This is a genomic window from Sphingomonas sp. Leaf32 (genome assembly GCF_001421765.1).
GTDB lineage: Bacteria > Pseudomonadota > Alphaproteobacteria > Sphingomonadales > Sphingomonadaceae > Sphingomonas.
In genome coordinates this window covers 1-57,671 of record NZ_LMLA01000004.1, presented here as the reverse complement: position 1 = coordinate 57,671, position 57,671 = coordinate 1, and the positions used below count along the sequence as shown (strand labels likewise).

At 63.8% G+C, this 57,671-nt stretch carries 51 protein-coding genes and 1 other annotated feature (1 of these 52 running past the window's edge); of the genes, 29 read left to right on the top strand and 22 right to left on the bottom strand.

The annotated features are described in order from the left end of the window. On the bottom strand, positions 1–938 hold the beginning of the coding sequence (locus tag ASE83_RS06915) for a TonB-dependent receptor (RefSeq protein WP_055785780.1). Its footprint begins 1,516 nt before the window's first position; 938 of the gene's 2,454 nt are visible here — the first part of the coding sequence; its start codon is at positions 936–938; its stop codon lies beyond the left edge, outside the window. 205 nt (positions 939–1,143) lie between these two features. On the opposite strand from ASE83_RS06915, the gene ASE83_RS06910 reads away from it, so the two are divergent. Then, positions 1,144–2,337, top strand: a complete 1,194-nt coding sequence (locus tag ASE83_RS06910; RefSeq protein ID WP_055785777.1) for a Fic family protein — start codon at positions 1,144–1,146, stop codon at positions 2,335–2,337. Here the strand turns inward: ASE83_RS06910 and ASE83_RS06905 are convergent. The 4 genes from ASE83_RS06905 to ASE83_RS06890 form a co-directional block, all read right to left on the bottom strand. Beyond that, positions 2,328–2,582: a WGR domain-containing protein gene (locus ASE83_RS06905; RefSeq protein WP_055785774.1), complete on the bottom strand. Its 255-nt coding sequence runs from the start codon at positions 2,580–2,582 to the stop codon at positions 2,328–2,330. The two genes, ASE83_RS06910 and ASE83_RS06905, sit on opposite strands and share 10 nt — an antisense overlap. Before the next feature lie 80 nt (positions 2,583–2,662). Next, positions 2,663–2,902 carry a hypothetical protein gene (locus ASE83_RS06900; RefSeq protein WP_055785771.1) on the bottom strand — a complete coding sequence of 80 codons (240 nt, stop codon included), beginning with the start codon at positions 2,900–2,902 and terminating at the stop codon, positions 2,663–2,665. Next, the gene (locus ASE83_RS06895; RefSeq protein WP_055785768.1) at positions 2,899–3,381 is read right to left on the bottom strand and encodes a hypothetical protein; all 483 of its coding nucleotides are present in this window, start codon (positions 3,379–3,381) and stop codon (positions 2,899–2,901) included. The genes ASE83_RS06900 and ASE83_RS06895 overlap by 4 nt, the downstream gene beginning before the upstream one ends. After that, positions 3,378–3,629, bottom strand: coding sequence for a hypothetical protein (locus ASE83_RS06890; protein WP_055785764.1), 252 nt, complete (start codon positions 3,627–3,629; stop codon positions 3,378–3,380). The genes ASE83_RS06895 and ASE83_RS06890 overlap by 4 nt, the downstream gene beginning before the upstream one ends. Positions 3,630–3,844: 215 nt before the next feature. Between ASE83_RS06890 and ASE83_RS06885 the strand changes: the two genes are divergently transcribed. From ASE83_RS06885 to ASE83_RS18790, 4 genes are all read left to right on the top strand, one after another. Continuing rightward, positions 3,845–4,105, top strand: a complete 261-nt coding sequence (locus tag ASE83_RS06885) for a hypothetical protein (protein ID WP_055785762.1) — start codon at positions 3,845–3,847, stop codon at positions 4,103–4,105. Between the two features lie 68 nt (positions 4,106–4,173). Next, complete coding sequence (locus ASE83_RS06880; protein WP_055785759.1) at positions 4,174–4,428, top strand: helix-turn-helix domain-containing protein; 255 nt, start codon at positions 4,174–4,176, stop codon at positions 4,426–4,428. After that, a complete protein-coding gene (locus ASE83_RS06875) occupies positions 4,425–5,459 on the top strand; it encodes a type II toxin-antitoxin system HipA family toxin (RefSeq protein WP_200921838.1) in 1,035 nt (344 codons plus the stop codon). The genes ASE83_RS06880 and ASE83_RS06875 overlap by 4 nt, the downstream gene beginning before the upstream one ends. Positions 5,460–5,486: 27 nt before the next feature. Continuing rightward, positions 5,487–5,735: a hypothetical protein gene (locus ASE83_RS18790; protein WP_200921837.1), complete on the top strand. Its 249-nt coding sequence runs from the start codon at positions 5,487–5,489 to the stop codon at positions 5,733–5,735. Between the two features lie 68 nt (positions 5,736–5,803). On the opposite strand, the gene ASE83_RS06870 is transcribed toward ASE83_RS18790, so the two are convergent. After that, complete coding sequence (locus tag ASE83_RS06870; protein ID WP_055785756.1) at positions 5,804–6,496, bottom strand: anti-sigma factor family protein; 693 nt, start codon at positions 6,494–6,496, stop codon at positions 5,804–5,806. Further along, a complete protein-coding gene (locus ASE83_RS06865) occupies positions 6,493–6,975 on the bottom strand; it encodes an RNA polymerase sigma factor (protein ID WP_055785754.1) in 483 nt (160 codons plus the stop codon). The genes ASE83_RS06870 and ASE83_RS06865 overlap by 4 nt, the downstream gene beginning before the upstream one ends. A gap of 196 nt (positions 6,976–7,171) precedes the next feature. Here ASE83_RS06865 and ASE83_RS06860 point away from each other — a divergent pair, with 196 nt between their 5' ends. The 5 genes from ASE83_RS06860 to ASE83_RS18090 all read left to right on the top strand — a co-directional run bounded on the left by ASE83_RS06860 (position 7,172) and on the right by ASE83_RS18090 (position 13,665). Beyond that, the gene (locus ASE83_RS06860) at positions 7,172–8,521 is read left to right on the top strand and encodes a S8 family serine peptidase (RefSeq protein ID WP_055785750.1); all 1,350 of its coding nucleotides are present in this window, start codon (positions 7,172–7,174) and stop codon (positions 8,519–8,521) included. Between the two features lie 94 nt (positions 8,522–8,615). After that, on the top strand, positions 8,616–9,308 hold the full coding sequence (locus tag ASE83_RS06855) for a hypothetical protein (protein WP_055785747.1): 693 nt from the start codon (positions 8,616–8,618) through the stop codon (positions 9,306–9,308). A 284-nt stretch (positions 9,309–9,592) separates the two neighbouring features. Then, positions 9,593–10,483, top strand: a complete 891-nt coding sequence (locus ASE83_RS06850; RefSeq protein ID WP_055785744.1) for a hypothetical protein — start codon at positions 9,593–9,595, stop codon at positions 10,481–10,483. A gap of 637 nt (positions 10,484–11,120) precedes the next feature. Next, positions 11,121–12,995 carry a polysaccharide biosynthesis protein gene (locus ASE83_RS06845; protein WP_200921836.1) on the top strand — a complete coding sequence of 625 codons (1,875 nt, stop codon included), beginning with the start codon at positions 11,121–11,123 and terminating at the stop codon, positions 12,993–12,995. Positions 12,996–13,086: 91 nt separating this feature from the next. Next, positions 13,087–13,665 (top strand): acyltransferase, encoded by a 579-nt coding sequence (locus ASE83_RS18090; protein ID WP_162236596.1) that lies wholly within the window; start codon positions 13,087–13,089, stop codon positions 13,663–13,665. Here the strand turns inward: ASE83_RS18090 and ASE83_RS18085 are convergent, their stop codons facing one another. The 8 genes from ASE83_RS18085 to ASE83_RS06810 all read right to left on the bottom strand — a co-directional run bounded on the left by ASE83_RS18085 (position 13,666) and on the right by ASE83_RS06810 (position 22,526). After that, positions 13,666–14,871 (bottom strand): glycosyltransferase family 4 protein, encoded by a 1,206-nt coding sequence (locus tag ASE83_RS18085; RefSeq protein ID WP_082443173.1) that lies wholly within the window; start codon positions 14,869–14,871, stop codon positions 13,666–13,668. A gap of 12 nt (positions 14,872–14,883) precedes the next feature. Next, positions 14,884–15,489, bottom strand: a complete 606-nt coding sequence (locus ASE83_RS06840; RefSeq protein WP_055785741.1) for a sugar transferase — start codon at positions 15,487–15,489, stop codon at positions 14,884–14,886. After that, positions 15,483–16,802, bottom strand: a complete 1,320-nt coding sequence (locus tag ASE83_RS06835; protein WP_055785738.1) for a lipid II flippase MurJ — start codon at positions 16,800–16,802, stop codon at positions 15,483–15,485. Before ASE83_RS06835 ends, ASE83_RS06840 begins: the two co-directional genes overlap by 7 nt. A 6-nt stretch (positions 16,803–16,808) precedes the next feature. Continuing rightward, positions 16,809–17,564 carry a hypothetical protein gene (locus ASE83_RS18435; RefSeq protein WP_055785736.1) on the bottom strand — a complete coding sequence of 252 codons (756 nt, stop codon included), beginning with the start codon at positions 17,562–17,564 and terminating at the stop codon, positions 16,809–16,811. Between the two features lie 34 nt (positions 17,565–17,598). After that, positions 17,599–18,399 carry a DUF6492 family protein gene (locus ASE83_RS06825; protein WP_055785733.1) on the bottom strand — a complete coding sequence of 267 codons (801 nt, stop codon included), beginning with the start codon at positions 18,397–18,399 and terminating at the stop codon, positions 17,599–17,601. Between the two features lie 63 nt (positions 18,400–18,462). Next, positions 18,463–19,800 carry an O-antigen polymerase gene (locus ASE83_RS06820; protein WP_055785730.1) on the bottom strand — a complete coding sequence of 446 codons (1,338 nt, stop codon included), beginning with the start codon at positions 19,798–19,800 and terminating at the stop codon, positions 18,463–18,465. 3 nt (positions 19,801–19,803) lie between these two features. Further along, the gene (locus ASE83_RS06815; protein WP_055785725.1) at positions 19,804–20,973 is read right to left on the bottom strand and encodes a DegT/DnrJ/EryC1/StrS family aminotransferase; all 1,170 of its coding nucleotides are present in this window, start codon (positions 20,971–20,973) and stop codon (positions 19,804–19,806) included. 59 nt (positions 20,974–21,032) lie between these two features. Next, complete coding sequence (locus ASE83_RS06810; RefSeq protein WP_082443172.1) at positions 21,033–22,526, bottom strand: right-handed parallel beta-helix repeat-containing protein; 1,494 nt, start codon at positions 22,524–22,526, stop codon at positions 21,033–21,035. Positions 22,527–22,644: 118 nt separating this feature from the next. Between ASE83_RS06810 and ASE83_RS06805 the strand changes: the two genes are divergently transcribed. The 9 genes from ASE83_RS06805 (at position 22,645) to ASE83_RS06770 (ending at position 33,360) form a co-directional block, all read left to right on the top strand. Beyond that, entirely contained in the window at positions 22,645–24,072 is a 1,428-nt protein-coding gene (locus tag ASE83_RS06805) for an O-antigen ligase family protein (RefSeq protein ID WP_055899563.1), read from the top strand. Positions 24,073–24,114: 42 nt separating this feature from the next. Continuing rightward, positions 24,115–24,825, top strand: coding sequence for a polysaccharide biosynthesis/export family protein (locus ASE83_RS06800; protein ID WP_156352830.1), 711 nt, complete (start codon positions 24,115–24,117; stop codon positions 24,823–24,825). 11 nt (positions 24,826–24,836) lie between these two features. Further along, entirely contained in the window at positions 24,837–27,023 is a 2,187-nt protein-coding gene (locus ASE83_RS06795) for a GumC family protein (protein ID WP_082443171.1), read from the top strand. Between the two features lie 185 nt (positions 27,024–27,208). Continuing rightward, the gene (locus tag ASE83_RS18430) at positions 27,209–28,255 is read left to right on the top strand and encodes a hypothetical protein (protein WP_156352827.1); all 1,047 of its coding nucleotides are present in this window, start codon (positions 27,209–27,211) and stop codon (positions 28,253–28,255) included. Positions 28,256–28,471: 216 nt separating this feature from the next. Continuing rightward, the gene (gmd, locus tag ASE83_RS06790) at positions 28,472–29,596 is read left to right on the top strand and encodes a GDP-mannose 4,6-dehydratase (RefSeq protein WP_055785717.1); all 1,125 of its coding nucleotides are present in this window, start codon (positions 28,472–28,474) and stop codon (positions 29,594–29,596) included. A gap of 9 nt (positions 29,597–29,605) precedes the next feature. Beyond that, a complete protein-coding gene (gene fcl / locus ASE83_RS06785) occupies positions 29,606–30,553 on the top strand; it encodes a GDP-L-fucose synthase (protein ID WP_055785714.1) in 948 nt (315 codons plus the stop codon). 83 nt (positions 30,554–30,636) lie between these two features. After that, entirely contained in the window at positions 30,637–30,996 is a 360-nt protein-coding gene (locus ASE83_RS06780) for a hypothetical protein (RefSeq protein WP_055785711.1), read from the top strand. A gap of 136 nt (positions 30,997–31,132) precedes the next feature. After that, the gene (locus ASE83_RS06775) at positions 31,133–32,059 is read left to right on the top strand and encodes a replication initiator protein A (RefSeq protein ID WP_055785708.1); all 927 of its coding nucleotides are present in this window, start codon (positions 31,133–31,135) and stop codon (positions 32,057–32,059) included. Positions 32,060–32,487: 428 nt separating this feature from the next. Then, positions 32,488–33,360 (top strand): helix-turn-helix domain-containing protein, encoded by an 873-nt coding sequence (locus tag ASE83_RS06770; RefSeq protein WP_235513134.1) that lies wholly within the window; start codon positions 32,488–32,490, stop codon positions 33,358–33,360. Positions 33,361–33,512: 152 nt separating this feature from the next. Here ASE83_RS06770 and ASE83_RS06765 read toward each other — a convergent pair whose 3' ends face one another. Beyond that, positions 33,513–34,343, bottom strand: a complete 831-nt coding sequence (locus ASE83_RS06765) for a J domain-containing protein (RefSeq protein ID WP_055785704.1) — start codon at positions 34,341–34,343, stop codon at positions 33,513–33,515. Between the two features lie 150 nt (positions 34,344–34,493). Here ASE83_RS06765 and ASE83_RS06760 point away from each other — a divergent pair, with 150 nt between their 5' ends. Then, positions 34,494–34,856, top strand: a complete 363-nt coding sequence (locus ASE83_RS06760; protein ID WP_055785700.1) for a hypothetical protein — start codon at positions 34,494–34,496, stop codon at positions 34,854–34,856. 40 nt (positions 34,857–34,896) lie between these two features. Here ASE83_RS06760 and ASE83_RS06755 read toward each other — a convergent pair whose 3' ends face one another. Next, the gene (locus ASE83_RS06755) at positions 34,897–36,384 is read right to left on the bottom strand and encodes a SulP family inorganic anion transporter (RefSeq protein WP_055785697.1); all 1,488 of its coding nucleotides are present in this window, start codon (positions 36,382–36,384) and stop codon (positions 34,897–34,899) included. Positions 36,385–36,444: 60 nt separating this feature from the next. After that, positions 36,445–36,500, bottom strand: a sequence feature (sul1 is cis-regulatory element that is thought to sense ions involved in sulfur or methionine metabolism; They are found in Alphaproteobacteria). A 273-nt stretch (positions 36,501–36,773) separates the two neighbouring features. Here ASE83_RS06755 and ASE83_RS06750 point away from each other — a divergent pair. Then, positions 36,774–38,858 carry a catalase gene (locus tag ASE83_RS06750; RefSeq protein ID WP_055785694.1) on the top strand — a complete coding sequence of 695 codons (2,085 nt, stop codon included), beginning with the start codon at positions 36,774–36,776 and terminating at the stop codon, positions 38,856–38,858. 70 nt (positions 38,859–38,928) lie between these two features. Here the strand turns inward: ASE83_RS06750 and ASE83_RS06745 are convergent, their stop codons facing one another. Continuing rightward, entirely contained in the window at positions 38,929–41,973 is a 3,045-nt protein-coding gene (locus tag ASE83_RS06745; protein WP_055785691.1) for a TonB-dependent receptor plug domain-containing protein, read from the bottom strand. 176 nt (positions 41,974–42,149) lie between these two features. On the opposite strand from ASE83_RS06745, the gene ASE83_RS06740 reads away from it, so the two are divergent. Continuing rightward, positions 42,150–42,611, top strand: a complete 462-nt coding sequence (locus tag ASE83_RS06740) for a GNAT family N-acetyltransferase (RefSeq protein WP_055785688.1) — start codon at positions 42,150–42,152, stop codon at positions 42,609–42,611. A 129-nt stretch (positions 42,612–42,740) separates the two neighbouring features. Here ASE83_RS06740 and ASE83_RS18080 read toward each other — a convergent pair whose 3' ends face one another. Then, complete coding sequence (locus ASE83_RS18080; protein ID WP_082443179.1) at positions 42,741–44,162, bottom strand: sulfatase-like hydrolase/transferase; 1,422 nt, start codon at positions 44,160–44,162, stop codon at positions 42,741–42,743. A 439-nt stretch (positions 44,163–44,601) separates the two neighbouring features. Between ASE83_RS18080 and poxB the strand changes: the two genes are divergently transcribed. From poxB to ASE83_RS06705, 7 genes are all read left to right on the top strand, one after another. Next, the gene (gene poxB / locus ASE83_RS06735) at positions 44,602–46,320 is read left to right on the top strand and encodes a ubiquinone-dependent pyruvate dehydrogenase (protein WP_055785685.1); all 1,719 of its coding nucleotides are present in this window, start codon (positions 44,602–44,604) and stop codon (positions 46,318–46,320) included. Between the two features lie 86 nt (positions 46,321–46,406). Then, positions 46,407–48,794 carry a TonB-dependent receptor gene (locus ASE83_RS06730; protein ID WP_055785683.1) on the top strand — a complete coding sequence of 796 codons (2,388 nt, stop codon included), beginning with the start codon at positions 46,407–46,409 and terminating at the stop codon, positions 48,792–48,794. Between the two features lie 167 nt (positions 48,795–48,961). Continuing rightward, positions 48,962–49,645, top strand: a complete 684-nt coding sequence (locus ASE83_RS06725) for a Fe2+-dependent dioxygenase (protein WP_055785680.1) — start codon at positions 48,962–48,964, stop codon at positions 49,643–49,645. After that, the gene (locus ASE83_RS06720; protein WP_055785677.1) at positions 49,642–50,274 is read left to right on the top strand and encodes a PepSY-associated TM helix domain-containing protein; all 633 of its coding nucleotides are present in this window, start codon (positions 49,642–49,644) and stop codon (positions 50,272–50,274) included. Before ASE83_RS06725 ends, ASE83_RS06720 begins: the two co-directional genes overlap by 4 nt. Positions 50,275–50,287: 13 nt before the next feature. Beyond that, positions 50,288–50,776: a DUF2271 domain-containing protein gene (locus ASE83_RS06715; protein ID WP_055785674.1), complete on the top strand. Its 489-nt coding sequence runs from the start codon at positions 50,288–50,290 to the stop codon at positions 50,774–50,776. Between the two features lie 26 nt (positions 50,777–50,802). Further along, entirely contained in the window at positions 50,803–51,648 is an 846-nt protein-coding gene (locus tag ASE83_RS06710) for a DUF4198 domain-containing protein (protein ID WP_055785671.1), read from the top strand. Continuing rightward, a complete protein-coding gene (locus ASE83_RS06705) occupies positions 51,648–52,637 on the top strand; it encodes an FAD:protein FMN transferase (protein ID WP_235513132.1) in 990 nt (329 codons plus the stop codon). Before ASE83_RS06710 ends, ASE83_RS06705 begins: the two co-directional genes overlap by 1 nt. 36 nt (positions 52,638–52,673) lie before the next feature. On the opposite strand, the gene ASE83_RS06700 is transcribed toward ASE83_RS06705, so the two are convergent. The 3 genes from ASE83_RS06700 to ASE83_RS06690 form a co-directional block, all read right to left on the bottom strand. Next, positions 52,674–56,072: a glycoside hydrolase family 2 gene (locus tag ASE83_RS06700; RefSeq protein ID WP_055785670.1), complete on the bottom strand. Its 3,399-nt coding sequence runs from the start codon at positions 56,070–56,072 to the stop codon at positions 52,674–52,676. Beyond that, positions 56,069–57,370, bottom strand: coding sequence for a sugar porter family MFS transporter (locus ASE83_RS06695; protein WP_055785667.1), 1,302 nt, complete (start codon positions 57,368–57,370; stop codon positions 56,069–56,071). The genes ASE83_RS06700 and ASE83_RS06695 overlap by 4 nt, the downstream gene beginning before the upstream one ends. Further along, the coding region (locus ASE83_RS06690; protein ID WP_162236645.1) for a tryptophan 7-halogenase at positions 57,367–57,671 on the bottom strand (305 nt) is incomplete at its 5' end. The genes ASE83_RS06695 and ASE83_RS06690, both read right to left, overlap by 4 nt.

Sequence of the window (57,671 nt, the reverse complement as noted above, 5' to 3'; positions counted from 1 at the left end):
CGCAGGGGCGTATCGAGGTCGGTCAGCCGGTCGAACGCGTCGGTCGAGGGCGGGGCATAGCCGAACGCGCCGGCAAGGGCTGCATATTGGCGGCTGAGCGGGCGCTGCGTCGTGCCGGTGCGGACATAGATCTGCGCGCAGCAATCGGGGTTCTGGTGCCCGTAATCGCCGTACAGCGTCACATCGAGATTGGCGGCGGGCTTCCACAGCAACTGCCCGCGCACGCTCTGATTGTCCTGTGCATTGGCATAGCCGCCCAGCACGGTGTTGCGGATCGTGCCGCGCCGCGAGGTGACCGAGGCGGAGATGCGCGCCGCCAGCGTGTCGCCGAGGATCGGGCCGGAGGCGGATGCCTTTGCCTGGATGAAGGCGTAATTGCCGGTGGTCAGCTCGACGCGTGCTTCGGGGGTGAAGCTGGGCTTGCGCGTGGTGATGTTGATCGCGCCGGCGGTGGTGTTCTTGCCGTACAGCGTGCCCTGCGGCCCACGCAGGATTTCTATCCGTTCGGTGTCGGTGAAATCGAACGTCGCCGATGCGATGCGGCTGTAATAGACACCGTCGACATAGATGCCGACGCCTTGTTCGATGCCGTCGTTGGTCAGACCGAACGGTGCGCCCAGCCCCCGGATATTGGCGGCCGAATTGCGCGGGTTGGTCGAATAGAATTGCAGCGTGGGTTGCAGCTGCGTCAGGCGGTTGACGTTGTACGCCCCCGTGTCCGCCAGCGTCGTGCCGCCGATCACCGACATCGCGATCGGCACCTGCTGCACCGTTTCGGCGCGACGGCGGGCGGTGACGACGATCTCGCCCGTGTCGGCAGGCGCGAGGCGGCCGGTATCGGCGCGGGGTTCCTCCTCCGGTGCCTGCACGACCGGTTCGGGGGGCGGCGATGCTTGCGCGGCGACCTGCGCCAGAATCAGCGCCAACGACAATGCCATGCGTAATCTCCCTGTCTTTGGTGGGAGAATGGCGCAGGGCTATATGTCCAGCAATAGCGTAGGAATTTAGTCCGCCCTAGTTTGGCTTTGGGGAAGCCGCACGCGCATAAGCTTTCAAAAAAGTGATAATCTACTATTTTGTAAAAGGTTAATTATATAACCTTTATTATAGATACCGAAGCCGATGCCATGCTAAGGATTGGCGATGCACCGCGACGACCTTTGCCACGCGATCCGCGAGCGGCTCGAACGGCTGCCGGATCCCTATGCCGCGCATTACGGCGTGGTGCCGCCACCCCCGCCCGAGGGTGCGATACCGCTCGGGCAGGGACTGGCCGACCATGGCCGGGCGGTGGCGGCACTGGCACGGGTCGACCTGCTCGCCGGGGAGATGGCTGACCCCTATATGGTCAGCCGCCTGCTTACCCGGCGCGAAGCGGTGAGCAGTTCGTCGATCGAGGGGACGTACAGCACGCTCGACGAGCTGCTCTCGCTCGAGGAGGAGGCGGACGACGGCGACCGCGCCGCCGCGCGGCAGGTGCGCGATTATGCGCTGATCCTCGACCGGCTCGTGCCGCAGGCGGCGGCGCAGGGGCCGGCATTCTTCACGACCGCCCTGATTGCCGAGCTGCACCGGGCGGTGGTGCAGGGCGACCCCGGCTATCGCGACGCGCCCGGCGCCTTGCGGGAATGCGTCGTGTGGATCGGAGGACCGCGCGCCGACATCGCCTATTCGCGCTACAACCCGACTCCGCCGGCGCGGATCGAGGGGTGCCTGGACGACACCATCGCCTATCTGCGCAGCGAGGGGATGCAGGGCATGACGCAGAGCCTGATCGAGCGCATGGCGATTGCCCATGCCCATTTCGAGGCGGTGCATCCGTTTCGCGACGGCAATGGCCGGGTCGGGCGGCTGCTGCTGCCGCTGATGATGGCGGCGGACGGCACGGTACCGTTGTACCTGTCGCCCTATATCGAGGCGCATCGACAGGCCTATTACGACGCGCTGGCGGCGGCGCAGCAGCGGCTCGACTGGGGCGCGATGGTCACGTTTCTGGCCGATGCGGTCAAGGGCACGGTCGACGAGCTGATGGCGACGCGCGCGGCACTGGTCGCGCTGGTGACGGCATGGCGGGGGCGGCGGCGCTACCGCGGCGGGTCGGCGGCGCTGCGCACGCTGGCCCTGCTGCCCGACTATCCGGTGCTGACCGCCCGGCGGCTTGGGGAGCGGTTGGGCGTGTCGCCGCCGGCGGCGAATGCGGCGATCGAGCAACTGGTCGCGGCGGATGTGCTGCGCGAGCGGACCGGCTATCGCCGCAACCGGGTGTTCGTGGCGCATGAGGTGCTGCGGGTGCTCAACCGGCCGTTCGGGGTGCTGCCGATCGTGGATCAGGCATAGCCCACCCCGATCCGCCGCACTGCGCCCGCGCGGCGGCGCAGCAGCGCACGGACATGGGCGAGGGCGGCATCCTCGCTGACGAACGCGCGCACCAGGCGTTGCCCCGCCCGCCCGATGCGGCCCCATTGCGTCTCGACCAGCAGCATGCCGAACAGGTCGCGATAGACGACCACCCGCCAGCGCCGGGCAATGCCGCGTGCGGAATCGCGGGCGGTCAGTTCGATCGGCATGAACGGCAGCTCCATGGCGGCACTATCGCGCAGGCGCGCGTGCGTGTCGCATGGATTGTCTGAATCAGTGCGGCGCGATCGATCGACCGGGTGACTCAGCGGCGCTGGCGCAGCCGGGCGGCGTGCAGGATTTCGACCGTGCGGCCATGCCCGTGCCATCCGGCGCGCACCATCTGTCCGACCCGCTTGCCATGCAGCAGCAGCGGCAGCGCGAGCAGCGCCACGGGAAAGAAGGCGAGCGCCAGCGGCGATCCGTCGAGCGCCGCCGCCATCGTGCAGGACAGCGCGAGCAGCACCAGCCCGGCCCCCTTCCAGCGCAGGTCGCGGCGGGTCATGCGGCGCTGTCCCCATCGGCGATCAGCCGTGTCGCCGCTGCGGCCAGCACCGCCGCCATGCCGGTGGCGTCGGCATCGCGCCCGCCATGCCACAGCAGCAGGTCGGCGGGGGCCTCCGCCTCCTGCAACAGCGCGCCGCGCATGTCGGTCATGTCGAACGACAGGCCGATCGCCGGATCGTGCAGTCGCGCGGCGGCGGCGCGCGCGCGGCCGATCATCGCCGGCGACCCGTCGATGCCGCGCCCCTCGATCGCGGTGAAGCCCATCGCGCGGGCATGGCGCGCGACCTCGATCAGCAGCGTGCCACAGGCGCAGTCGGCATCGACGATCCGCACCGCATGGCGACGGGCGTCGCGCAGGGCCTGCAGCGCGGCGACGATCTGAGGCCAGCGCGGGTCGGCGCGTACCGCGCGACGGATGGGGGCCGGGCGCGGCGCGATGCGCTGCGCGGCGGGAGCGATGCGGGCGGCGGTCCTCATGCCGCCACCCGTTCGTCATCGGTGAGCGGCGCGAAGGACACGCACGGGACCAGCGGCGCGGTCGCCATGCACAGCGTGGCATGGTGCATCCGGCATTCGCCGCGCGCATAGCCGATCGCGGCATCGCGCGACACGAAGCGTCCTTCGAGGCGGTGGCCGCTGTCCTGCACCAGCCAGTGGCCGGCGGCGTCCTGCCCGACATGGATGGTTGCCGGTTCGTCGGGCTCCGGATCGGGTTCGCGTGACATGCAATCTGTCTTCCAAAGGTCGGGCGTCCTGCACCCGCCGCCTTCAGCTATGCCCCGCCGCATTGGGTTTCGAGAGCGATTCCAGACAATTGCATAGCGCGCGCATAGTGCGGCGCGTGCGATTATGCCGACGCTATGCGAAAGCGGGAAATCGCTCTCGTCTTGCTATGCCGCGCCCGATAGCTGGTGCGCCACGTTGGAGAGGGAGACGTGGCATGGAGCGATGGCGAACCCGCCGGGCCGACCGGGCCTTGCGGCTGTTGGGGCTGGTGTTGCTGGCGGTGGCGGGAGCTGCGCTGTACTGGCTCTATGCGCTCCATGTGCCGCCGCAATCGGCGGGGCTGCTCGCCTATGGGCTGGGCGTGGTCGCCTATATCGGGGCGAGCAGCGGCGCGGCATTGGTGATCCTGGGGCGGCATCTGTTCGATGAGGTGACGATCAGCCCGCGTTGGGGACGACGAACCCATACTGATTAGCGTATATTTCAGTAATATACGCCAGTTAGTATATTGCCAGAATATGCGGGATGGCGTATAGCCGTCTCATGTCCCAGCTTGCCCGCACCCCTGGCCAATTCGGCGAAGCGCTGCGCCGTTACCGGCTATCGCGCGGGTGGACCCAGACGCAGCTGGCGCAGCAGGCCGGGTTGCGGCAGGCGACTATCTCACAGATCGAGAACGGCCATGGCGCCACCCGGATCGATACGCTGTGCGCGGTGCTGGCGGCGCTCGATCTCGAATTAACCGTGGTCCCCCGGACGAAAAGCTGGGACGAGGAAATCGAGGATCTGCTCGGATGACGCGTCGGCCCGCGCGCGCGCCGCTCAACGTGTTTCTGAACAACCGCCAGGTCGGGCGGCTGACGCGGCAGGCGAGCGGGGCGATCGAGTTCACCTATGCAGAGGACTGGCTGGCGCTGCCCAACGCGATCCCGGTGTCGCTGTCGCTGCCGCTGCGCCCCGGCGGCTATCATGGTGACCGGGTGCTCGCGGTGTTCGAAAACCTGCTGCCCGATTCCCGCCCGATCCGCACCCGCGTCGCCGAACGGGTGGGGGCAAGGGGAACCGATGCGTTCAGCCTGCTGAGCGAGATCGGCCGCGATTGCGTCGCCGCGCTGCAGTTCGTGCCCGACGATGTCGATCCGCCCGATGCGCTGGAGGTGACCGGCGTGCCGCTCGACGAGACGGAGGTCGCCGCGATCATCGCCGATCTGGCGCGCGCGCCATTGGGCCTCGACCGGGATGCCGCGTTCCGCATCTCGGTAGCAGGCGCGCAGGAAAAGACCGCGCTGCTGTACCATGACGGACAATGGAAGAAGCCGATCGGCACGACGCCGACGACGCATATCCTGAAACCCCGGATCGGCCGGCTGCCGGGCGGTATCGACCTGTCCGACAGCGTCGAGAATGAATATTACTGCCTGAAGCTGCTGGCGGCGTTCGGCCTGCCGGTGAACGCGGCGGAAATCGTGCGCTTCGGCGATACCGCCGTGCTGGCGGTCGAACGCTCCGACCGGCGTTGGACCCGGGACGGGCGGCTGCTGCGCCTGCCGCAGGAGGATATGTGCCAGGCGCTGTCGGTCCCGCCGAGCGCCAAATATGAAAGCGAGGGCGGGCCGGGGATCGTCGATGTCGCGAAGCTGCTGGTGGGCAGTGACGATCCGGGGGGCGACCAGCTGACGTTCCTGAAGGCGCAGATGCTGTTCTGGCTGATCGGCGCGACCGATGGTCATGCCAAGAATTTCAGCATCTTCCTGTCGCCCGGCGGGCGGTTCCGCCTGACCCCGCTCTACGACGTGCTGACCGCGCAGCCGAGTCTTGCCGCCGGGTAGGTCGAGCGCAGGCAGTATAGGCTGGCGATGGCGGTAGGGGCGTCGCGCCAATATTGCATTGGCGATCTGCATGGCCGGCATTTCATCGAGACCGGCCGCGCCGCCGGTCTATCGGTGGCGATGGTCGAAGCAGCGATGGCAGAGGTGCATGCCGTGTTCGACGCGGCCTTTGCGGCGGTGGAGGCGGGGTTGCCGGCCGGTTTCCCGGAAGCGATCCATGCGGCGGTGCTGGCAGGCGCGCGGGAGCGGCTGCGCCAGTTGCTGCCGGGGGCGTAGGCGGCGGGGGTTCTCGACCGCCGCTGCTCGAACCGAACGGGGTGGGGGGAGGACTATTCCCCCACGCGTCAGCGTCCCTTGAGCGCCGCCGCCTCGCCCGCCGCGTCCAGCGGGTCGCCCGCCGCCATTGCCTGCGCCTGTTCCAGCACCGCCGCCATCGGCGATCCGGCCTGGGCATAGGCGGTGGTCGTTGCCTGCGCGCCGCCCTGCAGCGCCTGTACCCGCCAGGGGCCGCTGTCGCCCGCACAGGCGATGCCGCCGGTGGTGCCGGTTTCGAACGTGCGGCACAGCGCGCCGGCGCGGTCGCGGAAGGTGATGCCGATCTTGACCGGCGCCTGTGGCCCCTGTGTCGACGCGAGTTGCGTGTCGAGCGCACGGGCGAGGCCCCCTTGCGCGACCGCCGTGCCGCCTTCGAACCCCAGGTCGCTGCCCGGACGCGGCACCAGTTGGCCGAGCAGCAGCCCGGCGACGAGGCTGGCGGCGACAGCACCCCACCAGCGCTGCGGCCTGGGCGCGGGCTTGCGGGTCGGGAAGGGCACGACATTGTCGGCACGCGCGAACAGCTCCTCGACCCCGGCGGGCATCGGTTGCGTGTCGAGGCCGGCGAAACTGCCGCGCAGCCGGGCGGTCAGCGCGCGGTGACGCTCGACCTCTGCGGCAAGCGCCGGATCGTCGGCCATCGCCCGTTCGACGCGCCGGGCGGCGATCGGGTCCAGCTCGCCATCGGCATAGCCGGCCAGCGTTTCGGGATCGATCGTCATGCCGCTTCCCCCAGCGCGCCGAGCAGCGCCTCGCGCCCGCGCACCAGGCGCGAGGTGAGCGTGCCGATCGGAATATCGAGGATTTCCGCTGCCTCGCGGTACGCAAAGCCCTCCACCATCACCAGCGCGATCACCTCGCGCTGTTCGGGGGGCAGCGTGCCCATCGCCCGGCCGATATTGTGCATTTCCACTGCCATTTCCTGTTCGCCCTGCCGTCCCACGGCGTCGCCTGCCTCCGGCGCGACGAAGGTTTCGCGCCGCCTTGCCTGTGCCCGGACCGTGTCGATCCACAAATTGCGCAGAATGCGGATCGCCCATGCATCCAGCCTGGTACCGGCCTGCCACTGATCGCGCCGGGTGAGGGTGCGTTCGACCGCCGCCTGCAACAGGTCGTCGGCATCGGCGCGGTTGCGGGCGAGCGCATGGGCGACACGCCGCAACCGGGGCAGATGCGTCAGCAATTCGTCTTCGAAGCGCAACGGTGTCCTTTCCGGCTTCGGGGATGAAACGGATGGCGTCGCCCGTTTCATCCGGCATGACGAACGAAAATCCTAGCAGCGATTGGATACGGTCTTTGCGCGATCCCCGGAAGGAGAAGGAAGGGATATCGCTTCCGGCCATCCCCCATTCCGGCGTAACGATGCGGCCGGCATATGGCAGGCGAGGTGAAGCGTGATGGCCGGGGCGGGATTCCTGCGATGGGTGGCGTTGATGCTGGCCCTGCCGACGGCGGCGTCGGCGCAGTTGCTGCCCGCCGTACCGCAGCTCCCGCAGCTGCCCGGACGGGTGGGGGAGGCGGTCGGCGGGATCGCCGGCGCGCTGCCGCTCGACGCGGCGGTGGCCGATGCGCGCCAGCTGGCACGGCAATCGGTGCAGCGCGCCCGCGACCTCGCCCGCCGCTTTCCCGACCGGATCGAGCTGGACCGCGACGACAACCCCGTTCGCGCGGGCGAGGTGACGCTGGCCGATCCCGATCCGGCGCTGCTGGCGGTGGTAGAGCGCGCCGGTTTTTCGATGATCGAGAGCGAGCGGTACGACGATCTCGGCATCGGTTTCGCCCGGTTGCGCGCGCCCGCCGGCCTGTCGGCGGTAGAGGCGGCGCGGGTGCTGGGCCGGATCGTCGGCGGGGATCGGGTGACGCTAGACCCGCTGTATAGCGCGAGTGGGGTGGGGGCGGCCCCTCCTTCCTCCCGTACCCCGGCGGAGGCCGGGGCCCAGTTGGGGGACGTTGCCAATCTATCGAAAAGCCTTCCCAACTGGACCCCGGCCTCCGCCGGGGTACGGGGAGTGGGTGGGGCGATGCCGTCGCCCAATACCGCATCCAAACGCATCGGCATCATCGACGGCGGTGTGGCGACGGGCACCCCCGGCCTGTCCGCGCAACAGGGCTTTGTCAGCGGCGCCCCGCGCGCCAGCGACCATGGCATGGCGGTCGCGTCGCTGCTGACCGGCGGCGGCGGGATCAGGGCCAGTGCGCCCGGCGCGGCGCTGCACGTCGCCGATGTCTATGGCAGCGATCCGGCGGGCGGCAGCGCCAGCGCGCTCGCCCGGGCGCTGGCGTGGATGGTGCAGACCAAGGTGCCGGTGGTGGTGATGAGCCTTGCCGGACCCGACAATGCGCTGCTCGGCCGGTTCGTCGCGGCGGCGCGGGCGCGGGGAACCGTGGTGGTCGCAGCGGTCGGCAACAACGGCCCCGCCGCCCCGCCGGCCTATCCCGCCAGCTATCCCCAGGCGATCGCCGTTACCGGCGTCGACGCGCGGGGCCGCGTGCTGGTGGAGGCGGGACGCGCCCGCCACCTCGACTATGCCGCACCAGGGGCGGACATGCTGGCGCTGAATGCCGCCGGACAGGCGCGCAGTGTGCGCGGCACGTCGTTCGCCGCCCCGCTGGTCGCCGCGCGGTTATCGGCGGTGTGGGGCGGGGACGCAGCGGCGGCGCTGAAGGCGCTGGACCGCGAGGCGAAGCGCGGCGGCCGTACCGGGCGCGGCGTGCTGTGCGGGGCGTGCCGGACGCCGGTGCGGTAGGAATAGGTCGGTTTCGGAGGCAACTCCACCGCAGCACCCTTCCGTCCGCTTCTCCGAACATTATACGTTTCGGTAGGGAAACGGGGGAAGCCACATGAAATTCTGGATGGGGGCGCTGGCCTTGCTCGCGTCGGGCACCGCACAGGCGCAGACCTGCGAACTGCATATCTGGCCGAGCGAAAACTATCTCGGCATGAAGATGAGCGGCGTCGGTATGTTCGGCGGCGCATTGGGCGGGCTGATCGATCAGGCGGCCAACAAGGGCAAGGTCGCGACGATCACCGACCTGATGCACGACGATCTGTCGCCTGCGGCACAGGTCGATGCGTTGCGCGCCGCCGATGTGACGGGGATGCTTGGCCTGACCGGCTATACCATCGTGGTCGAACCGCCGGTGCCGTCCGATGCGTCGGCCAAGGCCGATCCGGCGGTCAAGGCCGCGCTGCGCACGATGCAGGCCAGCCTGAAATTGGGCAAGCGGCTGAGCAGCGCGACGACCCCCTGCTATGCCGAACTGGTCGGGGACGATCTGTTCTACGTCAAGAAACCGCTGGTCGGCACCAACCTGTTCGCCAAATGGACCTTTCGCGACTTCGGGCGCGATGGCGGGTCCAGGCCGCGCAGCTTCCCCGGCCAGGTGAAGAACCCGCTGGCAGTCTTTCCGGCAAAGACGCCCGATCAGGCCGAAGCAGCCAGGGCCGACCTGCGCGACGCCTATGCCAAGGGGTTCGCGGAATATGTCGCGAAGAAGGTGCGCGGTGCGTTGGCGGTGACGGCGGCGAAATAAGGGGGCGCGCGGCCAACCACATCGTCGCCCCGGACGTGTTCCGGGGCCACCGGGCCGCAAGCGAGATCGATCACCCCTGATGCCGTATCCCGTCGCAGCCGGGTGACACGCGCCGCTGCGGATCGGCATGCGTTCGGTCCGATGCTGCACGTCCGGGGCGGCGGTCCTGGGCGGACGGAAATCTCTTCTCCAAAAAAAACGCAGCCGTCGGGATTAAACCGAAACCGGCACCCGTTCTCCTTCACGAAGCGCCCCTCGCGGCGCACGAACAAAGGAGAACGGCCATGAAGACGATGTTCCTGATGGGTGCGGCCCTTGCAGCCGCGATCGCAACTCCTGCTTCGGCCCAGCTGCTGGGCGGTGGCGGCGGGCTGACCGGCGGGCTGGGCGGGAGCCTCAGCGGCGGGATCGGCGGCATGACCGGTGGCAGCATCGACCGCACCGTCGCCCCGATCCGCGACCGTGCCGAGACGACCGCACGCACCACGCGTCGCGGCGGTGGCGAAGTGACCACCGAACGGCAGGTCGACCGGCGCAGCGGCCGGGCCCGCGGCGGTGGCTCGGCCCGCGGCGACGGCGCGATCGACGGCACTGCCCAGGCGCTGGGCGGCACGGTCGGTGGATCGGGCAGCGGATCGGGCAACGCCGGTGGCAGCGTCGATGCGCAGCTGATCGGGACCGACGCGGTGCGCGACACCGCCGGCGCGGCCCGCGACCGGGTACAGAGCGGGGTCGCGACCACCCGCGACCGGGCGGCCGGGGCCGTGGGCAACGTCCGCGACCGGGCAAGCGGCGCGGTCGGCCAGGTCCGCGACAGCGCCGGCAGCCTGAGCGGCGCGGCCAGCGGCAGCGGTTCGGGCATGGCGAACGGCGCGATCGGCAACGGATCAGCTTCGGGCAGCGGATCGGGCGAAGGCGCCCTGTCGCTGATGGGCGGCGGCGCGATCCCCGCGCTGAACCCCGGCCAGACCGTCCGCGACGCCCGCGGCGAAGCGATCGGCCGCGTCCAGTCGGTCCGCCGCAACGCCGGCGGCCGGGTGGAATCGGTGACAATGGCCGTCGGCCGCCGCGTGGCGACGATCCCTGCCGATAACTTCAGCGTGCAGGGCGACGTGCTGGTATCGGCGATGGGCGAAGGCCAGGTGAAGCGCGCTGCGCAGGATCAGGCGGAGTAAGCGCTCCGGCCTGAACAAGGACGCCGGCCACGGGAGGGAGCCCGTGGCCGGCGTTTTTGCAGAAATGGCCAGATCCTCTGCTGACGATTACAGGCCGCTTATGGGCGATAGCCATCGATCACAGCACAAAGATGGTGGAGGAGAGGGCTGCAACAGCAGCTATGATATCATGAAACGGCGCTACGCTTGGGTCGACCGACATTCGCCTCTTATCGCTACCCCGGACTCGATCCAGGTTGACGAAGAGAGGGCGCGCGTTTTCGGCGGCGAATGGTACCGGAGAAGCTAAATGACGATCAGCCCCGAAGATGGATGCGCAAAATGATGACGCGGCTGCTGTGCCGGTATCAGTGTCCGTCGTGTCTGACCGGCTTAGTACCGAAGTCGGAACCTATAATGAAGAGCGTGGTACCGATTGTTTGAAGAGCCTATCTTAACTCGTTGCTGTTATCGGCCATGGTTACCCGTTGGCCAATGCGCAACGCTTGCGAATGGACAGCCAGTTGCCCGATCGAGCGGATCGGAGTAGCGGGTTTCAAAGCCCAATCCGGGCAAATTTCGGTTAGAGACTTTAGCAATGCAACGGATGCTTACGAACGCAGGCACTGTCGTCCGTGAAGGGGTAACCCCTTCGCTAATGGGCGCGCCGCGCGGATTGAAGCGGGCAATGGTAGTTTTCAGTGACGCCTTTGCATGTGTCGTCGCGACCGTTATCGCCATTTATCTGCGCCTTGGCTATTTGCCGGCTCCAACTCGACCGCTCGTATTTGCGGTGATGTTGTCTGTGCTATTGTGTCTTGGCGTATTTTCGCTTGGTAATGCGTATCGGGTTCTTTTCCGTTATGTCGGAGCCTCTACGGTTCAGATGTTGGCGCGGAACATATCTATTTACGCAATACCCTATGCTGGCATTTTTACCTATTATGGTATCAATGGCGTACCTAGGACATTGGGGCTGCTGCAACCCGCTATTCTACTGATCGTCATTCTTGTTGAACGAATGCTGATGTCACAGCTTCTCAGCCAGATGGGATCGGAGCGAGCCAGTGGTGAGCGGCCGCGCGTCCTGATCTATGGCTCGGGGTCAGCCGGTCGTCAGTTGCTGTTAGCGTTGCGGCAGAGCCAAGAGATGATCGTTATCGGCTTCGTTGATGACGATATAACCCTGTCGGGACAGACCCTCGATGGGCTTCGTGTATTTCGACCTGCGCAACTAAGTGATGTCATCGCCCAGAAGCAGGTGTCCGACGTACTGCTGGCCATCCCGTCTGCCACGCGGAAGCGACGCGACGAAATCATTGCCGACCTGCGCCGCTTTTCGGTGAATGTCCGGACGCTGCCGGGTATGCTCGACTTGGTACACGGCCGGGTTAAGGTGTCGGACCTACATGAAGTAACGATCGACGATCTGCTTGGGCGCGATCGTGTCGCTCCCGATAGTACCTTGTTGCGTCGGAATGTGACGGGCAAGGTCGTACTTGTCACCGGCGCAGGAGGCTCGATCGGCAGCGAGCTGTGCCGTCAGATCGTTGAGAATGCGCCGGCTTCGGTCCTGTTACTCGATCACAGCGAGTTCGCGTTGTATGCGATCCATCGTGAATTGTCGGGATTGGTCGGGCAAGAAGGGCGCAATATCGAAATCGTTCCCCTCTTGGGATCGGTGGCGGACGTGCGAATGATGAATCATGTCTTTGCGACGTGGCGTCCGGAACTGGTATTTCATGCCGCTGCTTACAAACATGTCCCACTGGTTGAGCAGAATGTCGTAGAGGCAGTCCGTAACAATGTGATCGGGACATTGCGGCTGACACAGGCTGCATTGCGCCATGGTACGGCGCATGTCGTACTGATTTCTACCGATAAAGCGGTTCGTCCGACCAGTATCATGGGAACGACGAAGCGCCTCGCCGAGCAGATATTACAGGCACTGGCTGCAACACAATCTGCAACCTGCCTAAGCATGGTACGATTTGGCAATGTACTGGGTTCTAGCGGCTCGGTTGTCCCCCTGTTCCGGGCACAGGCGCATGCTGGTGGTCCCGTGACGATCACGCATCGCGAGATGACCCGCTATTTCATGCTAATCCCGGAGGCGGCACAGCTGGTCATTCAGGCGGGCGCGATGGCAAAAGGCGGCGAAGTATTCTTGCTTGATATGGGCAAGCCGGTGAAAATCATCGACTTGGCGCATAGCGTGATCGCCTTGTCCGGACTGACGGTACGCGACGAAGCCAATCCCGAAGGTGATATTGAAATACGGGAGGTTGGCCTACGCCCAGGTGAGAAATTGTACGAGGAATTGTTGATCGAGGACGCATCGGAGGCGTCCGATCATCCGCTCATCATGAAGGCGAGCGAGGCATTCATCCCATGGGAACAATTGGAAACAGCCCTGATGCGACTGCAGGAACTGATCGATCACAACGATGAAGCAGGGCTGATCGCCGAACTACAGACGCTCGTACCCGAATTCGTCGGGCGGCGAAGCAGCGAAATACCACACGCGGCTTGATACGACATCAAAGGAGCGCAGGAGCGAAAGCGGCGTGTTCAGACGAATTTATCTTTCTCCGCTAGGGCGATTGATATCGCTTGTGATGAATATGCGGGCTGCGTTGCAACGGCCTTTCGTCGCGTATGGTTATCGTGATCGGGTCAGCGGACGATTTCGCCAGCGAACGCGTATCAGTTCGTCTGCGACGTTCATCGATCGCGCATCGATCGCAATAGCCGATAATGTGTGGATCGGACATTATTGCCACGTCGATGGCAGCGCCGGAGTGACGATCGGCGAAGGGGTGCAAATGGCGGCTTGGTCGGGGATCCTGTCGCATGGCAGTCAGGACGCAATCCGCCTTTGTGGCAGGCGGTACATCGAAATCGAAACAGCCAAGCGTCCTGGATATACGCTGGGTCGGGTCGAAATTGGTGCATTTGCTTTTATCGGCGCAGGAGCGATCGTGCTTCCGGGAGTGACGGTCGGTCGCGGTAGTCGGATCGACGCCGGGGCGATCGTAACTCGCGATATACCCGATTTTGCTATCGCACGTGGAGTTCCTGCACGGATCGTCGGTGACGTCCGCGAGGGTGATGCGGCATATTTCGACGACCCCTGCGTCCGTGAAAGCTATTTCGACCCACGGGTGGTTCAGGATTGGTCAGCTCGCAACCGAACAGACTGACTACGCTGTGACCAAGCGTTCGATGAAGGCTGAAAACGCAGCGTGCTGCTGCCGTTGATCGAAGCGTTCTCCATAATTGGCTGCAACTCGTTGCATGGCAGTAACGCGTGTCGGGGCAGCGGCAAGGTCAGTCAGCGCCTTGGCCAGCACGACTGGATCGCCGGGACGGCAATGGATGCCCGCACCAGCCTCGATCAAAGCACGGATTTCTCCATCTAAGGAAGTGATAAAACCCAGACCTGCGGCCAAATAATCAAATAATTTAACTGGCATTTCGACCGCTGATCCTGGTGCGTAAGAACACAGGCCGATCTGTGCCTGCGCATATATAGCGCCGAGTTCATGCGGCGGGATTTTTCCAAGGAACGTTAGGGTCTGGGGGTATAGCTGTGCCAGTTGTTCGAGCCGGGAACGCTCGGGGCCATCTCCTGCGACCACCAGTCGCACTTGCCCAAGCGATGCCAGCGCTTCGACCGTCGCGGCAAGCGAGGGAATATCGTAGGCGTCCCCAAGCGTCCCGGCATACACACAGGTCAACCCGTCAAATGCCGGTAGCCGTAGTCGATCCGGGATATCCTGCATCGTTGCACGAACCTCGGCAACGTCAACGCCAAGGTAAAAAGTGTCGACTGGACGGTCTGTTACCGCACGGGCGATATCAGCATAACCGGCCGTACAGCCGACGACGCCTGCCGCCTTGCGGAGTAACTTGCGCCTGCGGGCATATAATGGTGCCAGCAATGGGGCGGCGAGGGGGCGGATTAGCTTTGGCGCGGCTAGTGCGAACATTTCCGGCCAGAGATCCAGGATGTCGACGATGAAAGGAATGTCATGGTCCTGCGCATACCGCCATACCGGTCCCCCAAAGAACAAGGATGGCTCGGCGAGTATGATCGCGTCGGGCTTGGGCAGTTTCTTGCTCGCTGCTGCGAACGCTTGGCCGAAAGATCGTTCGTATCGAATACGTCCGATCGATATATTGCGATCATAGGCTCGAGCCGGAAGGCAGCGGATCGTCACGCCCGGCAGTGATGGATCCGCATGTACTTCCTTCCGGAACGATTTTGAGCGATGCTCGAAATTCGACAAAAACCATGTGGGGTGATGGCCGCGCTCCGCCAATGCCCGAGCGAGCATGCTGCTGCGATACTCCCGCCACCCTTCGCTGGGCAGGGTACCGTAAGGATTGACGATCCAGATGTTCATGTCAGGGCTGTTTCAGCTCAAAGGTTGCGGCCGGAATACCGCCTTCAGGGTGTCGAGAATGACGCGAATATCTTCGGCGACCGACACGCGATCGGCATATTGCGCTGCAAGTCGCAGTTTGTCGGGCATGATGACCGATCGATAATAACCATCGGGATCGGTCTGGCAGGCCAATAATTCGGCTTCGTGGCGATATTTTATCGATGCTCGATCTGTGATGCCAGGTCGAACCGACAGGATCTTATGGCGAAGGTCATCGGGATATAGTGCAACATAATGTGGTACTTCGGGACGTGGCCCTACCAGACTCATGTCGCCGCGCAGAACGTTCACCAACTGCGGAAGTTCGTCAATTTTGCTTTGCCGCAGGAAATGACCGACTGGAGTGATCCGCGGATCGCGTCCGATCGTGATCGCGTTGGTCGTGTCTTGCGCCACTCGCATCGTTCGGAACTTCAGTATCTCAAATACCTGCCCGTTACGGCCGACCCGACGTTGCCGGAACAGGATCGGACCAGGCGAACTGAACCGAACCGCCAGAGCAGCTGCCAACAGAAAGGGAAGCGTAACCAGCAGCACGGTTGTGCTGGCCGCAAGATCGATTGCTCTTTTCAGCATGATGGTTCCGCCCCGCTCGCAATCTGCAACGTGCCGGCTCGTTGCCATAAGATTATCGATCCGACTACGGCCGTTATGATCCACGCAAGACTGTAGGCGTCGGCGATACCCGTCACCCCACTTTCTGCCAGCAGTCCTGACAAGGTGAAGTAGAGCACCGACCAGCCAAGGCCGATCGTTGCAGCGTGGCGAAAACTGTCAGGAATGCAAAAGATCGCTCGCATCAACATTACCCCGATCAGCATTGCCACCATGCCTGGGGCGAGATGGGCCAGTGCGGATGCGACCTGCTGCGCGGCAGTGGCATCGAATGCGCCGCGCTGAAACAGCAGTGCAACGATCCGGTTTGAAAATCCGAAAATGCCAAGGGCGATGACGCCCGCTCCCCCGCCGACAGCTGCAACAATCAACGCCAACGTCCGACGAAACCCGGCGGTGTCGCCAACCGCCGCGATCCGCGCCAACATTGGTACGGCAATGGCTGAAGGGCCAAGGATCACAAGGTTGCCGGCACCGATCAAGATACGTTGCGCATAGCCCAGTGCCGCGAGCGCCCCCTGTCCCGTACGCGGTGCCCAGAAAGAATCGATGACCGCGTAGCTTGAAAAGCACGTTAGTGCGATCACCGACAGCCACGCCGAAGAGCGGATCGCAACCGCCATGGCGCCGCTCTGCCGTGGTCCGTCACGCCGGCCGAAATGGCCACGCTGCATCCACCAACCGATCAGCGTAACGACCAGCGTGCCCATCAGCACGCCGATCGCGACGATGGATATCGCACTGACGGGAACCATCAGTAGGACAACGACCGAGACAAGGCCGGGTGGTAGGGACAACAATGCAGCGCCGATTTGTCGACCGGTCGCATTGAGGCGTGCAATCAGCAACGCGTTGACCAGTTGAACGCCGCCGGTAGCCCATGCCAGGACAATCAGGATCGGAAGTTGCGGCTGATCGCGGATGGTTGAGCTGGGGGGAAGTAGCAGGGCAGGTTGGAGAAACAAGGCCGGTATGGCGCCGAGCGCCAGCGCCGCTGCCAAGGCGGCAATGCCGCAAAGCAACCGTCCCGACAATTGCCGTTCGCGCTCTGGATCGGTTGCGACCCGCGCTATTTCCGGGACTGCGATGTAGCTGATGCAGGTGGCGAGCAATCCCGCCAGAAACGTCGGAAGCCCCAGTGAGAACACATAGGTGTCCACATTCTGGCCGGCACCGAAGCGGGCCGCGATGATCGCCTGGGCGGCAAAATTGACGAGACTCCCGCCAACGCCGCACCCCGTTACCATCAGCAGGCGAAAGGCCCGTGACCACATGTCGATTCAATCTGCTGCGCGAAGTTGATCGAACAATGAGTTGAGCAGCTGACTGGGTGTGATCAAGCGTCGACCGGCAAGACAGGCTGCCCAGAATGCGAGCGTGCTGTCATTGGAGACGATGGTTCGATAGCCGCTCATCAGCCGCAGCGTTTCGTCGGCTGACGCCGAACCACTGGGAACGATCGATAAATTCTGTCTGACCAATTCAGGACTGCGAATTGCTTCTTCGACGAGGTCTTCGCGATTGGTAATAATGAACGCACCAACGGGTAATTCCGTGAATCGCTCGGCAAGGTAGGTGCGCTGTGACTGCTCGTCGTTAAAGAAGTCACCTAGTCGGATATGGTGGAGCTCATCACCGTGGATCACGTCCGGGCGGACCTGCAGTTCCTTCCGGATACGGCCGATTTCACGCGCGATCGCGTCGGGACGGAAGGCGTCGTAGAAGTGCGTGCCCTGAAAATAAGCGTCTGCGAAGGTCGTTCGGCCGATGGTGACGACGCCGCGAGCTGACAGATGTGCCCGCTCCAGTAGCTTGGGCAGGCGGGCGCGTGAAATCAGTCTCGCGAACGATCCGGGCTCCGGGTGGTCGGCAAAAGCCGAGTTGAGGCCGAAAGCGTGTCGATAATTGGCATCGTGGACCAGTTCCGGCTCGCGCCCGTTCGCAAGCAGTCGAGCATAGAGTATCTGGAAAATCTGGTTGCCCAGTCCGCCGTGCGTACGCACGACGACGTGATGGCCGCGTCGCTTGTCGTTCATGATATCGCCTGATCGATTGTTGAATGCGCGTGGGTCACCAACTGCGCCCGATGCCATAGAATATGCGCGCAGCCACCTGTCGGGCAAGTGAGCGATGGTGGTTCGCCTCGATCGCGATGGCGTCGTATCGGCGTAGCGCACGTTCGACAAAAGCGGCGGGAATGTCGTCGAGATTGTCAATCAGCAGATCGAAGCGGCGGAACATCTTGATACGTCGCATCGCGAGGTGCGATTGTAGCAGGCTGCCAGTCAGCTGATATTCTGAAAAATCAAGCGCGCCGCGTGATGGAAAAATATGGTCCTCAAGGATCGACATAAAGCCTTCGGGCGTCGCCAATCGCCGTAGAAGGGGATCACGGGGAAAGATATTGCCGTTCGCAACACAGCTACGCTCAGGGGGCGCCAAACCCAGCGCGGCCAGCAAGCGATCATAGTTCGCATATTGCTCACCGGTCGTCATGATCGCAGGCTGCGTCAGCATGTCACGTAACAATCGCCGGGAGAAGACCGTGTCGCCATCGGCGATAAAGACATAATCGGTGTCAAGCATGGCGACTGCGGCCAGCTTGATGAACTGCTGCAAAAACCAACCAGGCGCCCGGTCGAAACTTGCCAGTCGCTCGCGCTGCCCCCGGAGATAGGCGCTCACCGATTCAACGCCAGCTAGCGCCTCGTCATCGATACAGTGGGTGCCCGGTTCGAATCGGGCATCATGATCCGCATATGCAGCAGGGCGTATCACGATCGCCGGGATGCCGTCCGCGGCATAATAGCGCGAAGCGACGGCCGCAGTCGGCAAGGCGCGGGGACCGGCGCAGATCACGAGCGGGAGCATGATGGTGTGTCCTGAGCGAACGATCGTTCGGAATGAAGATCGATGAAGCGGTAGTCGGATCGATCAGATCGCCGGTTTTGGGGATGGGATGTCGGTGGTTGTCGGAGCAGATGTCCGTTTGGCACCGATTACGATCCGGAACAGCCAATTGGCGATAGCGATCAGGATGATGCCGTTGAAATATCCTTGGAACGCCTCCGCCATCATGATGAGCGAAGGATATAGCGAGAGCATGAGCAGTGCGCTGGAGGTGTTGGTTTTGCTTTTCGTCTGAAGCGACCGGAAATAGGCATGGAGAATACCTGCAAGCATCAGCAGTGCGATGATGCCGAGAACTCCGCCATGCCAATATCCTTCGCCGAGAATGGTCGGTGAGAAGCCGCCTTCCCTACCAAAGATATCATGCGAGAACTGGACCGAAAGCGGTTGCGGCTTGCCCGGCCAGAGCGATGACGGAACAGCAATCGTCAGCGCTTCGACAAATATCGGAAAAAACAGGATGTAATTCCCAAAAGTCTGCATATGGTCTATAGTCTGTTGAACGATATCCGCACCCATGGAGCGTAATGCAACGGTGTACGTGATATCGGGACGAGTTAGATATACGTAATTCAAATATTCAAAATAGCTGCCATAATTTGACGCATAAGGTATTTCACGCTGTATACCATACAGCGTGAAGGCCATCATCAATGCCAGTGATCCTATTAAGATGTATTTTCCGGGAATTGGCCTGATGAAAGAATGGTAGAAAAATCCTGCTTGGAGCAGCGGCAAAAATATAAGCGCTCTGAAGCCAAGCTGGCTGGCAGGGAATATGGCAACAAGGTAGAGGGCAAAAAGCTTTATTGCGCCAATGCGGCCGGTAAAATGTTCTTTGTTGTTGAGTAGTGTTGCGCACATGCCGATGGCTAGCATCGTCGTGGCAGGGAAAAGGACCCAGCCCTGTCCACCAACCCCTTCGGTTCGCCAAACCTCGCGTGTTTCGGCGAATGCCGCAAATCCGCCGTTGATGAGAACCAATCCCAAAAATGCTAGGTAACCGAGCAGGAAAATGCCGGCGCAGATCAGATTGACGCGGGTACGTGGCCAAAGCACCGGTGCGGTCGCGGGACCATTCACCGGGCGCGCTCCGATCGCGTACATTGCCAAGACAAAGACTAATTGCGCCATGACTATGAACCCGCCAAGCCATGCGATGTCGGTCGTCGATGTCAGCGGCGACAAGGCGGAGAAGCGTGGCAGATAGTAGTTGGTCCCTAAGAACAGGTTCAATGGTAGCTGTATGATAAAATAGACTTGAAACAGGATATGCGGCGATAACGCAGTCGTGCGCCGGTCCAGGCTAACCTGTCCGACGACGATCGCGATCGACAGAAACAAGAACAGGAAGCTCAGCACGGCTTAGCCCAATGCGCCCTTGACGGCTTCGATGACACGATCCTGATCGGCGTCGCTCATCAACGTATACAAGGGAAGGCTGACCAAGCCGTGATAGGCACGATCAGCATGGGGATAGTCGGCTGCCGTCAGGCCATAGGTATCGCGCCAATACGGTTGGCGATGCAGCGGAATATAGTGAACGCTCGTTCCGATCCCCGCTACGCTCAACGCCTCGATGAACCCCGCGCGCGTATCTAGATCGTCATCCTTTACCGTGAGGCGAATGGCATAGATATGCCAGGCGTGGGTATCCCCTTGTGCCGGGCGGGGAGCGTCGATGATCGGCAGTCCGGCAAACGCATCCTGATACCGACGGGCCAGTGCATTGCGGCGTTCGGCGAATGCATCGATGCGGGTAAGTTGAACCCGGCCAAGCGCCGCAGCCATGTCGTTGAGATTGTATTTGTAGCCCGGCGCTACGACTTCGTAATACCAGGCAGGCGTTTTGGACTGGAAGCGGTCGAATGCGTCGCGGTTGATCCCGTGCAGGCGCATCACTCGCATCCGCTCCGCCAGCCCGGCGTCACGGGTGACAACCATGCCGCCTTCGCCGGTAGTCATCGTTTTGTTCGCGTAGAAGCTGAACACGGTGATGTCAGATGCCAGCGTGCCGATCAGCGCGCCCCGGTACATTGTCGGGAAAGCATGTGCTGCGTCTTCGATCACGCGCAATCCATGCCGCCGGGCGATTGCAAGGATTGCGTCCATGTCGCACGCTAGGCCCCCGTAATGGACGACGATGATGGCCTTGGTCCGCGCGGTAATGCGGCGCTCAATATCTGCGGGATCAATGTTCAGTGTCGCCGGATCGATGTCGGCCACGATTGGATCGGCGCCCATATAGCGCACGACCTCGGCGGTAGCAGTAAAGGTGAGCGTAGGAACGATCACCTCGTCGCCTGGGCCGACACCGATCGCTTCGACCGCAAGGTGCAGACCCGCGGTTGCCGAACTGACGGCCAGCGCTGTGACGTCGCCCCCCAGATACGTCGTGAATTCCTGTTCGAATGCGCGGGCATTCGGGCCTGTGGTAACCCATCCGCTGGCCATCGCCTTGCCGACGGCAGCCTGTTCGGCTTCGCCGATATCTGGGAGGGCATAGGGCAGGAAGGGCAATTCTGTCGTGGTCATGCCCGCCCCATAAAGAATTCAAAGGGCGGGGAACAGTCACGAAAGTGAAGCCGCGAAGATCATTGCTTCATCAGACGGCGGGCGATTCCACCACGATGGTCGATAGTATCGCCTTGACGATTGCGTTCGAAGCTGTTGCGGCCATGGCGCAAGCGGATGCGATTTAGTCCGATCGTAACGCCATAATCTCCGTTGGCGGTGAATTGGTTGTCGGTGACGTTGGCGTCAACGCCCCGCGCCGGATCAGTATTCGCCTGCAGCAGCATGCCCGAGCCCCGATTGCCTGAAATCTGATTATCAACGATGGACAGCGCCACGATCGAACCTACGCCGTCATAGGTTCCGACCCGGACCCCCGCCGCGCCATTGTTTTCGATCCGGTTCTTATTGATCGTCACGCCATCCTGGCCGATCGCAGCGACTGCGCCGAATAGCTTTTCTTCGCTACAGCAGATGCCTTCGCGGCCGTTGTCGCTGATTCGGTTATCCATGATGACGATGTTGGTGATCTGGACCCCCGCCGAACTGACAAAGACGCCGCATCCCTTGTTTCCGGAAATAGTGTTGCCTTGAATCCGGATCGGCCCGGCACCGCGCGTGATTGCGATCCCGCTGCCGACGGATTCCTTGTCGCCGATCAAGCCGATCCGCGTAATCACATTCCGACGCAGCACCACGTCGCGCGCCAGCGCCCCGTACAGGTTGATGCCATATTGCATCCACTCGCTGATCGTACAGTCCTCGACAATCGTACGGCTGATGTTGCCTCGACGGTTACTCGCCGGGTCGTTGACGATCGATATGCCCGACTGGAATGTGTCGTCCTTGATCGCAGACAGTCGCCCCTTGCCTCCTTGCAGCGAAAGCCCCGCGACCCGGCCACCACCGCAGTGCAGGAAGCCGACGCCATTTGCATCGCTGCCGTCGTTCCGGATCACCGAGGTCGGCCCCGTGCCGACGACCTCGCAATTGTCGCCGGTGATGTGGATGGTGTTCCCGAACGGGATTTGACCACCACGATACTGCCAGGCATTCGCATGGAGGGTTACCGACGCATCGAACTGCAGCCGGGTGCCGTCGATGGGCATCAGCAGCCGCCCGGTCACGCGATATATTGCGGGGCCCGACAACGTGACGCTTCCACCGCGCGACAAGGCTTCGTTGATCGCGGCGGTGTCGTCCTGACGACCGTCGCCGATGGCACCATATTGCCGGACATCGCCACCTGCCTGGTCGAGACGAAACCCACGACCATTAGCACTAATTGCCGAGGACCGCGGATAGCGCCGGACCCAGGCAACATCGATGGTCGGATCGAAGACATAACGAGCGCCGCCCGATCCTTTGCGCGACCAACCTTCTGTCACGATCGTCGTCACGTTTTCCGGCAACCGCAGCGTGGGAATATTGGCGAAAAGGCCGGCATTCGCCGGTTCCCGGGCACAGGCCACTGTCGAGAAACCGAACATGACAGTAGCAGGAGGTACCTGTCGCAGGATGTCACGACGCGACAAGCGCCAGAGGAGAAAGGGGTGAGTTTCCGGGTCGGGCATGACATGGGGTTCCAAGAGCGATCGGATGGCGGCGGAACCGGGTCGGCCAAACCCCGATGCACCGCATTGACGATCTAAAGCTTATGTAAAGCCGATCGATCCGCTAAAGGCGGCCGCCTTGCGTACGATTGGTGCGCAACAGGCGCAGTGTGAACAGGCAATCGGCATGTCGGCATCCGGACGATCCATCTACCAGCCCAAGCTGAGCGTGAACGCAATCGTACTGATCGGCCTGCTCGTGATGATCTGGCTGGCGGGTGGTGCGGCACGGGCCGATGCCATGGGACAGACGGTGGTCCGAGCCGCCGCGTGGGTTGCGGTCATTATCGCCGCCCTTTTCGGTACCCGGCCATCGATTTCGAAGGTGAGTCCGGCATTCTGGATACTCTCCGCCGCGCTTGTCCTGGTGTTGATACAGCTCATACCATTGCCGGCGGCTGTATGGCAGGCGATGCCCGGTCGTGCCGAACTGGCCGGTGCCGCCGATGTGATCGGCAACAACGACACATGGCGACCGATCGCGATCGTACCTGGCGCGGCGGTCAATGCAGCCGCATCACTGGTCGTTCCGTTCGCGATATTGCTGCTTGTTTCGGGATTGAACGAGCATGAGGCCGCGTGGCTGCCTGCGATCGTTCTGACCATGATCGCGGCAGCGGCAGTCCTCGGGCTGCTCCAATTCTCGGGTGCTGGTTTCGATAACCCCTTCATCAATGACTCGCCCGGACAGGTCAGCGGCAATCTGGCGAACCGTAACCATTTCGCGCTGTTGCTTGCGATGGGATGTGCGGTGGTTCCGGTCTGGGCATTCCCTGTCGGACGGCGCGCGGGCTGGCGGATTCCGATCGCCGGAGGGCTGGTGCTGCTGTTCGTACTGATTATCCTGGCCAGTGGGTCCAGGGCGGGGCTGCTCCTGGGCGTATTGGCAATCGCTATGGCTTTACTGTGGGTCCGCAACGCCTTGCAGCGTGAACGGCGCAGGCTGCCGCGATGGGTTTTCCCCGCGATTGTAGCTGGAAGCGTCCTTACCATCGTGCTGTTCGTCCTGCTCAGTATCGGAGCCGATCGTGCCATATCGGTGGACCGGCTGTTCCAGATGGATGCCGGGGGGGATTTGCGTACTCGAAACATGTCGACGGTTCTCCGGATGATCGCGATCTATTTTCCGGCGGGCTCCGGCTATGGTGGCTTCGATCCGATTTTCCGCATCCACGAGCCTTGGTCGATGCTGAAGGCGACATATTTCAATCATGCGCATAATGATTTTCTCGAAGTAGTGCTCGACGGGGGTGCTTGCGCGCTGGTCCTGCTCCTGGGGGCGCTGTTGTGGTGGGCGTGGGCCAGCATCCGGGCGTGGCGTGGCGGAACGGATGTTGCCAAACTCGGATCGGCGATGCTTGCTCTCGTTCTGGTTGCCGCGCTGTTCGACTATGCCGCTCGAACTCCGATGATGATGGCGATGATCGCCATTGCCGCCAGCTGGCTCGGGACTTCGCGAGCCAGGATTGCGCGTACGCCTTTACCCGCTGCTAAGGGCCAACTATAGGCCGCTATGTTTTTCACAGCTTCTCCGGAAATCCGTAAGCGCATGCGTAAGCTTTTCTTCGCCCTTGCAGTAGCGGCGGCTCTATCCGGTTGTGTGAAGCACCGGCCCCTGGCGTCCACTGAACGGTTGACGGTTGTCGAGGGTAGCCGTGTGCTGCCGCCGCCGGGGCGGGGAGATCTGACTGCGGAAGATCGTCCTGCCTTGATCGGACCGCTCGACACCATTCAGGTCGATGTCTTCAATGTGCCCGAACTCAGCCGGGAGGCCCAGGTCGATGCCAGCGGCCGCATCGCCATGCCGCTTGCGGGTACGATTGATGCGCGCGGGAAGACCGCCGAGGAACTGGCTGCAGTGATCGACAAGGCGTTGCGCGCCAAATATGTCCGTAATCCCGGTGTTACTGTCAACATCAAGAGCTCGGTCAGCCAAGTCGTCACCATCGACGGGCAGGTCGTTGAGCCCGGCCTGTACCCGGTCACCAATCAGATGACGCTGATGCGGGTTATTGCATCGGCCAAGGGCCTCTCGGAGTTTGCCCGGCAGGACGACGTTGTCATCCTGCGCACCGTTGGCAATCAGCGCATGGCCGGCCTGTATAACGTCGCGGCTATCCGGCAAGGTGCCTATGACGATCCGCCGGTGTTTGCGAACGATGTGATCGTTGTCGGAGATTCTCCGCAGCGCCGTCTGTTCCGTGATTTCGTTTCCCTGTCTCCGATCCTGGCGGCTCCGCTGATCGCGATTGTGCAATAAGGCCGGCCGTCATGACTTCAGCTTTTTCGATACCCGACCGCAGCGCCGCGGTGGCAACACCTGCCAGCAACGACGTTCCGGTCATCCGGCAATATATGCGGATCGCCATGCGTTGGCGGTACGTCATTTTGGGTGCCACGGTCGCCTGTGTCTTAGCGGGATTGATCATCACGTTGCTGATGACCCCGAAGTTCACGGCAACTGCGACGATCGAGATTTCGCGTGAAGCCAATCAGGTCACGAATTTTCAGGGCGTCGAGCGTGAAACGAGCGTAGCTGACCAGGAATTCTATCAGACGCAGTATGGCCTTTTGCAATCCCGCTCGCTGTCTGAGCGGGTGGCGACCCAGTTGCGTCTCGTCGATGATCCGTCGTTTTATGAACGCTTCGGTATCTCGCGCGATGAGCCGGCGTTCCAGCTGGTCAACGGCCGGTATCCGGCATCGGGGCGAGAAATCCGTCAGCGGGTTGCCGGCGAAACCCTTCTCAAAAATCTGAATATTGCGCCGACCCGCCTGTCGCGTTTGGTGGATATTCGCTTTACGAGCCCTAACCCAGAATTTTCGGCCAAGATCGTCAACACCTGGTCCGAGGCGTTCATTCAAACCAACCTCGAGCGTAAGGTCGAAGCGACGTCGTACGGCCGCAATTTGCTGCAGAGGCAGTTGGCGCAGCAGAAGGAACGTCTCGACGAGAGTCAGCGTCAGCTGGTCGGCTATGCTTCGCAAGAGCGGATCATCAACCTGCCTGCGCAGTCGAACGCCGATGGATCGACGTCAGAGCGTTCGATCGTTGCCGATGATCTTGCCTCGCTGAATACTGCGCTGTCTCAGGCAACGGCAGAGCGTATTGCCGTGGAAGCGCGCTATCGCGAAGGTGGGCGTGCTGGGGCTTCTTCCGAAGCACTTCGGAACCAGGCAATCAATGCCCTGCGTCAGCGCCGTGCTGAATATGCCGCGGACTATCAAAAGCTGTTGACCCAGTTCGAACCGGAATATCCCGCTGCGCGCGCGTTGAAATCGCAGATCGATCAACTCGACCGCAGCATTAGCAACGAGGAACGTCGTGTCTCGGGCTCGCTCGAAACCGAATATCGCGGGGCAGTAGAGCGCGAGCGTGCGCTCAAGGCGCGCGTCGAACAGCTCAAGGGTAGCTACCTCGACCTTCGCCGCCGGTCCATCCAGTATAACATCTTCCAGCAGGAAGTAGATACCAATCGGGCGTTGTACGAAGGGCTGTTGCAGCGCTTCAAGGAAATCGGTGTCGCTGGCGGCGTGGGCGTGAATAACATTTCCATCGTCGATCAAGCGGACATCCCGCAAAAGCCATCGAGCCCACGCCTGCTTGTAAACCTTGCGATCTCGTTGCTTGCAGGTCTGGGACTTGGCGCTGCACTTGCCTTCGCACTAGAGCAGATGGACGAGGCAATTGCCGATCCGGCGGAGGTCGAGCGTCGGCTTGGTCTGCCGCTCCTGGGTTCCGTGCCCAAGGTGGATGGAGTTACGCCGCGTGATGCGCTGCTCGATCGCAAGTCCGATCTGGTCGATGCCTATCTTGCGATTCAGACGAACCTTGCCTTCACGACCGAACATGGCGTGCCGCGGTCGCTGTCGGTCACATCGACCCGCCCGGCTGAAGGTAAGTCGACGACTGCGCTGGCACTCGCCACCATGCTCGCGCGCAGCGGCAAGCGGGTTATTCTGGTCGATGGCGACATGCGCTCACCTTCAGTCCATCATTTGGGTGGCGTGAACCATGATTATGGTCTCAGCAATTTCCTGGCAGGGCAGGAAGACATCGCGCCGCTGACCTTCGATATGGCTGACTTGGGCTTTACCGCCATGTCGGCCGGACCGATTCCGCCTAACGCGGCCGAGTTGTTGACCGGCAACCGCCTGTCGCTGCTGATCGAACGGCTGCATGAACATTTCGACCACGTCGTAATCGACAGCCCGCCAGTCATGGGCCTCGCCGACGCACCGCTGATCGCAAGCCGGGTCGAGGGCGTCGTCTATGCCGTAGAATCGCATGGTATCCGCTCGACACTGGTCAAGACTGCGCTGGCGCGGCTTGCGTCTGCCAACGCCCATATTTTCGGTGGCGTGCTCACGAAGTTCGAGGCGCGCAAGGCCCATTATGGGTATGGATATGAATATGGGTATGGCTATGGCCGCGAGAAGGCAGAGGCGAAAGGCTGATGCCACGCCGTGTTGCCCGGCGCGGACGATCCGCCGCTGAATGGGGGATACGCGGCACTTTGGCGATTGTAGCGGCCGGGATCGGTGCGTTCTCTGTTGCACATTCGCTTGCCTATACGGTGCGCGCTGCCGCCCCTGAGCGAGCCCACGCGATGGCACCTTGGGACGGACGTATCACGGCTATCTTGTCCGAGAAGCTGTCCGGGCCCGAGGCGAGTCCGGCCGATCGGCAATTCGCTGATAGCTTGGCGCAGCAGGCGCTGCGCCAGGATGCGACCGCAGTATCTGCGGTCGCGACGCTTGGCATTGATGCACAGATCCGTGGTGATACGGCGATCGCGCGCAAAGCCTTTGCCTATTCTGAGATGCTTTCGCGCCGCGACCTGCGTACCCGGCTGTGGGCGATCGAGGATGCTGTCGGGCGCGGAGACATCCCGGGCACGTTGCGCAACTATGACATTGCGTTGCGAACCTCCCGTATAGCACCCGACCTGCTGTTTCCGGTATTGGTGAGGGCGATCAGCGATGACGATATTCGTGCGGCACTGGTCCGCACACTGGCACGACGACCTGCATGGGGCGAACAATTCGTTGCCTATATCTCGGGTAACGGCCCTGATGCCCGTGCTGTTGCGCGATTGTTCGAAGCGTTGCAGCAGCGCCGTGTCGTCCAGTCGGATGGAGCTGCGGCCGCGTTGATTGCAAGGTTACTGGCGGAGGGGCATGTTGCCGAGGCTTGGCGCTATTATTCATCGACAACCCCTGGTGTCGATCGCCGTATTGCGCGTGACCCGAACTTCCTGACCGATCGGACGACGCCATCTCCCTTCGATTGGACCCCGATTAACGACAGCGGGATCGCTGCAACGATACAACGAGGTGAGCGCGGTGGCGTTTTCGATTTTTCGGTTCCGCCCAGTTTGGGCGGGCGACTACTGGAACAGGCGCAGTGGCTTCCGTCCGGAAGCTATGTGATCGAGGGTCGAACAACCGGTATTGAACAGCCTGATGCGGCTTTGCCATACTGGACCCTGCGTTGCGACGACGGTCGCGAGCTGGGACGGGTGGTGGTGCCTTCATCGACCCGTAACAGCGGTCGTTTTGCGGGGCGTTTCGAAGTGCCTGCAAACTGTCCGGTACAGAAACTGACGTTGATGGCACGTCCTACGGAGCAAATGACGGGTACGGCGGGTCAAATCGATACCGTCCGGTTGCGTCCTGCCACGAATTGACAGGGTACCGTTACCGAAGCCGGATGACGTGACCATCTTGGGATCTGTGTCGACCAAGCTGCGGCAATGCTCCATTCGCCATCAAAATCCGGTCGGGAGCCGCCCGATTTACATAGAAAATGCTCGCGAACTCGTATGACTTTGCGCTAACCGCCGATGCAAGAGGGCAGGCCTGATCGGGCTCAGCTTGTTTGCGCCAAGGCATAAAGGGCCATTATGACGAAGAAGGTCGCACTTATCACCGGCATTACCGGCCAGGACGGCTCGTATCTGGCCGAATTGCTGCTGGAAAAGGGCTATGAGGTGCACGGGATCAAGCGGCGCGCGTCGCTGTTCAACACCCAGCGCATCGATCATATCTATCAGGATCCGCACGCGCCCTCGCCCGATCTGAAGCTGCATTACGGCGACCTGTCCGACACGTCCAACCTGACGCGCATCATCCAGGAAATTCAGCCGGACGAGGTTTACAATCTCGGCGCGCAAAGCCATGTGGCGGTAAGCTTCGAGGCGCCCGAATATACCGCCGATGTCGATGGCCTTGGCACGCTGCGCCTGCTCGAGGCGATCCGTTTCCTAGGTCTCGAAAAGAAGACGCGCTTCTATCAGGCGTCGACCTCGGAGTTGTATGGTCTGGTGCAGGAAATCCCGCAGCGCGAGACGACGCCCTTCTATCCGCGCTCGCCCTATGCCGTCGCAAAACTCTATGCGTACTGGATCACGGTCAACTACCGCGAGGCATACGGCATGTATGCCTGCAACGGTGTGCTCTTCAACCACGAGAGCCCGCGCCGCGGCGAGACGTTCGTGACTCGCAAGATCACCCGCGGCCTCGCCAATATCGCGCAGGGTCTCGAGCCTTGCCTGTACATGGGCAACATCGATTCGCTGCGCGACTGGGGCCATGCCAAGGATTATGTCCGCATGCAGTGGATGATGCTCCAGCAGGATCAGGCGGAGGATTTTGTCATCGCGACCGGCGTGCAATATTCGGTGCGCGAGTTCATTACCTGGTCGGCTGCGCACCTTGGCATCACCTTGCGGTTCGAAGGTGAAGGCGTCGACGAGATTGGTATTGTAGACAAGGTCGAGGGCGAGGATGCACTGGCGGTGAAGACGGGCGACGTTCTGGTCCGTATCGATCCGCGCTATTTCCGTCCGGCCGAGGTCGATACGCTTCTGGGCGATCCGACGCGCGCCAAGGACAAGCTGGGCTGGGTTCCGGAGATCACCGTGCAGGAGATGTGCGAGGAAATGGTCGCCGAGGATCTGAAGTCGGCGAAGCGCCACGCGTTGCTCAAGCAGCACGGCTATGCGCTCCCCGTCTCGCTCGAATCGTAAGGAATATCCATGCGGATTTTCGTGGCCGGACACCGCGGCATGGTCGGCGGTGCGATTGCGCGCAAGCTGACCGAACGCGGTGTCGAGGTGGTGACACGCACGCGTACCGAGCTCGACCTGACCGATCAGCATGCGGTGCGCGATTTCTTTGCGACCGAAGTGGTGGACGGGGTCGTGCTTGCGGCAGCCAAGGTAGGCGGCATCCATGCCAACAACACCTATCCGGCCGACTTCATCTACGAAAACCTGATGATCGAATGTAACGTCATTCATCAGGCGTTCGCCAGTGGGGTTCGTCGACTGCTATTCCTCGGCTCGTCGTGCATCTACCCGCGTGCGGTTGCGCAGCCGATGCGCGAGGACGCGCTACTGACCGGCATCCTCGAGCCGACCAACGAGCCCTATGCGGTCGCCAAGATCGCAGGGATCAAGCTGTGTGAAAGCTATAATCGCCAGCACGGCACCGACTATCGCAGTGTCATGCCGACCAACCTCTATGGCCCGGGTGACAATTTTCATCCCGAAAACAGCCATGTGATGCCGGCGCTGATCCGGCGCTTTCATGAGGCGACCGAGGCAGGAGCCAAGCAGGTCACGATCTGGGGCACGGGCACGCCGCGCCGGGAGTTCCTGCATGTCGACGACATGGCGGAGGCGTCGCTATTTGTCCTCGATCTGCCACCCAAGCTTTATCAGGCGAATACCGAACCCATGTTGAGCCACATCAATGTAGGGTATGGTGAGGATGTGACGATTGCCGATCTGGCGCGGCTCGTTGCGCAGGTGACCGGTTTCGAAGGCGAGATCGTGTTCGATGCGACCAAGCCTGATGGCACAATGCGCAAGCTGATGGATTCGAGCCGGCTTATGGCGATAGGATGGAAACCATCGTTCGCCCTTACGGATGGCGTGCGCGAAACTTATCGTTGGTTCCTCGACCATGTGGCAACCGCCTAGCGCTGAACCCTCTTGCCCATGACTGCCGTTGGCGGTCATGGGCATGCTTTGCGAAAGGCGCTGATCGGCCTATGATCCCGTCCATGCGTTCGATCCTGCCTCTCGCTTTGCTTCTGTGTGCCATTCCTGCCGTGGCCCAAGATCGCGGCGTCGACACACAGGATCAACCGGCGCCCATCCAGCAACAAACCCTCCCCGAAACCCGCCAGGGGGAAACCGCCCGCTCGGCCGCCGGGCAGGCTGGCCAGCGCCAGAGCCGCGAGCAGATCGCGCAGGATGCCGGGATCGAGCCGATGGGCCGGATCAATGGGCGGGTGCAGAACCGGGTGCAGTCGCGGATACGCAACCGGATCGACCGCTATTACGACCCGCAGGCCAATGCGACCTCACCGTTCGCGGTGGCCGGTGACCAGGCGCGGTCTTCCGGGCGGCCGCAGCGGTGATCGTCCGGACGGGCCGATTTGCCCGTCTGACCATTTCCTACTCGAAAGCACGAATGGGAACGGTGGCGCGCTGCAACCGCATGCGGCCAAACCCGGTTTCCCGTCATATCTTCGTGCTTTCGAGTAGAAAATACCCATGACCCGCAAGCCCCCCCTTCCCAAGGCTGCCCCCCGCACCCCGGCCCGTCCGCAGGGCGACCTGTTCCGGCTCGACAGCCCGCTGACCGCCGAGATCCGGGGCGAGCGGTCGTTGATGGCGTTTCCGTTCTTCGCGCTTGCCAAGAATGCGTGGATGAAACCGCTGACCTACCAGTCGAACAACGTCACGATCGAGGTCCGCCCGTCGGCCAGCGGGGTCGCGACCATCTATGACAAGGAAATCGTTCTCTATATCGCCAGCCTGATGCTGGCGAAGATCGAGGTGGGCGAGAGCGTTACCCAGGATTTCGTCTTCACCGCGCACGATCTGTTCACGGTCACCGGCGCCAATCACTCGGCGCGGTCGTACGGGCGACTGTCGGAGGCGCTGGAGCGGCTGCAGGGCACGCAGATCAAGACCAACATCGAAGCGGGCGGCGAGGGCGAGGAAGGCTTCTTCTCGTGGCTATCCGAAGCCAAGCTGCACTATTCGCGGACACGGGGCGGCGAACGGCGGCTGAAGGCGGTGAAGGTGCGGCTGTGCGACTGGCTGTTCCGCGCGATCCTGCTCGACCGGCATGTGCTCGACTATGCCGCGGCGTACTTCCAGCTGGGGCCGATCGAGCGGCGCATCTATGAAGTGGCGCGATCGAGCGGCGAGGAGCGGTTGGAAACCGACCTCGCGACCTTTCGCCTGCAGATCGGCTACCAGAACCCCCTTGCCAATTTTCGCAATGCTTTGAAGCAGATAGCGGCAGCGGACAGCATCCCCGACTATCGGCTCGAGCTGATCGAACAGGCGATGGATGACAGCGACGCTCCCCGGCGCGGGCGGCGCAGCGCACCGGTGCGGGTGGTGCTGAGCAGGCGGCCCGAGCAGCTTGCCGGCGATGATTCGGACCCGGCCGAATCACCTGGCGACTAAACGGGGTATTTCCTACTCGAAAGCACGAACTTGTGCCGCGTATTGATATCCGAAAGCACGAATCGGCAGGGGCTTTCCTACTCGAAAGCACGAATCGGGATACGGAATTTGCGCCGAAACGGGTGCGTTTTCGTATTTCCTACTCGAAAGCACGAACCGGGAACGCTTCCGATGTTGGGTTTCATCTGCAAAGGTCACGCAGCAGTCGGCAACGGGGCCGGCAGATGAGGAAATGGCCGTGACCACATAAAGGAAAGCCCGGCACGAAGGCCGGGCGTCCCAAGGGTTTTGGAGCGACGTCGCCAAACGTCGAACCGGTCTCACTACAGACCCTTCAAATACCCCCGATCGCTTGCCGGTTCAAGGACGCGCGCTTCGCGCCACGCCCCTTTTTTGCAAAAATGGTCCCGGCCCCGGACAGGGGGACGATGATGGCGCTTATCCTGGCGCAGGCGATCGCGCGCATCGGCGCGCTGGACAAGGGCGCGCGCATCGGCGCGGTGGACACCACGCGCAGCGCCGCGGCAGCGGAGACGCGGACGCCGCGCAGCGGCGGGCTGCACCGAACCGGCGCCCCGGTACGACGGGGCAGCGTCGAGGCGGGGACGGTCGAGGACAGCTTCTTCGCGGTGCCGGCCAGGGGCGAGACCGACCGCCTGCTGCGCGCGGCTCGCGCCGCACTCGACGCGGGCCGCCGGGTCCGCCGCACCGCACGTGCCGAAGGACGGATGCTGGAGGCGGCGGAGGCGGCACTGGCGGGCCTCACCGCCGGGGCGGTACGCGTGTTCGAGGAAATCTGTACGCTCGCCCGGCTAAATGGCGGCAAGGTGTTCCCGACCTATGACCACCTCGCTAAGGCGACCGCGCTCGGCCGGGCGACCGTCGCACGGGCACTCGCGGCGCTGGAGGCGGCGGGGTTCCTGCTGCGCCAGCGCCGCTTCTGCCGCACGACTGGCGTTGGTCCCCGCTATCGGCAGACCTCGAACATCTATCGCCCGCTCCTGCCGGGCAGGCTGCTGCGTTTCCTGCCACGCAGCCTGCGTCCGGCGCCCGTCCCCTGCGATGCGGTGGTGCATCAGCGGCAAGCGGCGGCCGAACTGGCGGCGATGCGCGCGATGCTCAGCTGCAAGGAGCTGGCCGAGGTGACGCTGGGCGGGGCGCTCGGCCGGGTATTGGCCTCGCTCGGCGCGGCGATCGATCGTGCCGCGTGCGAGTCTCATTTCGATCCGCAACCGCTATCGGAGTCATATATCAAGACGAAAAATGTCGTTGGCCTAACCGGCCAACGGCACCCCGCCTGACGGCAACGACGGACGACTCGACCGAAACATCACCACCGCTACCCCATGCGGAAATTGCGGGACGCCCCGGCTAACGCCGGCGCGATGCTCTCCGACGAGAGCAGGTCGAAGCGTGGCGCGCCTTTTCGCCGTTGCTCCGGCGGAAAGCGGGTTCAGGCCCGGTCGCGGCGGGCCTGCTGGAGTGCGGCATTGATGCGCTGAGCGATACGTTCGCTTTCCTGCTTCAACATGGGGGCGAGATGCATGTTCTTGTCGGGATGGTAGAGCGACTGCATCCGGCGACCAGCGGTATTGATCTCGGCCAACGATGCGTCGCGAGGGAGCTCAAGCACGACCCACCAATCGGTATCCTTGGCCGGCGTGGGACCGGTATCCTGCCGGGCGCCCGCCCCTTGCGCCGTGGCTTCGCGCTGGAGGTCGCCTGCCCAGCGACCAAGGATGCCGGGCGCGTCGACGATCAGCGTCCGTTCGTCTGCCGCGGAACGGCGCCAGAGTTGCATGACCCGCCATCGCCGCCGCACATGCCATCCATAGCCGACGAGCGTTGCGATGGTGGCGAGGATCGCGCCCACCATCCCGAAGAAATGACAGGCGGCCATCGCGGCGGTGCCTGCCACCAGCGACAGGATGAACAGCGACTGCGCTTCTTTCTTGATCGCATCGAAACCGATCCCGGGCGGCGGCGGCACGTTCCCGCGCGTGTGAAAGCTGGCGGCCCGCACGCTGGTGACCAGCACCCACCCGCCATCCGTGCCGAACAGCGGGTCGACCTGTTCGACCAGCATCACCCGATCCCCGGCCTCGAGATCGAGCGCGGCGGGAAAGCGGCGGCCGGTTTCGAGCCGGTCGCCATCATCCCAGCGGACATTGGCGATCGTCCGGTTCAGGTCGCCGCTGTCGAAGGCGCAGGCGCGGATGGTGCCGGCGCGGAAGCGATAGTCGTTCAACCCGATCCGTTTGGTCCAGTCCTGCATGTCGCTCATGTCCCTGCCGTCGCCGTCATCGTGCGATTGCCGGGAAAATCTTACCCCTTGCGACATAAGTGACGGATAACAGACAATTTACCCAAGCTGTTCAGCCAGGCTATTCCCTCCCGCCGATAGGATCGCTCCACCATCGAAAAGGGGACCAGCATGGGTGGCTTCATCAACAAGACGTTCGGCGGCCTGAGCCGGCAATATTATTTCCGGCAGCTTTTCTTCGCATTGCTGATCGCCGGGGTCATGTTCTGGTTCAAGACCGCGATCCGGCCGGCGACGCCGGCATTGCTGGCATGGCTGGGCATCAACACGCTGCTCTATCCCTATGCCCGCTTCGTCTGGGAAAGCATCGTCGAGTTCGTCGTCGGGCAGAACATGTTCTTCCTGCCGGCGATCGTGCTGCTGGTGTTCAAGTTCGCGACGATGATGCTGTGCTGGCAGCTGGCGGTGCTGATCGCGCCGATCGGGCTGGCATGGCTGTATTGGCATCACAGCCGGAACAAGACGAACCTGTGAGGTCGACGCTACCCCCGCGCGCGCGGGGGTAGCGGTCCGATCAATGCGGCACGACGCCCAGTTCGACCCCGGTCTTGTCGTGCAGCGCGAAGCGGTCGATCAGGTCGGCGCTGGCGCGATTATAGCCGATCACGGTGACCCCTGCGCCCTGCTGGCGCAGGCGGGCGACGATCTTGTCGAGCGCGTCGACGCCCGAAATATCCCAGAAATGCGCCGCGGTGACGTCGATCGTCACCGGCACCGCCGCTTCCGCACCGAACGCGCGGCGGAAGCGGTCGACCGAGGCGAAGAAGATCTGCCCGGTAACGCGGTAGGTCACGCCGGCATCGTCCGCGCGCCGCTCGACCGCGAACATCCGCTGGACTTTCCCTGCGAAGAACACGCCCGACAACAGCACGCCGGCCAGGACGCCGAGCGACAGGTCGTGCGTCGCGACGACCACGACGACGGTCGTCAGCATGACGATCGAGGAGGTCGGCGGGTGGCGGTGCAGGTTGCGCAGCGAGTTCCAGCTGAACGTGCCGATCGACACCATGATCATCACCGCGACCAGCGCCGGCATCGGCACCCGCCCGACCCATGGCCCCAGAACCGCGAGCAAAAACAACAGGAACGCACCCGCGACGAAGGTCGACAGCCGCCCGCGTCCGCCCGACGTCACGTTGATGACCGATTGCCCGATCATCGCGCAGCCGCCCATGCCGCCGAACAGCGCGGCGACGATGTTCGCCCCGCCTTGCCCGGCGCATTCCTGCGCCTTGGCGCTGTCGGTGTCGGTCATGTCGTCGACGATCTGCGCGGTCAGCAGCGATTCGAGCAGGCCGACCGCCGCCATGGTCAGCGCGGTCGGCAGGATGATCCGCAGCGTCTCCAGCGTCAGCGGCACCTGCGGCCACGCGAAGCTCGGCAATCCTTCGGGCAGCTTGCCCATGTCGCCGACGGTGTTGACCGGCAGGCCCAGCGCGATGCTGAGCGCGCTCAGCACCAGGATCGCCACCAGCGGCGACGGCACCGCGCGGGTCACGCGCGGCAGCAGATAGATGATGGCGAGGCCCCCGGCGATCAGCGCATAGCTGTGCCAGCTGACCCCGATCAGCTGTGGCAACTGCGCCAGGAAGATCAGGATGGCGAGCGCGTTGACGAAGCCGGTGATGACCGATCGCGACACGAACTGCATCACCCGGTCGAGCCGCAGCAGCCCGGCGGCGATCTGGATCACCCCCATCAGGATGGTGGCGGCGAAGAGATATTCGACGCCATGGTCGCGCACCAGCGGTCCCACCAGCACCGCGACGGCGGCGGTCGCGGCGGAGACCATGCCCGGCCGCCCGCCGATCAGCGCGATCGTCATCGCGATCGTGACCGAGGCGTACAGGCCGATGCGCGGATCGACCCCGGCAATGATCGAAAAGCCGATCGCTTCGGGGATCAGGGCGAGTGCCACGACGATCCCGGCGAGGATGTCGGAGCGTATGCCGGCGGCGCCGCGAAACCATTGGCGGCGGTAGGTTGCGAAATCAAAGGTCATGGAAATTCCACATCGGGCCGCATGGCGCATATCGAGCGCTTGTCCGGTTGCATGCGGGGATGTTGTCCGGCGGATCGGCGGCCGGAATAGCCACCCGGAGTTGCACCGGGTCCTTGCGAATGAGGGGCCTGTAGCCGGGAGAATGGGGTCGGGCAAGGGACGCGCGGTGACAGGCTGCCACCGTATCCCCCACGCAGGCGGGGATCCAGGGCCACAAACACGAACTTTGGTGAATGCGGCTCTGGACCCCCGCCTGCGCGGGGGTACGGCAAACGAAGGCGTCACATTCGGCCGATCGCCTTGTTATTTCGCACTGATTCCCCGGCGGCGGGCAACTTCACCCTCCGCCGGGACGTTGAGGCACGAACCCTTCTTCCAAGGACTCCCCCATGACCACGACTGCCCTCAACGCCGGCAATGGCGGCGAAACGCATCAGGTGACCGATGCCGATCATCCGGTGCTGACCACCAACCACGGCACGCCCGTCAGCGACAACCAGAACCAGCTGAAGGCAGGCGCGCGCGGCCCGGTGTTGATCGAGGACGAAGTCTTCCGCGAGAAGATGAACCATTTCGATCATGAGCGCATCCCGGAGCGGATCGTGCACGCGCGCGGCTCTGCGGCGCATGGCTATTTCGAATGCACCGACAGCCTGGCCGACATCACCGTCGCCGACCTGTTCCAGAAAAAGGGCCAGCGGACCGAGGTGTTCACCCGCTTCTCGACCGTTGCCGGCGGCGCCGGATCGGTCGATACGCCGCGCGACGTGCGCGGCTTCGCGGTCAAGTTCTACACCCGCGAGGGCAACTGGGACCTGGTCGGCAACAATATCCCCGTGTTCTTCATCCAGGACGCGATCAAGTTCCCCGACCTGATCCACGCCGCCAAGATGGAGGCCGATCGCGGCTATCCGCAGGCGGCGACCGCGCACGACACCTTCTGGGACTTCATCTCACTGATGCCGGAATCGACCCATATGATCATGTGGGCGATGTCGGACCGCACCCTGCCGCGCACCTTCGCCAACATGGAGGGGTTCGGGGTCCACACCTTCCGCTTCGTGAACAAGGAAGGCAAGTCGACCTTCGTCAAGTTCCACTGGAAGCCCAAGGCGGGCCTTGCCTCGACCATCTGGGACGAGACGGTCAAGATCGCCGGTGCCGACCCCGATTTCCAGCGTCGCGACCTGTTCGAACGGATCGACCGCGGCGATTTCCCCGAATGGGAGCTGGGCGTGCAGCTGTTCGACGAGGAATTTGCCGACAGCCTGCCCTATGACGTGCTGGACGCGACCAAGATCATTCCGGAAGAGGTGCTGCCGGTGCGCATCGTCGGGCGGATGGTGCTGGACCGCTATCCCGACAATTTCTTTGCGGAAACCGAACAGGCGGCGTTCGTGCCGAGCCATGTCGTACCCGGCATCGGCTTCTCCAACGACCCGCTGCTGCAGGGGCGGCTGTTCAGCTATACCGACACTCAGCTCTCGCGGCTCGGCTCGGTCAATTTCCACCAGCTGCCGATCAACAGCGCCAAGGGCCGCGCCGAAGCCGCCGGGTGTCCATTCCTGAACCAGCAGCGCGACGGCCATATGCAGATGGCGGTACCCAAGGGCCGCGCGAACTATGAGCCCAACAGCCTTGCCAAGGCCGGTGAGGAAGCCGGCGCGCGCGAGGACCCGGAAAAGGGTTACAAGACCTTCCCCTCGGAGGAGCAGGGCCAGAAGCTGCGCATCCGCCCGGAGAGCTTTGCCGACCATTACAGCCAGGCGCGGCTGTTCTTCCGCTCGGTCGACCCGGCGGAACAGGCACATATCGCCTCGGCCTTGGTGTTCGAGCTGTCGAAGGTCAGCCTGGAGCATATCCGCACCGCGATGCTCGCCAACCTGCGCAACGTGGACGAGGACCTCGCCAAGCGTGTCGCCGATGGCCTGGCGATGGACCTTCCCAAGGCGTCGCCGACCAAGGTGCCGGTGCAGGACATGGACGTGTCGCCCGCGCTGCGCATCATCCGCGGCCCGCGCGAGCTGCAAACGCTGGAGGGACGCAATGTCGGCATCCTGATCGCCGATGGCAGCGATGCGGGTGACCTCAAGACGCTGAAGGACGCCATCAAGGCAGCCGGCGGCAATGCGATGACGATCGCGCCCAAGGTCGGCAAGGTGCCGCTGTCCGACGGATCGACCATCGCCGCCGACGCGCAGCTGTTCGGCCAGCCCTCGGTCACGGTCGATGCCTGTGCCGTCATCCTGTCGGCCGACGCCGCAAAGAAGCTGACCAAGGAAGGTGCCGCCGTCCAGTGGGTGATGGACGCGTTCGGCCACCTCAAGGCGATCGGCCACAATGCGGAGGCCAAGCCGCTGCTCGACAAGGCCGGTGTCGAGCCGGACGAAGGCGTCACCGACCTCGCCGGCTTCGTCGAAGCGGCCAAGAAGCGCTATTGGGACCGCGAACCCAGCGTCCGCACGCTGGCGTAAGGTAGATACGAGAACGGCGGCCCTCCCGGTTGGGAAGGCCGCCGTTTCATGGTCGCCTGAAGCGAACCGGTCAGAAGCGGAAGCTGGCGCCTGCGCGGAACTGGCGGCCGATCAGACCGGCATAATGCCACGTCGTCAGGAAGTTCGGCGCGCTGGCATAGGCGGCGGGGGCCAGCGGTGCCTTCACGTCGAACAGGTTCTTCACGTTCAGGAAGAACGAGAAATTGTCGTTCACCTTGGCCGTGCCGTTCAGGTCGACGTTGATGAACGATTTGACGTAGCAGAATTGTTCGTTCTGCGGGGCCGACCGGGTGTAGAGATTGCCGGTGGCGCAATCGCGCGGCAGGTTCTGGTCCTCCGATACCGCCTTGATTCGGCTGACATAATAGGTCGTCGCCGACAGGGCATAGGGTCCCACCTGCAACGTGTTCTGCCAGTTGCCGCGCCAGGCGGGCGTGCCGTTGCCCGACGACAGGTTGTACGGCCCCATCGTGCCGGCATAGTTCTGGACGTTGCCGTTCGCCTCACCCGCATCGAGGTTGTATTCGAGGATGTGGGTCACCTCGACACGGCTCGTGAAGGTCGCGTCGTCCGCGATCGGCGCGGTCAGCGTCGCCGCGAAATCGATGCCCGACGTGGTCGAATAGTTCGCGTTCACATAGGGCACGTTGATGATGAGCACGCGCGGCAGCGCGTTCGGGAAGTTCGGATCGACCGCATCGACGCTGTTGACCGAATAACCCTGCCCGATGGCGGCGACCGCAGCCTGTGCGGCGGCGAGGTTGGCCGAGTTGTAATAGGCCTTGACCGCATCGCCGACCAACGGGCCGCTGACGATCAGGTCCTTCTTGCGCACATTGTAATAGTCGACGGTGAAGCTGAACCAGCGGACGGGCTGGAAGATCATGCCGGCGGTGAAGCTACGCGAGATTTCCGGCTTCAGGTCGGGGTTGCCCGCCGACCCGCGACCCAGCGAATATTGCAGGTTGTACGGGTTGCCGTTGGCCGAACACGAGGTGGTGGTGCCGGTCCCGCCATGCTGCAGGATGAAGTTACACGGCGGCGTGGTGGTCACGAATCCGGCATATTGGCTGCGGGCGCCGGATTCGGCGAAGGTCGGCGCGCGGAAGCCCTCGCTATAGGTGCCGCGGAATGCCAGTTCGCGGATCGGCGTGAACTTCGCGCCGATCTTGGGCGAGAAGTGGCTGAACCCTTCCGAATAATGGTCGTAGCGGCCCGACGCGTTCACTTCGAGCTGCTTGACGATTGGGGCGCCCAGTTCGAAATACGCCGCCGACACGGTGTGCGCGCCGAACGCCGAGGCGGTCGTCAGGCCATAGGTGTCGAGGTTCACGTTCTGGTTGTTGTTTTCCAGCGTCTCGCGCCGCACCTGCCCGCCGATGGCGAGCTGGAGCGGACCGCCCGGCAGGTCGAGCAGGCGCGCGCTGAGCGACGCGTCGGCCGATGCCATGGTCGAGAAGGACGGCGTGACCTTGTCCGGGGCGATCAGGTCGCGCACCGCCTGGCTGTTCGCCTGCGGATTGACGAAATTGTACGAGCCGGTGTTGATCGCGCGCAGCAGCTGCTGGATGTTCAGCAGGCCGTGCTGGGTGATCTGCATCTCGTCGCGGGCGTACACCCCGTCCACGCGCCATGCGAAGCGTTCGTCGTCGAACGACCCGGTCAGGCCGGCGGCGGCGCGATACACCTCGTTCTTGCGGTCGCTGCCGCCACGGATGTCACCGAACATGTAGTAGATGCGCGCGGCGCTGGTCGTCGGATCGGCGCCGGCCACCGCGAACGGGTTGTTCGGGTTCAGCTGGCGATCGGTCGCGGTCGCGCAGTTGGTGCCGGCCGAGCAGATATACATCGGCAGGACGATGCCCGGGTTCGACGACGCCACCGACGGCGGGGCGCCGAAGGGCTGGGTCGCGCGGATGACCGACGGGGTGCCGTTGATGCTGACGTCGCTGCGGCTGTAGCTGGCGGTGACATAGCCTTCGACCGTGTCGCTCAGGCGGACGCTGAGCCGCGCGTTCAGCGCATAGCGTTCCTGCAGCGGCTGAATCTGGCGATACAGGTCAACCAGATCGTATTTGCAGCCGGTGCCCTGCACGGCGGTCGTGTTCACCGTGAAGGTGTCGCGGGCGCAGTTGCCCAGACCCAGCGCGCGATACTGGTTGGTCAGCGGCGATCCGGTCGCGCCGCTCAGCGGGTTGTTCAGGTCGTTCTGGCGGACGCGGGCGACATAGGCGGTCGGCACGTTGACCGTCAGCGAGCTGTCCGACGCATTGTTGTCGAGACCGCCGATCGAGCTAAGGTCCTGCGTGTTGTACGGGAAGCCGCGGCTGTGGTTCGACACCCGGCCGTCGCGCTGATATTCGCCGTTGACGAACACGTTCCAGCCATTGGCGTCGTAATCGCCGGTGCCGACCGTCAGGTGCGCGCGCTGGTGCGACGCGTCGCCGCGCTCCGCCACGCCGCCTTCGACTAGGCCGTCGATGCCGGTGAAGTGCTTCTTCAGGATCACGTTGACCACGCCGCCGATCGCATCGGCGCCATAGGTCGACGATGCGCCGTCCTTCAGCACCTCGACCTTGTCGACCAGGCTGAACGGGATCGAATTGAGGTCGACATAGGCGTTACGCCCGTCGTCGTTCAGCGGAAAGTTCGCCGAGCGCAGCCCGTCGATCAGCACCAGCGTCGACGATACGCCCAGGCCGCGCAGCGACACCGCCGAACCACCGGCCGAAAAGCCGCTCTGGAACCCGGTGCCGATCGACCCGGCGCCATCGGCCGAGATCGAACGGATCGCGTCCGACACGTTGGTGATGCCGGCCTTGGCCAGCGTGTCCGAGGTCAGGACGGTGACCGGCGAAGGCGTTTCGCTGTCGGTGCGGCGCAGCAGCGATCCGGTGACGACGATCGTGTCGTCGGCGCCCTGATCCGCGGTGCCTTCAGTCGTCGTCGGGTTCGTCGCCTGATCGCGCGCGTCGAGGGTAGCGGGCGTGGCGGGCGTGGTCTGCGCGGCGACGGGGCCGGCGATCAACGCGGTGGCGAGCGCACAGGTGGCGGCACCCGCGACGAAGCGCGAGCGACCGAAAACGATCTTCATAGGGTATATTTCCTCCGGTCGAAGCGAACGATGCCCCCGCACCGCCGCATCCTGCGCGACAGATGTTCGAGTGCTGCACGCGCGTAAAGCGGGTGAATTAAGGTATGAATATATTGTAACGTAATGTTGCTCTGACGACACACCGTTGTAATGTATCAGTAGTTTGAGGGGGGACCATGGAGACGCGCAGGGCATCGATCGCGGATGCGGAGGCGATGCACCGCGTGCTGCGCGCGATCATCGCGCAGACCGGTCGCGAACGGCCCAGCGACGTGGCGTTCGTGACCCGTCATTATATCGCCAATCCGGCCGGCATCCGCTGCACGGTGGCGGTCGACGCGGCGGGCGAAGTCGTGGGGTTCCAGTCGCTGGTCCGGGCGGAGGCGGGCAATCGCTACGACGTGCCGCCGGGCTGGGGCATCATCGGCACCCATATCAGCCCGCACGCGCACCGGCAGGGCGTGGGCGCGGCGCTGTTCGCCGCCAGTCGCGCGGCGGCGCAGGCGGCGGGGCTGACGAAGATCGACGCCTATATCGGCGCCGATAACGCCGGCGCGCTGCGCTATTACGAGGCGATGGGCTTCCGCACCTATCGCGAGCCGGAGGGTATCGTGCAGAAGGTCTGCACGCTGGAGTAAGGATGGCGGCGTGCGGACCTGCAATCTATTAAAAACCATAATAAATCTGGAGACGACCCTCACGCGCGGTTCGTCACTCCGGACTTGTTCTGAGGGCTACTAAGCCGAAAACGCTAAAATACTCTGGTATTATGAATTATTTTTAAGCCGCAGTACAATATAGGGAACTTTATCCTTCGAAAACGCACGTCTAGCAGAGTTTGACATGAAAGGGGGTGCGTGATCTCCAAATATAATTATGAGATTAGGGCGGTATTTGGCAGTGATAACATTGTTAGAAAGTTCGTTCAGAGATCGTCTGATCAGATATGCATAACTGCACAGCTGCGGATTTTTTTCGAAACCTGGTGGGCATCCCGTGGTTACGGAATCATTTATCGGAAGATGGGAATCGAGAGTCATCAAGTGAACGAATCTCTTTCGTCCATCAAAAAGGTTTAACGCTCGGCGAAATACAAAGGCATCACACGCGCCTCGAAAAGAGGTATTTTTACATGGTGTAATTTGAGAATCCTGCGCCAACAGTTCGTCGTAAAACCATGATTTTTGAAATCCCATCGTGGGGTATACCGTAAATCGAGAATAAAATCGGCTCCCGTTTCCATGAATTGATTGAGTATCGTACCCTTGATGATGCATGGTTGCAGGCAGGCATCTTGGTAAGCGTCGCATGACCGTTGGCGACGTTGCATTTCCTACAAGTCTTGCACCACAAAGTTCTCTGATTTCACCCTGTAGCGTTGTGCCAAAGTATTCGTGAGTATTATATTCTATAGTATAATAATTAGAAAGATTTCGCATTAAAGGTTCTACAAGGCTTGCTCTTTGAGCTGGATCTTGCGCCCATCCGAACGACTCCACTGCAACGGAAAGAATTTGTGGAGGCAATGGCGCTGAACGGAGATCGACGTACATCGTCCCATTCCGAAGTTTGCGCAAAGCACCCCCCTTCAAGCTGCTTCCGGCGTACATAGGACCAATATCGGTAAGTGCGGTTGTGATCAGATTGATCCCACTCGCATTGCTTCTAAACCTAGAGGTACCGATAGAGGCGTCCGCGACGAGTAGTATCGTAACGCATAATATGAGAGGCCATATTGAACTATTGCATCGGCTAAGACCTTTTAGTGCGGCTGTGAAAATAATAGATAAAATTAATATTCCTAGAGAAATTGGTAATAATATTGGCCAAGGAAGATCTTGATAGCTTCCGATATACTGAGGAATTGCATCAATTCCCCAACGAAATTGACGGCCTACCAAGCAAATAATGTCAGCGGAAAGCGTCAATAGTACAAGGAAAAAAGAAATTATACGTATAAAAAATCTATTGATATTTATACGTCGAGCTATCCAGACAAATACTGGTGGTATAGCATAGTCTATCTGAAAGAAGGTTGCTTCACCAGTGCCATGCAGCACTATCATTCTAACAAAATTCACGAATAAAAAATATGTTAACCCACCGAATACAAATAAGTAACGATCAAGGTATCTATTTTCTTTTTCAGAAATAATTTTGATATAATTCCGCGATGGTGATATTTCCATTTTCAAATGCTCTCGCACCACGGCGTTATTTTAATGATCAAAGCCGATAATACGGCAAACCGCTTGCATGGCACCTCACCATATGGTGAACCATGGTCTCGCTTTTGCGGCATCGTTATTTTGCATTGCAGCATAAGTTATATGATCGTTCGGTGTCGGTGTACAGCGAACCTCGCTGATACCGTGTAATGGTGGTTAGCTTGCTTCTGAGCGCATCGGGTAAGCCGCCTGTCAAATTATTTTTCGACGCGGCAACCTGCTAATATACTATTGTGCTTGTTGGTGTTCTGGTCAAAGCCAACGCATTGATAAATCATAGTAAAGATGGTTGGCAATCGGCGTATTGCAACTCAGCTTTCCGACATCGCAATCGTCCTCACGAAGCCAATCGCGTGCTCGCCGGTTTCCCCTCCCGAACCCGCTTCGTGAAGGACCCCCCATGCAGATCGCCGACCTCATTACCGACACGCTGATCGCCGCCGGCGTCGAGCGCATCTGGGGCGTGACCGGGGACAGCCTGAACGCGATCAACGACAGTCTGCGCCGGTCGGGCAAGATCGACTGGATGCATGTCCGCCACGAAGAGGTCGCCGCCTTTTCGGCAGGCGCGGAGGCCGCCGCGACCGGCAGGCTGGCGGTGTGCGCGGGCAGCTGTGGGCCGGGCAACCTGCACCTCATCAACGGGCTGTTCGATTGCCAGCGCAACCGCGTGCCCGTCCTCGCCATCGCCGCGCATATCCCGTCGAGCGAGATCGGCCTGAACTATTTCCAGGAAACCCACCCGACCGAGCTGTTCCGCGAATGCAGCCATTTCTGCGAGATGGTGCAGACCCCCGAACAGCTGCCCGAACTGCTCCATCGCGCGCTGCGCACCGCGATCGGTAAGCAGGGTGTGGCGGTGCTGGTGATCCCCGGCGATGTTGCGCTGATGCAGGCGCCGAAGACCGCGCGCGCCGATTTCGCCGCCCCCCTCCCCCCGCGCATCGTGCCGCAGCCACAAGAGATCGAGCGCCTCGCCGAGCTGCTGAACGGATCGCAGGCGGTGACCTTGCTGTGCGGTGCGGGCGTGGCGGGCGCGCATGACGAAGTGGTCGCGCTGGCGGCGAAGCTCAAGGCGCCGATCGTCCACGCCTATCGCGGCAAGGAATGGATCGAGTGGGACAACCCGTATGACGTCGGCATGACCGGGCTGATCGGCTTTTCCTCGGGCTATCACGCGATGATGGAGTGCGACACGCTGCTGATGCTCGGCACCGATTTCCCCTATCGCAACTTCTATCCGGACAAGGCGAAGGTCGCGCAGGTCGACCGCGATCCGTCAGCACTGGGGCGGCGGGTGCAGATCGACATCGGCATCGTCGGCGATGTGGCGGAAGCGGCGGCGGCGCTCACCCCGCTGATCGCGCCCGGCCGCGACGACAAGTTCCTGACCAAGGCGCGAGACCATTATGCGACGGCGCGTAAAGGTCTGGACGACCTCGCCACCCCGCGCGCGGACGACAAGCCGCTCCACCCGCAGTATGTCGCGCGGGTGATCGATGCGGTCGCGGCCGACGATGCCGCGTTTACCGTCGATGTCGGCACGCCGGCGGTGTGGGCGGCGCGCTATCTGACGATGAACGGCAAGCGGCGGCTGATCGGATCGTTCAACCACGGGTCGATGGCCAATGCGATGCCGCAGGCAATGGGCGTGCAGGCGGCGTATCCGGAACGACAGGTGGTGTCGCTGTCGGGCGATGGCGGGCTGACGATGCTGATGGGCGACATGCTGACCGCGGTGCAGATGGGGCTGCCGATCAAGATCGTCGTCTTCAACAATTCGACGCTGGGCTTTGTCGAGCTGGAGCAGAAGGCGGCGGGCTATGTCGACACCAATGTCGCGCTGAAGAACCCCGATTTCGGTGCGATCGCGACGCAGATGGGCTTTTTCGGCGCGCGCGTGACGCGATCGGACGAACTGGAGGACGTGCTGCGCGCCGCCTTTGCCCATGACGGCCCGGCGCTGGTCGATGTCGTGACCGAGACGATGGAACTGGCCATGCCGCCCAAGATCAAGGCGGAACAGGTCAAGGGCTTTAGCCTCTATACTCTGCGCGCGATCATGAGCGGGCGTGGCGACGAGGTGATCGAGCTGGCGCGGGCGAATTTGTTGAGGTGAGGACGGGTTCATTCAATAACTGTTCGCATTAGCATTGACTATGCAAGTTACTCGCAATAGCGGTCCCGCCAACAAGGGGGATCTGCATGACCGATCGAATGAGCTTTCTGGCGATGACCTGCATCGGGTTCATCGCATCGGCGCCTGCCGCCGCTGCCGACCGCGATGTGGTGCCGGCGGCGCCGACCGCTCCGACGCAGGACCGGGTCGACGATCGCGACGTGATCGTCGTCAACGGCCAGAAAGCGGCCGAGGCGAAGCTGGAAAGCCCCAAGGCGACCGGGCCGCTGATCGACACGCCGCAGACGATCACCGTCCTGAACGACCAGACGATCCGCAAGCAGAACCTCCAGACGCTGCGTGACGCGCTCCAGACCATTCCGGGCATCACCTTCGGCGCGGGCGAAGGCGGCGGCGGCTATGGCGATACGATCAACCTGCGCGGCTATTCGGCGGCCAACGACATCACCGTCGACGGGGTGCGGGATTCGGCGCAGTACAGCCGCACCGACCCGTTCAACCTGCAGCAGATCGAGGTCTATAACGGCGCGAACACCGTCTTCAACGGATCGGGGTCGGTCGGCGGCACGATCAACCTGGTGTCGAAGGTGCCGGGCGTAGAGGATCTGTCGATCGCGCAAGCCTCGGTCGGCACCGACGACTATTATCGCGCGTCGATCGACGCCAACAAGCGCGTGTCCGATCTGGTCGCGGTGCGTCTGACCGGGGCCTATCACCATAATGGCGTGCCCGGCCGCGATGTCGAGAAGTTCGAACGCTGGGGCATCGCGCCGTCGGTGACGATCGGCATCGGCGGACCGACCAGCCTGACGCTCGCCTATGTCCATCAGGAGGATCGCAACACTCCGCTCTATGGCGTCCCCTATTTCGAAAGCGCGATCGGCGGGGGTGTGCTGCCCGGCGTCGACCGGTCGGACTATTACGGCATCGCCAATCTCGACCGGCAGGACCAGACCGTCGACCGCTTCACCGCGACGTTCCGCCATGCGATCGACGAGCAGCTGTCGGTGCGCAACCTGACGCGGTGGCAGCGGGTCGAACAGGCCAGCATCACCAGCGCGCCGCAGGGCACCTATTGCCTCGGCACCACCGGCCTGCAGCCGGTCGGCGCGAATGCGGCGGCGACCGTCGGCATCGCGTGCCCCGCGGGCCTCGCGCGCGGCAACTGGCGACCGTCCGGCCCGCGCGGCCTGTCGCGCGACCAGGTGAACGAGCTGCTCTACGATCAGGTCGACCTGCGCCATGAGTCGGGCGAGAAGGGCGGGCTCCGCAACGTCGCCAATATCGGCGTGTCGGGCGCGCTCGAAAACTACCACATCACCAGCGGCAGCCTGTTGCGCACCGCCGCCGGGGTTGCGGTGACGCCGCCCGACCTGGCGATCAGCAACCCCGACACGCGTTGGACCGGGCCGGTCAACCTGACCGTCACGGCACAGGCGCGCTCGGAGACGCAGAATCTGGCGGTCTATGCGTTCGATACGCTGGAACTGGGGCGCTATGTCGAACTGAACGGCGGGGTCCGCTGGGAGGTGCAGGACGCACGCTTCCGCAACCTGCCGCTGGCGGTCGTGCCGCCGGGCACCACGGCGCTGACCGCGCTGCAACAGCGCGTGCAGCGCTCGACCGAGCGGCTGTTCTCCTATCGCGGCGGCGTGGTGGTCCACCCGGTGGAAACGGTCAGTCTCTATGCCGGCTATGGCAAGGCGAAGACGCCGTCGTCGCAGACGGTGCGCCTGGGCTGCGGCGTGCCGACCGCCGTCGGCGCGGCCGATCCGTGCGCCGTGGCCCCGGAAACCGCCGAGAATATCGAGGCGGGGGTGAAGGCCGCGCTGTTCGGGCGCAAGCTGGAACTGACCGCCGCGGTGTTCCGCAACGAACGCACCAATTACCGCGTGCCGTCGAACGATCCGGCCTTGCCCGCCGGGTTGCAGGTGCTCGACGGTCGCGCGCGGGTCGACGGCATCGCGCTCGGCCTGTCGGGATCGATCCTGCCGGCATGGACGATCTTCGCCAACTACACCTATCTCGACGGACGGGTCCGGCAGTCGATCTCCGACCGTGACCTGGGGGCGGGGGTCCGCGATCCGCAGGCGGATGCGACGCTGGTGCAGACGCCCGAGCATTCGGGGTCGCTGTTCACCACCTACAAGCTGCCCTTCGGCCTCGAGATCGGCTATGGCCTGACCTATCAGGGGGCGATCGCGCTGAACGTGCCGACGGCGCTGCAATCGGTGCAGTTCCGCGCCGACGATTACCTGATCCACCGGGCCTATCTGGCCTACACGATCGGGGAACGGGCGACGGTGCAGCTGAACGTGCAGAACTTCACCGACGAACGGTATCTGACCGGCCTCCGCAGCAACGTAAACGCCACCACCGGCGCGGTCAGCGGCGGATGGGCGATGCCCGGCGACCGGCGGCAGGCGGTGCTCAGCCTGTTCTACAACTTCTGATCTGAACATGCGTCGAAACGCATCCTGTTTGAACCAAGCGTCATTCCAGCGCAGGCTGGGATCTCCCCGTGACAGCACGGGGCAGGAGCCGGTTGAGGCCCCAGCCTTCGCTGGGGCGACGGTCCCGGTCAGAGGGATTGAACTCCAGTGACGAAGGGCGAAGCGGCGTGCTGATCGCCATTCCGCAGGTGCTGGACGCCGCCGCGCTTGCCCGCGTCCGCGCGCTGGTCGACGGTGCCGACTGGGTCGACGGCAACGTGACGTCGGGCACGCAATCGGCGCTGGCCAAGCGCAACCGGCAATTGCCCGAGGACAGCGCTGCCGCGCGGGAGGCGGGCGGGATCGTCCTCGACGCGCTGGGCCGCGCACCGCTGTTCATCGCCGCCGCGCTGCCGCTGAAGGTCTTTCCGCCGCTGTTCAACCGGTATGAAGGGGGCGAGGCGTTCGGGCTGCATGTCGACAACGCGATCCGCATGAAGCGCGGCACCGATTTCCGCATCCGCAGCGACCTGTCGGCCACGTTGTTCCTCGAAGACCCCGACAGCTATGACGGCGGGGAACTGGTGATCGAGGACCGGTTCGGGCCGCAAACGGTGAAGTTGCCCGCCGGGCACATGGTGCTGTACCCCGCGTCCAGCCTGCACCGCGTCACGCCGGTCACACGCGGGGTGCGGTCCGCCGCATTCTTCTGGATTCAGTCGATGGTACGCGACGATGGCGAACGCCGGCTGCTGTTCGACCTCGACCAGTCGGTGCAGGCGCTGGCCACCGATCGCGGACAGGGTGACGGCGTGGTCGTGCAGCTGACCGGGCTGTACCACAATCTGCTGCGCCGCTGGGCCGACGCATGACCGGCGCCGCCGTCAAACGCCGCCGCAACTGGCGCGCATGGTGGGCGAAGCAACTGATCGCGTGGCACTGGATCAGCGCCGGCATCTCGCTGGCGGCGATGCTGTTGTTCGCGGTGACCGGCATCACGCTGAACCATGCGGCGACGATCGCCGCCGAACCGGTCGTCGCCGAACGGACGGCGCAACTGCCGACCCCGTTGCTGCGCCCGCTGGCCGGTGCGGCGGCGGCGAAAGGCCCCCTGCCCGATGCGGTCGCTGCCGCCGTCGAACGCGGGGTCGGGCTGGACGTCGCGGGCCACGGCGTCGAATGGTCGGACGGCGAGGCCTATGTCGCGCTGCCGCGACCCGGCGGCGATGCGTGGGTCAGCATCGATCTGAGCAACGGCGCAGTCCGTGCCGAGACGACCGACCGGGGCTGGATCAGCTACCTCAACGACCTGCACAAGGGGCGCAATGCCGGGTCGGCCTGGTTCTGGTTCATCGATGTGTTCGCCATCGCCTGCGTCCTGTTTTCCATCACCGGGCTGTTGCTGTTGCAGCTCCATGCGAAGCGCCGCCCGTCCACCTGGCCGCTGGTCGCGGGCGGTATCGCGCTGCCGGTCGTGCTGGCCATGTTCCTGATCCACTGAAGGGGAAGTCCCGATGCGTATCCTGTCACTGGCGGTTCTGGGCGGTGCGACCGTCGCCGCCGCGCCCGCCCCGCCCGCCGGAACGATCAGCGTCACCATTCCGCGCCTGTCGGTCGCCGAATATCACCGGCCCTATGTCGCGGTGTGGATCGAACCGGCGGGCGGCGGCGCGGCGCGCACGCTGGCGCTGTGGTACGATGTCCGCAAGTCCGGGGCCGAGCCGGGGACGAAATGGCTGTCCGACCTGCGCGCGTGGTGGCGCAAGGGCGGGCGCAGCATGGCGTTGCCCGCCGATGGCGTCAGCGGCGCGACCCGTGCGCCGGGCACCCACAATATCCCGCTGCCCACGGGTCTGCGCCCCGGCGCCTATGTCCTGAACGTCGAGGCGGCGCGCGAGACCGGCGGGCGCGAACTGGTGCAGGTGCCGCTGACCATCCCCGCGCGCGCCGCCCGCGCGACCGGGTCGCACGAACTGGGCGCCGTCACGATCGCCGCCCGCTGATACCCATGTTGTCGAGGACTTCGCCCATGCCCCGTTTCGCCCGCCATCTGCTTGCTGCCGCCGCCCTGTTGTCGCTGCCCGCCGCCGTGTCCGCCCATCGGTTGTGGATGCTGCCCTCCGGCACCGTGTTTTCCGGCACCGACAGCTGGGTGACGGTCGATTTCGCCGCGTCCAACGACCTGTTCTATGCCGATCACCAGCCCGGCCGCCTGGAGGGGGTGAAGGTGTGGCAGCCCGACGGCACGCCGGGACAGGTGCAGAACGGCGCGACCGGGCGCTATCGTTCGGTGTTCGACGTGAAGCTCGACAAGCCGGGGACGTGGAAGATCGGCACCGCGATGTCGGGCGTGATGGGCAGTTTCAAGGTGAATGGCGTCGAACAGCGGGTCGGCGGACGCGGTGGCCCGCCGGGACCGGACGGGGTGCGCCGCCCGCCGCTGACCGTGGCCGACATTCCCGCCGATGCGACCGATGTGCAACTGGTCGAAACCGCCAACCGCAACGAGATTTTCGTGACGTCGGGCGCACCGACCCGCACCGTGCTGAAACCCAGCGCCAAGGGGCTAGAGATCGATTTCGTCACCCATCCCGACGAACTGGTCGCGGGCGAGCCGGCCAGGTTCCGCTTTCTGGTCGACGGGCGGCCCGCACCGGGGTTGAAGGTGACGGTCGTTCCCGGCGGCAAGCGCTACCGCAATGCCGAGGGTGCGCGCGAGCTGACCACCGGGACCGACGGGATGCTGTCGATCGACTGGCCGGCGGCGGGAATGTACTGGCTGAGCGCGTCGCATGAGGATGCCAAGCCGAGCGTCGCCCGCGCGACCGGCCGGCGGCTGTCCTATGTCACCACGCTGGAGGTGATGACCCCCTGATGGCGGCGCGCCTGCCGCCGCGGATCGCGCTGCCGACCGATCCGCAGGCGGCGGCGCTCGCCAGCCATGACCCCGCCGCACAGGTGGCGACGCTGACCGGGGAGACGATGGGGACCAGCTGGACGGTGCTGGCCGCGCTGCCCCCGGCGATGGCGGGCGCGGCGGCGTTGTTGCAACGCGCGATCGCGGCGCGGTTGACCGATCTGGTCGCGCAGCTAAGCCATTGGGAGCCGGCCTCCGCGCTCTGCCAGTTCAACGCGCTACCGCCCGGCGGGGTCGCTGTCCTGCCGGACGATCTGGCGCGGGTGATCGACCTGTCGCTGCGCATCGCCCATGCGAGCGACGGCGCGTTCGATCCCGCGATCGGTCGTCTGGTCGATCTATGGGGCTATGGTCCGCCCGGCCCCTGTCCGCCGCCCGCAGCGGCGGCGATCGATGCGGCGCGTGCCGTGTCGGGATGGCAGCGGTTGCGGTTCGATCCGGCGCGCGCGCGATTGCGCCAGCCCGGCGGCCTCGCGCTCGACCTGTCCGGCGTGGCCAAGGGCTATGCGGTCGATGCCGTCGCCGACCTGCTGGCGGCGCAGGGCGTGCATCATTGCCTGGTCGAGATCGGCGGCGAGCTGGTCGGGCGCGGGATGCGGCCCGATGGCGATGCGTGGTGGGTCGACCTCGAAGACCCGCCGGGCGCGGCCTTCGCCCCCTTGCGCCTCGCGCTGCATGAAAGCGCGGTCGCGACTTCGGGCAATTATCGCCGGGGCGATCATTCTATCGATCCGCGCACCGGCTGTCCGGCGGACAATGGCGTGCTGTCGGTCAGCGTCGTTGCCCCGTCTGCGATGCTGGCCGACGCGCTGGCGACGGCGATCGCGGTCGCCGGTCCGGACAGCGGGGTGATCCCGGCGCTGGACGTCGCGGCGCGGATCGTGGTGCGGGACTGCAATGGGGTGCGCGAAATATTAACCCCGCGCCTGCGCGCGATGTTGGGGTGATCGACCTGTCGACGTGTCGACAGGTCGATCGTCTGGTCAGCGCGCGACCGGCACCTCCGCCACGTTCCACCCGCGCAGCGTCACGCCGGGCACAGCAGTGACGGTAGCGGGGTAGCGGATGGTGATCGTCCGCTTTTCGCCCGGCAGCAGTGCCACGTAATTGTCGCTGTAGAAGGCGGGCAGGATGCGCTTCCCGTCCGGCCCGGTCAGCGTCAGCTTGGCGTTGAGTGCGGGCACCGCGCCGTCATTGGCGAGGTCGACCGTGACCATCCGGTCGGTCCCGTCGACCACCGGTGCCGCCATGCGCGCCGTCAGCGTTGCCGGGGCAAGATCGTTCAGCGCCTGATACGAAGCGGCGTCTCGCCCGCGCCAGTAGAAATTGTCCGACACCGGCTTGCCCGCCGCATCGCTGAGCGTCAGGCGGACCAGCACCACCGGATGCGCGGCATAGAGCGGGTCGAGCGGCACGGGGCTGAGCGGCGTAGCGCGGTTGGCCAGCGCGTCGACGCGATCGGTGCGCTTGAACAGTTCGGCATTGTCGAGGCCCACGACCCGCACGGCGGCGGTCAGCCCCTTCGCATCGGCCTGCGTCGTGTTCAGCACCACCAGTTCGTTGCCGGGCAGGTTGAGCTGGATATGGACCGGCTCGGCCGCCTTCTTCGCCCCGTAATAGGCGGCGTGGGTGTCGTAATCCCACGAATAGATCTGCCACGCGTTCGACGGCCAGGCCGGATGGGTCATCCACAGCAGCCGGCCGCTATTCTTGGTCCACAGATGGCCCAGAAACCCCTCGTACATCGCCTTGTGCGTTTCGAGGTTCATCATCTGCGCCTTGCGCTCGAAATCGGCGAAGTCGCGGCCGGGGCCGAACATCGTCGCCAGCGTCTGCATGAACGTCTTCGTGTCGCCGTTCCCGGCGAAATGCCAGTCGTGATAGGCCAGCACGTCGCCCAGCGGCCAGCGATCGGTGGCGGGCACATAGGACGCGATCGATTCCGCCGTCGACAGCGACGGCGTGCCCGTCTCGACCGAGAAACCGGTGGCGAGATCGGTGAAATACCCTTCCGGCGCGCGGTAGTTGTAGGGGCCGGACCCCTGCAAATTCACGACGTTCGACGACCCGGTGAACCAGCGCGTGCCGTCCAGTTGGAACACGGCATCGTCCAGCCCCCCGTTCAATGCCGGATAGGGCACGCCTTCGTTGCGGCCGAACCACAGGATGATCGACGGGTGGTTGCGATAGCGGGCGATGGTGTCGCGCGCGTTGGCAAGGAACAGTGAGGCATCGTCCGGCTCGATCTGGAAATTCTGGGTCGATTGCCAGAAATCGTTCAGGACCATCATGCCGTTCTCATCGGCGAGGTCGTAGAACTCCTCCTCGGTATTGGTGCCCATCCAGTTGCGGATGACGTTCATATGCGCCTCGCGCTGGAGGCGGAAGAAGGGGGCGAGCCAGGCATAGCTGACCCGCTTCATCGCATCGTCCATGCCCCAGTTGCCGCCGCGCGCCGCGATCCGCACGCCGTTGACGCGGATCGTCAGATGCGGTTCGGGCAGCGTTTCCGCGATCGGCGTGACGGCCCGCGACGCCTCCCCCGCCGGGGTCAGCGATTCCGCCCATCCGGTCGGCGACTGCTTGATCGCGGCGTGGCGCACGTCGATCAGCTTCTGTCCGGCCAGCCCGCCATCGGTGGTCTGCACGTTGACCCGGCGCAGCGCGCCCTTCGCATCGAACAGCGACAGGTCGTAGCTGACCTCGCGGATGCCGAAGCGTTGCGCTTTGCTGTCCGACACGCCGCTGGCGTCGCTGACCTGATAGGTCGCGTGGTAGAGATGCGGTTCGCCATAGCTGTTGGGCCACCACAATTTTGGATTGGCGACGCGGAGTGCGGGGAAGTCGGCGGGGGTGAAGCGCACCTCGCTGCGCCCGGTCGGCGCGGTCACGGCCTTTTCGACCGATACGCCCTCGAACGCGACCTTCACCGTGACCTGGGTCGCGGGGCCGCTATTCTCGATCGGCACGGTCACATGCACGTCGGCGCGGTCGATGCGCGGCAGCGGCAGGTCGGTGACGACATGCGGGTCGAGGATGCGGACGGCACCATGGGCGACCAGCTCGACCGGGCGCCACAGCCCGGTATTGCGGTCGCGGATGCCGGGAATCCAGTCCCACCCCTCGGTCGCGACGAAGGTCGGGCCGTCGATCGCCAGCTGCCCGCCATTTTCGCCGACGCCCGCGCTGACCGATTGTTCGTGCGGGATGCCGGGGTGCGGCGGCGGCGAGACCTTGACCGCGATCACGTTCTCGCCCGCAGCGGCCACGAAATCGAACTGGCCGCGAATGAACGCGCCGCGGGTGCTGCCCAGCTTCGCACCGTTCGCCCAGATGTCGGCGGCATAGTTGATGCCGCCGAACACGATGGTCAGCTTCCGGCCCGCCGCTTCCGCCGGTACGGTGAAGCGGGTGCGATACCAGTAATCCTGCCGCGCCAGTTTTTCGGGGATCTTCAGGTTGTTGAGGCCGTAATAGGGGTCGGGATAGACGCCGCGATCGACCAGGGTCTGGAGCACCGTGCCCGGCACCGTCGCCACGCGCCATGTGCCGTCCGCCGTGTCCGCCGTGTCCGCCGCGCCGGGCCGCGACAGGACCGCGCCGTCACCAGTAACCTTGGGGGCGGCGGCGAGTTGCCAGCCATTGATCTGCCAACGGCCGGGTGCGGTCGGCTGCATGACGGGTGCGGTCGGCAGCGGCTTGGCGACGGGGGCTGTATAGTCTTCGCCCTTGCTCTGAGGCAGGGTCCATGCGTCCTGTTGCTGTGTCAGGCCGATATTGGCCTGTTTCTGGAACGGCCAGCTGACGCCGACTTCCCAGAGCTGAACATTGGCGAAATCCGGGGCGGGGATGGCTGCGACCTGCGCCGCCGTCAGCGCGCTGGAATGCAGCGTCGCACTCACCAGCGTGCCGCCGAAATGCGGACGTCCGGGAAGCGCGCGCGCAATGTGCAGCACCGGTGCAGTCGGCGACGATGCCAGCATAGCCTGCGCGGTCGGGCGTCCGTCGATATAGAGTACCACGCGGGTGCCGTCCGATACGGCGGCCACCTTTGTCCAGCGGCCTGGAGCGATCGTCGTCCCGGCGATCGTCCTGCCGCCATCGGTGAGCGTTAGCCGACCGCCCACCAGCGACAGCACACGCGCATCGCCCAGCGCCATCAGCGGCACGTCGCCCGGCTGCGTCTCGTTCGTCTCGACCCACAGGGTGAAGCTGTACGGCGCGCCGGCCTGCGTCACCGTCCCGGTGACGGGACGTTCGATGCCGATCCCGCCGGGCAGGAAACTGGCATTGTACGGCCCGCCATTGGCCGGCACCTGCGCGCCGGCGGCTCCGGTCAAGGCAACGCTGCCCAGCAGCGCGGCGATCATTGCCGTTTTCATGCAATCGTCCTTTTCGTCAGGTCGGCGCTGATCGCTTCGAGATCGCGGCCACGGGTTTCGGGAAAGAAGCGCCAGACCAGCAGTGCCTGCACCAGCATCGCGGCGGCAAAGCCCCAGAAGGGCAGCGCCCGGTCCCAATGCGCCACCAGCGGAAAGGCGAAGGACAGCACCGCATTGGCGACCCAGTGCGTCGCGCTGCCGATCGCCTGCCCGCGTGCGCGCACGTCGGTCGGGAAGATTTCGCTCAAATACACCCAGATCACCGCCCCCTGCGACATGGCGAAGGCGGCGATGAACAGGATGAGGAGCGGGAGCAGCCATGCAGGCGACGCCGCGCCCATATAGACCAGGGCGACCCCGGCGAGCGCGAATGCCGTGACGATGCCGCCGCCGATCAGCAGCGGCTTGCGCCCGACCCGGTCGATCACTCCCATGCCGATGATGGTCGCGATCAGGTTGGCCGCGCCGATCGCGATCGCTTGCACGTCGCCCGACACGCCGGTAAAGCCGGCGGCGGCAAAGATGTCGTTGAGGTAATAGAGGATCGCGTTGATGCCGGAGAGCTGGTTGAACAGCCCGATGGCGATGGCGAGCAGGATCGGCGTGGCATGGATGCGCCAGTCGAGCCGCCCGGTGCCGCCGCCCTCCCCCGCCGGAATGGCGTCGAGGCCGAGCCGCGCCGCCGCGCGCGCCGCATCGCCGCCGCGCCCGCGCGCGGTCAGCCAGCGCGGGCTTTGCGGCAGGCCGGTCAGCAGGACCAGGAACAGCGCCGCCGGCACCGCCGCCACGCCCAGCTTCCACCGCCACGCAAGGTCGGGGGCGACCGCCTGCGCGACCAGATAGTTGCTGAGATAGGCGACGAGGATGCCCGCGACGATATTGAACTGGAACAGCCCGACCAGCAGCCCGCGCCGCTTCGCCGAACTGATCTCGGCGATATAGACCGGGACCAGCACCGACGACGCACCGATGGCAAGCCCGCCCAGCACGCGGAACGCGACGAAGCCGGTGAGCGTCGTCGCGATGGCGCAGCCGACCGCCGAGATGACGTAGAGCAGCCCGACGACGCGCAGCACGGCAAGACTGCCCCAGCGGTCGCCCGGCGCGCCGCTGAACAACGCGCCGACCAGGGTGCCCCACAATGCGGCGGAGACGGCGAGGCCGAGGCCGGCTTCGGACAGCGCATATTGGGCGCGCAGCGCGTCGGTGACGCCCGAGATGACGGCGGTGTCGAACCCGAACAACAGCCCGCCGAGACTCATCGCGACGACGGCGCGGGTATGGGTCGCGCCGCTCATGCGCCCGCCACCCGCGCGAGGAATGCCCCATGCGGTTCGGCATGGGCCAGCGTCTTGCCGATCGCCTCGCGCATCCGGGCGAAGCTGTCGGCTAGCGCGTCCTCACCGATGGCATCGGCCAGCGGCGAATGGCGCTGCGGCAGGTCGCCGAACCCCGCATAGAGGCTCAGCCAGCTCGGGTCCTGGAACGTATCCCACTCGTTGCGCACGAATTCTCCTCCCGAACGCCATGCGTCCAGCTTGATCTGCAGGGGTTCTGGCGGTTCGACCGCACGGATGGCCTGCCAGAACGGCTCGGTCC

Excerpts from the sequence above, each read along its gene's own strand:
- ASE83_RS06910 (WP_055785777.1), top strand. The coding sequence starts at position 1,144 with ATGCACCGCGACGACCTTTGCCACGCGATCCGCGAGCGGCTCGAACGG.
- ASE83_RS06905 (WP_055785774.1), bottom strand. The coding sequence starts at position 2,582 with ATGGAGCTGCCGTTCATGCCGATCGAACTGACCGCCCGCGATTCCGCA.
- ASE83_RS06900 (WP_055785771.1), bottom strand. The coding sequence starts at position 2,902 with ATGACCCGCCGCGACCTGCGCTGGAAGGGGGCCGGGCTGGTGCTGCTC.
- ASE83_RS06895 (WP_055785768.1), bottom strand. The coding sequence starts at position 3,381 with ATGAGGACCGCCGCCCGCATCGCTCCCGCCGCGCAGCGCATCGCGCCG.
- ASE83_RS06890 (WP_055785764.1), bottom strand. The coding sequence starts at position 3,629 with ATGTCACGCGAACCCGATCCGGAGCCCGACGAACCGGCAACCATCCAT.
- ASE83_RS06885 (WP_055785762.1), top strand. The coding sequence starts at position 3,845 with ATGGAGCGATGGCGAACCCGCCGGGCCGACCGGGCCTTGCGGCTGTTG.
- ASE83_RS06880 (WP_055785759.1), top strand. The coding sequence starts at position 4,174 with ATGTCCCAGCTTGCCCGCACCCCTGGCCAATTCGGCGAAGCGCTGCGC.
- ASE83_RS06875 (WP_200921838.1), top strand. The coding sequence starts at position 4,425 with ATGACGCGTCGGCCCGCGCGCGCGCCGCTCAACGTGTTTCTGAACAAC.
- ASE83_RS18790 (WP_200921837.1), top strand. The coding sequence starts at position 5,487 with ATGGCGGTAGGGGCGTCGCGCCAATATTGCATTGGCGATCTGCATGGC.
- ASE83_RS06870 (WP_055785756.1), bottom strand. The coding sequence starts at position 6,496 with ATGACGATCGATCCCGAAACGCTGGCCGGCTATGCCGATGGCGAGCTG.
- ASE83_RS06860 (WP_055785750.1), top strand. The coding sequence starts at position 7,172 with ATGGCCGGGGCGGGATTCCTGCGATGGGTGGCGTTGATGCTGGCCCTG.
- ASE83_RS06855 (WP_055785747.1), top strand. The coding sequence starts at position 8,616 with ATGAAATTCTGGATGGGGGCGCTGGCCTTGCTCGCGTCGGGCACCGCA.
- ASE83_RS06850 (WP_055785744.1), top strand. The coding sequence starts at position 9,593 with ATGAAGACGATGTTCCTGATGGGTGCGGCCCTTGCAGCCGCGATCGCA.
- ASE83_RS06845 (WP_200921836.1), top strand. The coding sequence starts at position 11,121 with ATGGGCGCGCCGCGCGGATTGAAGCGGGCAATGGTAGTTTTCAGTGAC.
- ASE83_RS18090 (WP_162236596.1), top strand. The coding sequence starts at position 13,087 with ATGCGGGCTGCGTTGCAACGGCCTTTCGTCGCGTATGGTTATCGTGAT.
- ASE83_RS18085 (WP_082443173.1), bottom strand. The coding sequence starts at position 14,871 with ATGAACATCTGGATCGTCAATCCTTACGGTACCCTGCCCAGCGAAGGG.
- ASE83_RS06840 (WP_055785741.1), bottom strand. The coding sequence starts at position 15,489 with ATGCTGAAAAGAGCAATCGATCTTGCGGCCAGCACAACCGTGCTGCTG.
- ASE83_RS06835 (WP_055785738.1), bottom strand. The coding sequence starts at position 16,802 with ATGTGGTCACGGGCCTTTCGCCTGCTGATGGTAACGGGGTGCGGCGTT.
- ASE83_RS18435 (WP_055785736.1), bottom strand. The coding sequence starts at position 17,564 with ATGAACGACAAGCGACGCGGCCATCACGTCGTCGTGCGTACGCACGGC.
- ASE83_RS06825 (WP_055785733.1), bottom strand. The coding sequence starts at position 18,399 with ATGCTCCCGCTCGTGATCTGCGCCGGTCCCCGCGCCTTGCCGACTGCG.
- ASE83_RS06815 (WP_055785725.1), bottom strand. The coding sequence starts at position 20,973 with ATGACCACGACAGAATTGCCCTTCCTGCCCTATGCCCTCCCAGATATC.
- ASE83_RS06810 (WP_082443172.1), bottom strand. The coding sequence starts at position 22,526 with ATGCCCGACCCGGAAACTCACCCCTTTCTCCTCTGGCGCTTGTCGCGT.
- ASE83_RS06800 (WP_156352830.1), top strand. The coding sequence starts at position 24,115 with ATGCGTAAGCTTTTCTTCGCCCTTGCAGTAGCGGCGGCTCTATCCGGT.
- ASE83_RS06795 (WP_082443171.1), top strand. The coding sequence starts at position 24,837 with ATGACTTCAGCTTTTTCGATACCCGACCGCAGCGCCGCGGTGGCAACA.
- gmd (WP_055785717.1), top strand. The coding sequence starts at position 28,472 with ATGACGAAGAAGGTCGCACTTATCACCGGCATTACCGGCCAGGACGGC.
- fcl (WP_055785714.1), top strand. The coding sequence starts at position 29,606 with ATGCGGATTTTCGTGGCCGGACACCGCGGCATGGTCGGCGGTGCGATT.
- ASE83_RS06780 (WP_055785711.1), top strand. The coding sequence starts at position 30,637 with ATGCGTTCGATCCTGCCTCTCGCTTTGCTTCTGTGTGCCATTCCTGCC.
- ASE83_RS06775 (WP_055785708.1), top strand. The coding sequence starts at position 31,133 with ATGACCCGCAAGCCCCCCCTTCCCAAGGCTGCCCCCCGCACCCCGGCC.
- ASE83_RS06770 (WP_235513134.1), top strand. The coding sequence starts at position 32,488 with ATGATGGCGCTTATCCTGGCGCAGGCGATCGCGCGCATCGGCGCGCTG.
- ASE83_RS06765 (WP_055785704.1), bottom strand. The coding sequence starts at position 34,343 with ATGAGCGACATGCAGGACTGGACCAAACGGATCGGGTTGAACGACTAT.
- ASE83_RS06760 (WP_055785700.1), top strand. The coding sequence starts at position 34,494 with ATGGGTGGCTTCATCAACAAGACGTTCGGCGGCCTGAGCCGGCAATAT.
- ASE83_RS06755 (WP_055785697.1), bottom strand. The coding sequence starts at position 36,384 with ATGACCTTTGATTTCGCAACCTACCGCCGCCAATGGTTTCGCGGCGCC.
- ASE83_RS06750 (WP_055785694.1), top strand. The coding sequence starts at position 36,774 with ATGACCACGACTGCCCTCAACGCCGGCAATGGCGGCGAAACGCATCAG.
- ASE83_RS06745 (WP_055785691.1), bottom strand. The coding sequence starts at position 41,973 with ATGAAGATCGTTTTCGGTCGCTCGCGCTTCGTCGCGGGTGCCGCCACC.
- ASE83_RS06740 (WP_055785688.1), top strand. The coding sequence starts at position 42,150 with ATGGAGACGCGCAGGGCATCGATCGCGGATGCGGAGGCGATGCACCGC.
- ASE83_RS18080 (WP_082443179.1), bottom strand. The coding sequence starts at position 44,162 with ATGGAAATATCACCATCGCGGAATTATATCAAAATTATTTCTGAAAAA.
- poxB (WP_055785685.1), top strand. The coding sequence starts at position 44,602 with ATGCAGATCGCCGACCTCATTACCGACACGCTGATCGCCGCCGGCGTC.
- ASE83_RS06730 (WP_055785683.1), top strand. The coding sequence starts at position 46,407 with ATGACCGATCGAATGAGCTTTCTGGCGATGACCTGCATCGGGTTCATC.
- ASE83_RS06720 (WP_055785677.1), top strand. The coding sequence starts at position 49,642 with ATGACCGGCGCCGCCGTCAAACGCCGCCGCAACTGGCGCGCATGGTGG.
- ASE83_RS06715 (WP_055785674.1), top strand. The coding sequence starts at position 50,288 with ATGCGTATCCTGTCACTGGCGGTTCTGGGCGGTGCGACCGTCGCCGCC.
- ASE83_RS06710 (WP_055785671.1), top strand. The coding sequence starts at position 50,803 with ATGCCCCGTTTCGCCCGCCATCTGCTTGCTGCCGCCGCCCTGTTGTCG.
- ASE83_RS06705 (WP_235513132.1), top strand. The coding sequence starts at position 51,648 with ATGGCGGCGCGCCTGCCGCCGCGGATCGCGCTGCCGACCGATCCGCAG.
- ASE83_RS06700 (WP_055785670.1), bottom strand. The coding sequence starts at position 56,072 with ATGAAAACGGCAATGATCGCCGCGCTGCTGGGCAGCGTTGCCTTGACC.
- ASE83_RS06695 (WP_055785667.1), bottom strand. The coding sequence starts at position 57,370 with ATGAGCGGCGCGACCCATACCCGCGCCGTCGTCGCGATGAGTCTCGGC.